The sequence below is a fragment of the Curtobacterium sp. Csp1 genome (assembly GCF_013347185.1).
Genome location: NZ_CP054594.1, coordinates 1,562,998 through 1,619,020, shown reverse-complemented (window position 1 = coordinate 1,619,020; position 56,023 = coordinate 1,562,998). Strand labels below are relative to the sequence as shown.

Here is a 56,023-nt window from a genome sequence, read left to right as displayed (position 1 = left end):
GCGTTACGGGTGCACGTCCGTGCACCCGGTGTGGCTCCTGTGAGGGCGGTGGGTAGGCTCTGGTCGTGACTCCCACGACTGAGACCGGCTCCCTGTTCCTCCAGCCCGACCGCAACCTGGCGCTCGAGCTCGTGCGTGCGACGGAGGCCGCCGCGATCCGTGCGCAGCCGTGGGTGGGTCGGGGTGAGAAGAACCTCGCGGACGGTGCCGCCGTCGACGCGATGCGCAAGTTCCTCGGCACCGTGAACTTCGACGGCGTGGTCGTCATCGGTGAGGGCGAGAAGGACAACGCCCCGATGCTCTACAACGGCGAGCACGTCGGCAACGGCCACGGCCCGGCCTGCGACATCGCGGTCGACCCGATCGACGGCACCTCGCTGACCGCCGCCGGCCGTCAGAACGCGATCTCGGTGATGGCCGTCTCGGACCGCGGCTCGATGTACGACCCGTCGGCCGTGTTCTACATGGACAAGATCGCCGCCGGACCCGAGGGTCGCGGGGTCCTCGACCTGGAGAAGCCGATCGGCGAGAACATCCGCGCGCTCGCGAAGGCGAAGCACAAGGACATCGAGGACATGCAGATCGCCGTCCTCGACCGTCCCCGCCACGACGAGCTGATCCGCGCGATCCGTGCGACCGGTGCCGGCACCCGGCTGCTGCTCGACGGTGACGTCGCGGGCGGCATCTCGGCGGCGCTGCCCGGCTCCAAGATCGACATGTGCGTCGGTGTCGGCGGGACCCCGGAGGGCATCATCACGGCGTGCGCGATCAAGGCGCTCGGCGGCGTCATCCTCGGCAAGCTCCAGCCCAAGGACGACGAGGAACGGCAGAAGGCGATCGACGCCGGGCACGACCTGGACAAGGTCCTCGACCAGGACGACCTCGTCACGGGCGACAACACGTTCTTCGTCGCGACCGGTGTCACCGACGGTGTCCTCGTCGACGGCGTCCGCCGTTCACGCGGTGTCATCCACACGGACTCGCTCGTGCTGCGGTCCCGCTCGAACACGATCCGCCGGATCCAGGCTGACCACCGCGCCGAGAAGTGGTTCTGATCCGCCGCACGTGACGGGGATCGCACCCCCAGGCTGACATCGCACCCCGTCTCGGCGGGGTGCGATGTTCGTTCCCGGGTGCAACGCGCCGCAGCGGCCGCTCAGTCCTCGTCGAGCGCCCCGACCAGCTCCGGCGCCGTGAGCAACCGCGGCTCGTCCTCGATCGACACGGGGTCGGCGATGACCTTCGACTCGTCGAGCAGCGACAGCCGCCGGGCACTCGGCAGCACCTGGCGCTCGAGCGACCCCACGAACCGGTTGTAGTCGACCACGGACCCCCGGATGGCCCGTCCGAGCTTGTCCACGTGCCCACCGAGGGTCGCGAGTCGGCCGTACAGCTCGCGCGACACCGTGAGGAGCTCGCGCGCCTCGGCGGTGACGACGTCCTGCTGCCAGGAGAACGCCACGGTCTTCAGGACCGACCAGAGCGTGACGGGCGAGGCGAGGGCGATCCGCTTCCGGAAGGCGTGGTCGAGCAGCCCGGGGTCGGCGGCGAGGGCACTCGAGATGAGCGACTCGGACGGGATGAACGCGATGGTGAGCTCGGGGGAGGCGTCGTACCCGGACCAGTACTCGCGCGCAGCGAGGGCGTCGACGTGCGCCCGGAGCGCCTTGACGTGCTGCGCGACGAGCTGGTCGCGCCGCGCGCCCTCGGCGCCGGTGGCTCCCGCCGGGATCTCCGCCGCCTGCAGGTAGGCGCTGAAGGGCACCTTGGCGTCGACGGCGATCGTCTTGCCGCCGGGCAGGTGCACGACCATGTCGGGTCGAGCCGCGCCGGCCGACGTGGTGACGGCGGACTGCACGTCGAAGTCCACGCGCTCGAGCAGCCCGGCCGCCTCGACCACGTTCCGCAGCTGGGTCTCGCCCCAGACGCCCCGCGTGCTGTTCGAGGACAGGGCGCTCGCGAGCGTGTCGGCGGTGGCGCGCAGCCGTTCCTCGGACTCGGCGGCGGACCGCAGCTGTGCGGAGAGCGCGCCGTACTGCTCGCTGCGGGACTGCTCGAGCTCGGCGATCTTGGCGCGCATGACGTCGAGGGTCTGCGCGACGGGGCTCAGCGCCGAGAGCACCTTCGACTCGCCCTGCTGGCGCGCCGCGTCCACCCCGTGCATCCGCTGCAGCAGGTGCTCGAGCTCGGCGGCCCGGCGTTCGAGCGAGTCGACCTGCCGCCGGTACTGGGCGTCCTGCGCGTCGAGCCGCTCCTCGGCGTCGGAGCGGACCGTGTCGAGCTGCGCGCGCAGCGCGTCGGCCGTCGCATGTGCGGCGGCCGCGTCGACGCCGGCCCGGGAGCGGGCGAGCGACCAGGCGACGACGGCGCCGACGGCGGCGCCGAGCACGAGACCGATGACCAGCGCGAGGATCTGCATGACGCAACCGTGGCAGTGCCCACCGACACCGTGCCTCCAAGCCGGCGGTGTGGCGTCGCCAACCTGGGCCGATCCATGTAATGACATTCGGCCAAACGCGGTGTACAGTCGTGACCGTCCGACGATGAAGCCGCACGGAAGGTCCCCGCGTCGCATGACCGATGAAGCCCCCCACGCACACGACGTGATCACCATGGGCCGCGTGTCCGTCGACATCTACCCGCAGCAGACCGGCCCGCTCGAGGATGTCACGACCTTCTCGAAGTCCGTCGGCGGCAGCGCCACGAACGTCGCCATCGCCGCCGCACGGCACGGTGCCGACGCCGCCGTGATCACCCGCACGGGCGACGACCCGTTCGGTCGCTACATCGCTCGGACACTGCCCGAGTTCGGCGTCGCGAACACGTTCGTGGAGACCGTCGCGGGGCTCAACACCCCCGTCGCGTTCTGCGAGGTGTTCCCGCCGGACGACTTCCCGCTGTACTTCTACCGGGCCCCGAAGGCGCCGGACCTGATGATCACCACGAAGTCCCTGCCGCTGCACGAGATCGAGCGCGCGCGGGTCTTCTGGACCACGGTCACGGGCCTCAGCGAGGAGCCGAGCCGCAGCGCCCACCACGCGGCATTGAGGGCGCGGAGCGAAGCGGAGCTTGCCCGAGGGATGTATACAGTGCTCGACCTGGACTACCGGGCGATGTTCTGGTCGAACCCCGCGGCGGCGACGCGCGAGGTCGCCGTCGCCCTGGAGCACGCGACCGTCGCCGTCGGCAACCGCGAGGAGTGCGAGGTCGCGGTGGGGGAGACCGACCCGGTCCGTGCCGCCGACGCCCTGCTCGACCGCGGGGTCGAGGTCGCGATCGTGAAGCAGGGCCCGAAGGGCGTGCTCGCCAAGACCCGCGACGAGGTGGTCGAGTTCCGCCCGCACACCATCGACGTCGTCAACGGCCTGGGGTCGGGCGACGGGTTCGGCGGCGCGCTCGTGCACGGACTGCTGCAGGGGTGGTCGCTCGACCGCACCCTCGCGTTCGCGAACGCCGCCGGGGCCATCGTCGCCACCCGCTTCGAGTGCTCGACGGCGATGCCGACGAGCGACGAGATCGAGCAGTTCCTGCAGGAGAACCCCGTGCAACCCACCAAGGAGGACGTCGATGCCTGAGATCAGCTCCGCCGACTTCGCCCGCCTGCGCGACCTGCGGGCCGGTGCACCGGAGCGGGTCGCGGACGTGCTCCGCACCCGCACCCGTCGCCCGCTGCTCGCCGACGACGGCAAGCTCTTCATCGTCGCCGCCGACCATCCGGCGCGCGGCGCCCTGGCGGTCGGGTCCGACGCCACGGCCATGGCCGACCGCTACGAGCTGCTCGAGCGGCTCGTCGTCGCCCTCGGTCGGCCGGGTGTCGACGGGGTGCTCGGGACGCCGGACGTCCTCGAGGACCTCGCGCTCCTCGGCGCACTCGACGGCAAGGTCGTCGTCGGGTCGATGAACCGCGGCGGACTCCGCGGCGCGACGTTCGAGCTCGACGACCGCTACACCGCGTACTCTGCGCAGGCGATCAAGGACGCCGGGCTCGACTTCGCGAAGCTGCTGGTCCGCGTGGCCCTCGAGGACGCCGGTACCGTCGCGACGCTCGAGGCGACGGCGAAGGCGGTTAGCGAGGCCGCCGCGCTGCAGCTGCCGATCATGCTCGAGCCGTTCATGTCCTCGTGGCGTGACGGCAGGGTCGTCAACGACCTGTCGGCCGACGCGGTGATCACGTCGATGGCCATCGCCGCCGGACTCGGCGAGTCGAGTGCCTACAGCTGGCTGAAGATCCCGGTGGTCGACGACATGGCGCGCGTGATGGCGGCGACCACGCTGCCGACGCTGCTGCTCGGCGGCGACCCCTCCGGCAGCCCGGACGAGACGTACGCGACGTGGGCCGACGCCCTCGCGCTCCCCGGGGTCCGCGGACTGGTCGTCGGGCGCACCCTCCTCTACCCCCGGGACGGCGACGTGGCCGCGGCCGTCGACGTCGCCGCGTCCCTCGTCCACGGCCTGGAGGACCGGGGCCGGTCCGCCGCACCGGCGCACGTCCCGCACTCCTCGACCCCGGCACCCGCCCAGCAGCCCTCGCCCCTGTCCGTCCCGGAAGGAAGCAACGCATGACCACCACCGAGTCGACCGACCAGCGGTCCGGCACCACGACCGTCGGCCACTGGATCGACGGGGAGCACGTCACCTCCACCTCCGGTCGGACGGCGCCCGTGTACGACCCGGCGCTCGGCGTCGTGACGAAGCAGGTCGCCCTCGCCGACCAGGCCGAGATCCAGCGCGCGATCGCCAGCGCCAAGGCGGCCTTCCCGGCGTGGGCCGACCTGTCGCTCACCAAGCGCCAGCAGGTCCTCTTCGCCTTCCGCGAGATCCTGAACCGCGACAAGGCCGAGCTGGCCGAGATCATCACCAGCGAGCACGGCAAGGTCGTCTCGGACGCGCTCGGCGAGATCGCCCGCGGACAAGAGGTCGTGGAGCTCGCGACGAACATCCCGTCGCTCATGAAGGGCGAGTTCTCCGACCAGGTCTCGACCGGGATCGACGTCTACTCGATCCGGCAGCCGCTCGGCGTCGTCGGCATCATCTCGCCGTTCAACTTCCCGGCGATGGTCCCGCTCTGGTTCCTGCCGATCGCGATCGCAGCCGGCAACACCGTCGTGCTGAAGCCGAGCGAGAAGGACCCGTCCGCGGCGATCTGGCTCGCGCGGAAGTTCCAGGAGGCCGGGCTGCCCGACGGTGTCTTCACCGTGCTGAACGGCGACAAGGAGTCGGTCGACGGCCTGCTCACGAGCCCCGACGTCGAGTCGATCTCGTTCGTCGGCTCGACCCCCATCGCGCAGTACGTCTACGAGACGGGCACGAAGCACGGCAAGCGCGTGCAGGCCCTCGGCGGCGCGAAGAACCACATGCTCGTGCTGCCGGACGCCGACCTCGACCTCGTCGCGGACAACGCGATCAACGCGGGCTTCGGCTCCGCGGGCGAGCGCTGCATGGCGATCTCGGTCGTCGTCGCCGTCGAGCCGGTCGCCGACGAGCTCATCGCGAAGATCACGGAGCGCGCGGCGACGCTGCGCATCGGGGACGGGCGCCGTGGCTGCGACATGGGCCCGCTCGTCACCGAGCAGCACCGCGACAAGGTCGCCTCGTACATCGAGGTCGCCGAGCAGGACGGTGCGGTGGTCGTGGTGGACGGCCGCACCGTCCGACCCGACGGCGACGAGAACGGCTTCTGGCTCGGGCCGACGCTGATCGACCGGGTGCCGACGACCAGCCGCGTGTACACCGAGGAGATCTTCGGCCCGGTGCTGTCGGTCGTCCGCGTGCAGTCCTACGAGGAGGGCCTCGAGCTCATCAACTCCGGCGCGTACGGCAACGGCACGGCGATCTTCACGAACGACGGCGGCGCCGCCCGGCGCTTCCAGCGCGACGTGCAGGTCGGCATGATCGGCATCAACGTCCCGATCCCCGTGCCGGTCGCGTACTACTCGTTCGGCGGCTGGAAGAACTCGCTGTTCGGCGACCACAAGGCGTACGGCGCCGACGGCGTGAGCTTCTTCACGCGGCAGAAGGCGATCACCTCCCGTTGGGCAGATCCGGCCGAGAGGGGTGGTCCCTCGCACGGCGGGATCAATCTCGGCTTCCCGTCGAACGGCTGACCCAACCGATGGCTGGACAGCACTGGTTCAACCCGCGCGGCAGCCGGCCGGAGGCCGGCTGGACCGACGTCGTGGACGGACGCATCGCGGGGTGGGAGCACACGGGTCTGCGGACCGGCACGGTGTCCGACGGGGCCGAGCTGCGCCTCCCGGCCGCTGCCGTGGAGCGCATGGTCGTGCCGCTCTCGGGGAGCTTCCACGTCACCTGGTCCCGTGCCGAGAACGGCGAGCAGGGCCTGGAGGGACGTGGCGGGGTCTTCGAGGGACCGACCGACGTCCTGTACCTGGGGTCCGGACTGCAGGCGCAGATCACCGGATCCGGACGGGTCGCGGTGGCCGAGGCGCCCACCGACGTCGTCAAGCCGGTCGCGTACATCGCGAAGGCCGATGTCCCCGTCGAGCTCCGCGGGGCCGGACAGTCGTCGCGGCAGGTGCACAACTTCGGCACCCCGGCCGGGCTCGACGCGGTGAAGCTCCTGGCGTGCGAGGTGATCACGCCGGCCGGCAACTGGTCGTCGTACCCGCCGCACAAGCACGACACGCACCGTGACGGCGAGGAGTCGAACCTCGAGGAGATCTACTACTACGAGGTCGACGTGGCCCGCGGCGTGGACGCCCCCGCCGGCGCCGAGCCCTTCGCCCTGCACCGCACGTACGCCTCCGACGACCGTCCGATCGACGAGTTCCGTCAGGTCCGCACCGGCGACGTCGCCCTGGTGCCGTACGGCTGGCACGGTCCCGCGGTCGCCGCACCGGGCTACGACATGTACTACCTGAACGTGATGGCCGGGCCCGACCCGGAGCGCGTCTGGAACATCACCGACGACCCCGCGCACGGCTGGGTCCGCCAGGTGTGGGACACCGAGACGATCGACCCGCGCCTGCCCTACGGAGAGGAGACCGCCCGATGAACACCCGTCGGATGACCGTCGGCCAGGCCCTGGTCGAGTTCCTGGCGAACCAGTGGACCGTCGACGGCGACCACCGCGAGCGGACCGTCCCCGGGATCTTCGGGATCTTCGGGCACGGCAACGTCGCCGGGCTCGGGCAGGCGATCAAGCAGCTGCACGTCGAGCAACCCGGTCTGCTGCCGTACCACCAGGCGCGCAACGAGCAGGCGATGGTGCACCAGTCCGTCGGCTTCGCCCGCATGCACCGCCGCCGCGCGACCTTCGCCGCGACGGCCTCGGTCGGCCCCGGTGCGGCGAACATGCTGACCGCCGCGGCGCTCGCCACGACGAACCGGCTCCCGGCACTGCTGCTGCCGTCGGACACCTTCGCGACGCGGACCACCGACCCCGTGCTGCAGCAGATCGAGCTGCCGCACGACACCTCGCTCCAGGTGACGGACGCGTTCCGCCCGCTGTCGCGCTACTTCGACCGGGTGGAGCGACCTGAGCAGCTGTTCTCGATCGCCCTCGCGGCGATGCGCGTGCTGACCGACCCGGCCGAGACCGGCGCCGTGACCATCGCGCTGCCCGAGGACGTCCAGGCCGAGGCGCTCGACGTCCCGGTCGCGTTCCTGCAGCCCCGCGAGTGGCACATCCGACGGCCGCTGCCCGAGCGCGGGCCGCTCGCCCGCGCGGTCGCGGCCATCCGGGCGGCGGAGCGCCCCGTGGTCGTCGCCGGCGGCGGCGTGCTCTACGCCGACGCGGCCGACGCGCTGCGGGAGTTCGTCGAGGCGACGGGCATTCCGGTCGGCACGTCCCAGGCCGGCGGTGGTGCCCTCGCGTGGGACCACCCGCAGTACCTCGGCGGCATCGGCGCGACGGGCACGGCCGCGGCCAACGCCGTCGCGGCGCAGGCCGACGTCGTGATCGGGATCGGCACGCGGTACAGCGACTTCACGACCGCGTCCCGGACCGCGTTCCAGGACCCCGACGTCACCTTCGTCAACGTGAACGTGGCGTCCTTCGACGCCTACAAGCACGGGTCGCAGCTGCCGGTGATCGCCGACGCCCGCGAGACCCTGACCGCCCTGACGGCCGAGCTCGCGTCGTACTCGGTGGACGCCGGGTACGCCGACGAGATCGCGACGCGCAAGGCCGAGTGGGACGCGGTCGTCGACGCCGCACTCGCACCGTCCGGCAACGCGCTGCCCGGGCAGGCCGAGATCATCGGCGCCGTCCAGCGCGCGTCCGACCCGCGGGACGTCGTCATCCAGGCGGCCGGGTCGCTCCCGGGCGACCTGCACAAGCTGTGGCGGGTGCGCGACGAGCTCGGCTACCACGTCGAGTACGCGTTCTCGTGCATGGGCTACGAGATCGCCGGCGGGATCGGTGTCCGACGTGCCGCCCCCGACCGCAACGCGATCGTGATGGTCGGCGACGGCTCGTACCTGATGCTGCACACCGAGCTCGTCACCGCCGTGGCCGAGGGCATCAAGATCGTCGTCGTCCTCATCCAGAACCACGGGTACGCGTCGATCGGGCACCTGTCCGAGACCGTCGGGTCCGAGCGGTACGGCACGAAGTACCGCTACCTGGACGAGACGCAGTCGTTCGAGAACGGCGACCCGCTGCCCGTCGACCTCGCCGCGAACGCCCGCTCGTACGGCGTCGACGTGATCGAAGTGCAGCCGGGGCCGGACGTGATCGCCGACCTCGAGGCCGCCGTCCGCCAGGCCAAGGCGAACGACCACACCACGCTCGTGCACGTCGACTCCGACCCGCTCGTCTACGCCCCGGACGGCCACGGCTGGTGGGACGTCCCGGTCGCCCAGACCTCGACCCTGCCGAGCACCCAGCAGGCCCGCGCCGAGTACGAGCAGCAGGTCGCCGCCCAGCGCCCGCTGCTCGGCTGAGACACCCGCCCACCACTGCAGAGAGACACCACCCGCCATGACCGAAACCCCTGCCGCCTCGATCCGCATCGGCACCGCTCCCGACTCGTGGGGCGTGTGGTTCGCGGACGACCCGAACCAGGTGCCGTGGCAGCGCTTCCTGGACGAAGCCGCCGCCGCCGGGTACCGGTGGATCGAGCTCGGCCCCTACGGCTACCTGCCGACCGACCCCGCGCAGCTGTCCGACGAGCTCGAGTCCCGCGGACTCCGGCTGTCCGCCGGCACCGTGTTCACGGGCTTCCACAAGGGCGAGGACCAGTTCCAGCGCGCATGGGACCAGGCGGTCAAGGTCGCCGGGCTCGCCGCCGCGCTCGGTGCCGAGCACCTGGTCACGATCCCCGACCTGTGGCGCTCGGACGCCACCGCCGAGGTGCTCGAGTCCCGGACGCTGACCGACGAGCAGTGGGAGCGGCTCGGGAAGGGGCACGACCAGCTCGGCAAGGCGCTCCTCGAGGAGTACGGCGTCCACCAGCAGTTCCACACCCACGCCGACAGCCACGTCGGGACCTACCGCGAGACCGTGCGGTTCCTGTCGGAGACGGACCCCGCGTACACGAACCTCTGCCTGGACACGGGTCACTTCGCCTACTACGGCGGCGACAACCTCAAGCTCATCGCCGAACACCCCGAGCGCATCGGCTACCTGCACCTCAAGCAGGTCGACACCGACCTGCTGTTCGACGTCCTGAAGAACGACGTCCCGTTCGGCGACGCCGTCGCGCAGGGGATCATGACCGAGCCCCCGCACGGCACCCCCGAGCTGGCACCGATCATCGAGGCCGTCGCCGCGATCAACCCGCAGATCTTCGGGATCGTCGAGCAGGACATGTACGGCTGCTCGGTCGACGCCCCCGGCCCGATCGCCGAGCGCACGTTCCAGCACATCTTCGGCTCGACCGCCGCCGCCCGCGTCTCCTGACGCACCGCCAGCACCGCGTCCACCCCCTCCAGGAGCACCCCATGAGCAGCAACCAGAACCTCCGCGTCGCCGTCGTCGGCGCCGGCATGATGGGCGCCGACCACGTCCGTCGGATCACCGCGAAGATCTCGAACGCCGACGTCGTCGCCGTCGTCGAGCCCGACCAGGTACGCGCGCAGGCCGCCGCCGCCCTCGCCCCCGGCGCGGTCACGGCCGCGTCCTTCGACGAGGCGCTCGCCGCGACCGAGATCGACGCCGTCGTGATCGCGACGCCGGGCTTCCTGCACGAGCCGATCCTGGTGACCGCGCTCGAGCGCGGGCTCACCGTGCTGTGCGAGAAGCCCCTGACGACGAGCGCCGAGGACTCGCTGCGCATCGTCGAGCTCGAGCAGCAGCACGCCGACCACCCGGTCATCCAGGTCGGCTTCATGCGCCGGTTCGACGCCAGCTACCAGGAGCTCCGGGCGCTCCGGGAGTCCGGGGCGAACGGCGCCCTGCTGGCCCTGCACCACGCCCACCGCAACCCGACGACCCCGCCGAACTTCAGCGAGTCGATGCTCATCCACGACTCGGTGATCCACGAGATCGACATCATCCCCTTCCTGACCGGCGAGGCGATCACGAGCGTCGAGGTCAAGAAGCCGCGGAAGAACTCGCTCGCGCCGGCGGACCTTCCCGAGCCGCAGTTCGTGCTGTTCACCACCGAGTCGGGGACGATGGCGATCGTCGAGATCAACGTGAACGCTCAGTTCGGCTACCAGGTCACGACCGACGCGGTCTTCGAGTCCGGGGTCGCGTACATCGGCCGGGACAACTCGCCGACCATCGTGTCCGCCGGCCAGTCGTCGCAGGGCGTCACGCCGTCGTACAAGGAGCGCTTCGGTGCCGCCTACGACGAAGAGGTGCAGCGCTGGGTGGACGCCGCGCGGAACGGCGGCATCGACGGGCCGAGCGCCTGGGACGGGTACACGGCGTCCGTCGTGGCCGAGGTCGCCGTGCGCGCCCAGCAGTCCGGCGCGCACGAGACGGTCGAGTACGCGCTGACGAAGCCCGCGTTCTACGACACCGCGGCCGAGCGCGAGCCGGCGACCGCGGAGGCCTGATGCCGAAGATCGCTCTCGACCCCACTCCGTTCCACCACGACCTGTCGCTGCTGGAGTTCCCGCAGAAGGTCGCGGACCTCGGCTACGAGTACCTCCAGCTGACACCGCACAAGGACTTCATCCCGTTCTACCGGCACCCGAAGGCGGACGACGACCTCGTCGACGCGTTCGCCGCAGCGTGCCGCGACGCCGGGGTGCAGGTGGCGAGCGTCCTGCCCGTGCTCCGCTGGTCCGGCCCGGACCGCGACGCCCGAGAGGCCGCGGTGACCAAGTGGAAGCGGGTCATCGAGATCACGAAGCGGCTCGGCGTCGACACGATCAACACCGAGTTCTCTGGGCGACCGGAGCGTGCGGAGGAGTCCGAGGACGCCTTCTACCGCTCGATGGAGGAGCTCCTGCCGATCATCGAGTCGTCCGACCTGCGCGTCCTCATCGACCCGCACCCCGACGACTTCGTCGAGGACGGCCTCGAGGCCCTACGGGTGATCCGCGGGCTCAACTCGAAGCACGTCGGCTTCGTCTACGTCGCCTGCCACACCTTCCACTACGGCGGCGACATGGACGCGATCATGGACGCCGCGGGGGACTCGCTCCAGCTCGTGCACGTCGCCGACGCGTACGACCACCGTCGCTCGCACGGCCTCCGGTACATCTCGAACCCGCCGGGGAACACCGCGCGCGTGCACCAGCACCTGCCGGTCGGACAGGCCGACGTCGACTTCGACGCCTTCTGGGCGGGCCTGGCACGCATCGGTTTCACCGACCGGGACGACACCGTCGCCGTGTCGAGCGTCTTCGCCGAGGACGAGAACGCCGACGCGGTGTCCCGCTCCCAGCTCGACGCGATCACGAAGGGACTCACCCGATGACCACCACGCTCGAGACGGCTGCCGACCGGGCCGCCGCGGACCCCCGCCCGGTCACCCTGCAGGCCGCGACCGCCACGCCGACGGCGCTCTGGAACGACTCCGCCGACCCGCGCGAGCTGTCCACCGCGATCCACGAGTACGGCGCGGCGGCGCCACCTGCAACCCGGTCATCGCGTTCACCTGCATCCAGCAGGACCCCGACCGGTGGGTGCCCCGCATCCGCGAGATCGCCGCGGAGCACCCGACCGCGGGGGAGTCCTGGATCGGCTGGAAGGCGGTCGAGGAGCTCTCGATCGCGGCCGCCGAGCAGCTGCTCCCGGCGTTCGAGGCCTCCGGCGGCCGCAACGGTCGCCTCAGCATGCAGACCGACCCGCGACTGCACCGTGACCGAGACGCGCTGGTGGAGCAGGCCGTCCGGTTCTCCGGGCTCGCGCCGAACATCATCGTGAAGATCCCCGCCACGAAGGTCGGGATCGCCGCGATCGAGGAGGCCGCGTACCGCGGGGTCTCGATCAACGCGACCGTGTCGTTCACGGTGCCGCAGGTGGTCGCCGTCGGTGAGGCGATCGAGCGCGCCCTGGACCGCCGGGCCGCCGACGGACTGCCGGAGCAGGAGTTCGGGCACGTCGTGACGCTCATGGCCGGCCGCTTCGACGACTGGCTGAAGACCGTCGTGGGGCGCGACCACGTGCTCGTCGACCCGGGGATCCTCGAGTGGGCCGGGGTCGCCGCCGTCAAGCAGGCGTACCGGGTGTTCCGCGAGCGCGGGTTCCGGTCGCGGGTGCTCGTCGCGGCCTTCCGGAACGCCCTGCATTGGTCGGAGTTCCAGGGCGGGGACCTCGTCGTCTCGCCGCCGTTCCAGTGGACGAAGGACATCAACGACAACGCGTTCCCCTGGCGTCCGGACGCGATCGACGACGAGGTCCCCGCACACGTCCTCGACGCCCTGCGTGCGGCCACGCCGGAGTTCGCCCGCGGGTACGACGTCGACGGTATGACGATCGACGAGTTCGACCGGTTCGGCGCGACCGTCACGACGCTGCGGCAGTTCCTGGACGCCGACGCGAAGCTCGACGCCCTGGTCCGCGACATCGTGGTCCCGGCGGCATGACCGCGGACACGATCGGCGTCGGTCTCATCTCGGTCGGCTGGATGGGCCGCCTGCACTCCCGCGCCTACCGCGCCCTGCCCGACCACTTCCCGGAGCTCGGTGTGCAGCCGCGCCTCGTCGTCGCGGCGGACCCCGTCGAGGCCGCCCGCGACCAGGCACTCGAGCGTCTGGGGTACGAGCGCGCGGTCGCCGACTGGCACGAGGTCCTCGCCGACCCCGAGGTCGACGTGGTGTCGATCTGCTCGCCGAACTTCCTGCACCGCGAGGTGGCCGTCGCCGCGGCCGAGGCGGGCAAGCCGTTCTGGATCGAGAAGCCGATGGGCCGGTACGCGAGCGACTCGCGGCAGATCCACGAGGCCGTCCAACGCGCGGGCGTGATCACGAGCGTCGGCTTCAACTACCGGCACGCCCCCGCGATCCAACGGGCCCGCGAGCTCGTCCGGAGCGGTCGGCTCGGACGGATCACGAACGTCCGCGGGGCGTTCCTGGCCGACTACTCGTCCGACCCCGCAGCGCCGCTCACCTGGCGCTTCGAGCGTGAACGGGCCGGCTCCGGGGTCCTCGGCGACCTGCTGTCGCACGGCCTCGACCTGGCGCAGTACGTCGTCGGTCGGATCGCGAGCGTGAGCGCCCTCGCCGAGACGTTCATCGAGACCCGTCCGCGCCCCGGGCGGGGGATCGTCGACCGGACGGCGGCGGCGACGGGTGAGCACGGCCCGGTCGAGAACGAGGACTACGCCGCCCTGCTGTTCCGCTTCGAGGACGGCGCGGTCGGCACGATGGACTCGAGCCGGGTGATGCGCGGGCCGCACGCCGAGTACGCACTCGAGGTGTACGGGACGAAGGGGTCCGTCCGCTGGGACTTCCAACGCCTGAACGAGCTCGACGTCTTCCTCGACGGACAAGAGGTGGCGGGCTACACGACGCACCTCGTCGCTCCGGGGGACGGCGAGTTCGCCCGCTTCCAGCCGGGCGCCGGGACCGCGATGGGGTACGACGACCTCAAGACGATCGAGGCCGCGCAGTTCGTCGCGAGCGTCCGCCGCGGGGAGCAGCTCGCCCCGTCTGTGGCCGACGGCCTGGCGGCCGCGTCGATCGTGGAGGCGGCGGAGGCCTCGCTCGCCGACGGGGCGTGGCACGACGTGGCGCGCGTCGACGGGCCGCTCACCTACCGGGCGGCGACACCGGTGCTGGAGACGCACCGAGAAGCGGACTGAAGGCGTGGTGCAGGCTGGCACCGCGCCTCCAGTCCGTCTCGGGGAGACTTCTGGACCGGCGCTTGTTAGTATGTAATGACAAAGTCCCGAACCAGGAGGCACCATGCCGCTCGTCCGTATCGACCTCGCCACCGGCCGCACCCCCGAGCAGGTCCGCGCGATCGCCGACGCGATCCACACCGCCATCGTCTCGGAGTACGGCATCCCGGAGCGCGACCGCTTCCAGGTGATCACCGAGCACCCCGCACAGCAGATCATCGCGCAGGACGCCGGCCTCGGCTTCGAGCGGACCGAGGGCGTCGTCATCATCCAGGTCTTCACGCAGCGCGGCCGCAGCGACGAGGCGAAGCAGGGCCTCTACCGTGCCGTGCACGACCGGCTCACCGAGGCCGGCGTCGCGAGCGAGGACGTCTTCATCGGCTACGTCGAGAACGGCCCGCAGGACTGGTCGTTCGGGTTCGGCCGCGCCCAGTACGTCACCGGCGAGCTCGGCGTCCCCTCCGCGAGCTGACCCGTCCCGGCTCTGTCGGGACAGTCGCACGACCTACTTGTCGACGAGGGTGACCTCGAACGAGTAGCGGTCCGGGCGGTAGCAGTGCACGCCGTACTCCACCGCCCGGCCCGATGCGTCGTAGGCCGTCCGGCTCATCGTGAGCACCGGGTCGCCGTCCTCGATCTCGAGCAGGTCGGCCTCGTCGCCGGTCGCCGCACGGGCACCGATCCGCTGCTTCGCGACCCGCATCGTCACGCCCCGGCCGCGCAGCAGCTGGTACAGGCCGTGCGCCTGCAGGTCGGTGTCGGTGATGTCGGTGAACTCCGGCGGCAGGTAGTTCTCGAGCACCGCCATCGGCACGTCCTCGGCGAACCGCACCCGGCGGATGTGGGCGACGACCGTGCCGGGGGCGACGCCGAGGGCCTCGGCCACGACGTCCGAGGCCGGCACGTCGTTCCGTTCCAGCAGCTTCGTCGTCGGCGCCTGCGACCCCTGCGCCAGGTCGTCGTACAGGCTGGTCAGCTCGACCTTCCGCGTGACCGGGCCGTGCACGACCTGCGTGCCGATTCCGCGCCGACGAACGAGCAGCCCCTTGTCGACGAGGTCCTGGATCGCCCGGCGGATCGTCGGCCGCGACAGGCCCAGGCGTTCCCCGAGGGCGATCTCGTTCTCGAGCCGGGCACCGGGGGGCAGGACACCCGAGCGGATCGTCTCCTCGATGCGCGAGGCGACCTGGAAGTACAGGGGCATCGGACCCGACCGGTCCAGGTCCAGGAACAGGTCGGACGGCAGCTGGCCCTCGTTGGTCATCGCGGTCCTTCGGGAAGACGGGGTCGGCGACAGCGCCGGACGGATTGTCGTGACAATACCACCGCGCTGTGCGGCTCCCCGGCGGCCCGCTGGCGTCAGTCGGCGAAGATCATCGGCCGGTTCGACAGGCGCGGCTGCCGCGGCTGCGTCGTCGCCCGTGGCTGCTCGGCACGCGGTCGGACCGGCGCGATGTGCACGCGCGTCGCCGCCCCGAGCGCCTCGACCGTGTCGCACCCGTGCTGGCCGGCGGCGTGCACGACGATCGCGGCGCAGGCCTCGGCGTCCGCGGCCGCGTCGTGGTGCTGGAAACCGACGTACCCCGCTGCCCGGGCGGCCATCGGCAGGCGGTAGGACTCGAGCGCGTAGGTCTTGCGGGCCACCTGCAGGGAGCACAGCGAGTGGTGCTCGGCCAGCTCGGTGCCCGTGGCGGAGCACCCGCCGGCGATCACGCCCATGTCGAAGCGGGCGTTGTGCGCGACGAGGACGTCCCCCTCGGCGAAGGCCACGATGTCCGCGTACTGCTCCGCCCAGCCCTTCGCGCCGACGACGTCCGACGCGACGATGCCGTGGATGCGCGTGTTCCACTCCAGGAAGGCGTCGTGCCCGTCCGGCGGCTGGATGAACCACGACGCCCGATCGACGACCCGGCCGCCGCGGACCTTGACGAGTCCGACGGAGCAGGCGCTGGCGGGCGAGCTGTTCGCGGTCTCGAAGTCGATCGCGGTGAAGTTCAACGGCACGGGCCCGATCGTCGCACGGGGTTCCGACATCCCCCCGTCGTGCCCTCGGCGTTGCGGCCACCGGGCGGTAGCGTCCGGAGCGTGACCGCGACCACCACGCCCCCGCTCGTCCTGCTGCTGCCCGGCGCCGGCTACGGCCGTCAGGCGCCGCTGCTGTGGTGGTCGCACGCGATAGCCGCCGGGTACGGCGCCGAGGTCGTCGCGCCCACCTGGGCGGTCGACGCCGCCGCGAAGGCCGACCCGGTCGCGTTCGTCGAGGGCGCCATCGTGACTGCGCTCGACGGCCGCATGCCCGACCTGGTCGTCGCGAAGTCCTTCGGCTCGTACGCGCTCCCGTGGGCGGTCCGCCACGGCGTCGACGGCGTCTGGCTGACCCCTGTCCTCACCGACGGCACGGTGGCCGCCGCCCTCGCTGGATGCGGCTCTGGATCCCTCGCGGTCGGCGGCTCCGCCGACCCGCTCTGGGTGCCGTCCGCGGTCGGCACGACCCGTGCCGGGCTGCACACCGTCGACGGGGCCGACCACGCGCTCGAGGTGACCGGTGACTGGCGACGCTCGCAGCGCCTCCAGTCCGACGTCCTGGAACTCGTGGACCGCCGGATCCGCACCCTGGCGTCCGGAGGCGACCCGTCGTAGATTCGCTGCATGGGGGAAGACCAGGGGACCGCCCAGCGCGGTATCGGACTCGGAGCGGCGCTCGCCGCGAGCGGCGCCGCCGTCGCGCTCGTCGTGACCGGCACCGCCTACGGGCTGTGGACCACCATCTGGGTGGCGGCGGCCTCCCTCTGGCAGCACTGACCCACCGGCCTGAAGGATCGGGGTCGGCTCCGGCGGGCGGCCGCCGGTAGGCTGTCCTCCCGTGGCTCTCACCATCGGAATCGTCGGTCTCCCGAACGTCGGCAAGTCGACCCTGTTCAACGCCCTGACCAAGAACCAGGTCCTCGCCGCGAACTACCCCTTCGCGACGATCGAACCGAACGTCGGCGTGGTGAACCTGCCCGACCCGCGGCTCGACCAGCTCGCGACGCTCTTCGGGTCCGAGAAGACCGTGCCCGCGCCGGTGTCGTTCGTCGACATCGCCGGCATCGTCAAGGGCGCCAGCGAGGGGGAGGGGCTCGGCAACAAGTTCCTCGCGAACATCCGCGAGGCCGACGCCATCGCGCAGGTCGTCCGCGGCTTCACCGACGACGACGTCGTGCACGTGGCGAACAAGGTCTCGCCGAAGGACGACCTCGAGGTCATCAACACCGAGCTGATCCTCGCCGACCTCGAGACCATCGAGAAGGCGCTGCCCCGGTACGAGAAGATCGTCAAGCTCAAGCAGGCCGAGCCGATCGTGCTCGAGACCGCGCGCGCCGCGAAGGAGATCCTCGAGCAGGGCACGCTGCTGTCCGCCGCGACGATCGACCTCGCGCCGATCGCCGAACTCGGGCTGCTCTCGGCCAAGCCGTTCATCTTCGTCTTCAACGTCGACGAGGCGATCCTGACCGACGAGTCCCGGAAGGCCGAGCTCGCCGCGCTCGTCGCCCCCGCGCAGGCCGTGTTCCTCGACGCCCAGGTCGAGTCGGAGCTGATCGACCTCGACCCCGCCGACGCCGCCGAGCTGCTGGAGTCCACCGGGCAGACCGAGTCCGGGCTCGACCAGCTCGCGCGCATCGGCTTCGACACCCTCGGGCTGCAGACCTACCTGACGGCCGGGCCGAAGGAGTCGCGGGCGTGGACGATCGGCAAGGGGTGGAAGGCGCCCCAGGCTGCCGGCGTGATCCACACCGACTTCGAGAAGGGCTTCATCAAGGCCGAGGTCATCTCGTTCGAGGACCTCATGGCGACCGGCTCGATCGCCGAGGCGCGCGCTGCCGGCAAGGCCCGGATCGAGGGCAAGGACTACGTCATGCAGGACGGCGACGTGGTGGAGTTCCGCTTCAACAACTGATCGAGCGGGCGACCTGGGTGCGGTTGCGCGGGGTCAGACCGTCTCGAGCGCGTCCAGGTCCCACACCGGCGGCACGTACGCGCGTGACCACCCCTCGCGCAGCCGGGTGACCGCCCGGTCGAACGACTCGAGCAGGTCCATCTCCGGCCGGACCATCGACTGCAGCTGCAGTCCCTCGTAGGTCGCGAGCAGCTGCTCGGCGCCCCGCGCTGGCTCCATGGTGTCCGGCTCGCGCCCGACCTCGACGTCGTGCTGCAGCGCCTGCTGCACGAACGCGTGGAAGCGCCGCCACCGCACGTACAGCATCGGTGCGAGCGGGTGGTGCGGCGTCGCGGCGATGTTGAGCGTGGACGTCAGGAAGCGCATGAGCGACGGATCGGCCACGTTCGCTCCGACGATCGCGCGCAGGAACACGACGGTGCCGCTGCGCTCCGCGATCGGCATGAGCGGCAGGGTCCGCTGCTCGTTCCACTGGTCGATCGTCGCGAGCAGGAGCCCGTCCCACGTGGGGAACACCTCGGTCACGATGTCGATCGGGTGACCGGACTCCGTCGCGACGTGCTCGAACGCGACCTCGTGCAGGGCGCGGACGCGGAGCACGCGGATCATCGCCCCGACCACCTCGACTCGGAGGCGCGCGGCAGCATCGGCGGGGGCGACGGGGAGCATGTCACCAGTCCACCCGGTGTCCGTCCGGGGAGCTACCCCCAGAACAGGCCGTGCCCGAGTGGGGGACGAACCTGGGGACGCCCGGAAGTGGGGGCGTTGGATGGTGGCATGAAGTACGTGGTCTACGGAGACAACCGGGTGATGACCGGCACTGCGATCGCCGAAGCGGTGCTCGCCTACGCCGCTGCGCTCGGTGAGAACGGGACGACGGACATCGTCGAGATCCCGAGTGCCGACGCCGAGGGGTTCAGCACGACCGCTGAGGTCCTGCTCGGCCCGGCGTCGCAGATCATGGTCGAGGACGCACCCGACGACGAGCTCGAGCCGGAGGACGAGGACCTGGTCAACGAGCTGGTCCGTCGTACGGCTGCGGTCGGTGGGGGACGCTTCGCCGACGCCGCCTCGTCGCACTCCGACGAGCCCGAGGCGCGGAAGCTCCGCACGCAGCCGCCCACCCCCTGACCTGCCCCGGCGGGCGCCGTTCCGCTACGGTGTCGCCATGTCGTACGTCGTCGACTTCGTCACCGTCTCCACCGCGGGCCTGGAGTCCTCACCGCACGCCGAGGCCCTCGCCGGACTCCGGGCGAACGAGGCGCGGTACTTCCGGAACAAGTACGACCACGTCTTCACGACGGAGCCGGCGGCAGAGGTTCCCGAGCTCGTCGAGTACGTCGCCCGGATCCTGCGCGAGGAGCGGAGCATCGAGATCTCGTCGCCCGTGCTCGAGGCGACGCAGTTCGAGGTCGAGGGACTCCGGTGGACCTACGTGTTCCACGAGTCGGGCCTGTCGATCAACGTCCTCTACGCTCTCGAGCCCGGCGGGAAACGGGCGGTCGGCTTCAAGCTCTCCGACGGCATGGACGAGCCCGAGGAATTGAGCGCGTTCAAGTTCGCGCGGCAGCGGTCGAAGCTCGCCGGGACGATCCGCGGCTCGTACTTCGTCATCAAGAACGAGTACTGACCCGACGTCAGCCGACGACCGCCAGGATGACGGCCGGGATTCGGTGCTCCACGACGTCCCAGACGATCTCTTTCCTCGCGCGTCGGTAGTCGTGCGACAAGATGTTCCGAGTCCGGCGCACCGCTGCCAGCGAGAGATCTGCCGGGAGCATCGCGAGCCGGTCGTCCGGAAGGCGTCCCAGCAGATCATCGAAGTGGATGACGACGGCTTCGGCGGCGCGGTAGGTCAGGCTGCGTGCTTCGTCGAACTCCGAGCGGCCGCGGTCGACGATCATGGAACACTCCGCGAGCAGGTCCAACAGGCCGTCGCGGACGGCGGGCCAGCGATTCAGGTCCGCCGTGTGCGGATCTCGCGGACGCGGACGGAACCGTTCGTCGCTCACAACGGCACCGCCTCGTCGAGCACGTGCCGGAACGCGTCGTCACCGTCGAGGTCGTCGGTGAGCAGGTCGGTCGTGAATCCGGTGATCGTCTCGACCTCGTGGGCGAACCCACCGAGATCGAACAACGAGGCGTCCGGGGTCAGGGACACGAGCAGGTCGATGTCGCTGTCCTCGTGGTCCTGACCGCGCACAGCAGAGCCGAACACGCGGACGTTCGTGAGGTGGTGCCGTTCAGCGGCGCGCAGGATGTCGTCCGCGTACAACGCGAGCGGGATGCTCGGACGGACGCGGGCGGCGCGCAGCAGTCGTGCCAGCGTCTCACCGCGGGGTTGCTTGCGGCCACTCTCGTACGCGGAGATGGTCGGCTGCTGCATCCCGGCAGCCGAGGCGAGCGCGCTCTGCGACATGCCGACGTCCTCGCGCGCGGCACGCAGGAGGTCAGCGGCCCGATCGATGCGCATGGTCCGTCCCCATAGACCCGGACTATACCGGTCCCCGCTGGCCAGAGAACGCAGAGTCCGAACGGCCTCGCACACCGTTCACCTACCGTCGACGGGGACAGAGCGGGAGGGCACGTGAAGTACATCCACTACGACGCCAACCTGATCCTGACGGGGGACCTGATCGCCGACGCGGTCGTCGACTACGCAGCAGTGCTCGGCGCGAACGCCCGGACGGACGCGATCACGGTGCCGATCGTCGGCGACGACGGTTCGGTTTCCACCGCGCTCGTGCTCATCGGGCCGGCGAGCGAGCTCACGGTCACCGTGGCGCCGGACGACGAACTCGAGCCCGAGGACCCGGCGTTCATCCGCCGGCTCCGCGACGCCGCTCGGCGCGCTGGCCCCGCGGTCCCGGTGAACGCCGACGGCCGCGCGCACTTCCGCGGCGCTGACGACCGCTGACCCGGAGGCCAGACACGCGCAGCCCACTCGATGGAGCAGAAGACGTCGGGCGTCCCGCCAGGACTCGACGGTTGCTGCTCCATCGACGGGCAGGCGGGCAGGCGGGCAGGCAGTCTGACGGAGAAGGGCACCGAGGCCCGACACGACGAACGCCGCCGGCACGGAGCCGGCGGCGTTCGGTGTCGAGCGGGTGCGGTCAGGCCGCGAGGGCCAGTTCGCCCTGGTGGACGGACCCGGCGAGCAGGATGGTCCGGCTCGCCTCGCCCCGCCAGGAGCGTCCGGGGACGGTCCAGCCGGCCTCGCCGTCGACGGCCACGCGGGCGTCGCGGGTGACGAAGGTCCGGAGGTCGTCGGCCGGGATGCGGACGAGGTACTCGCGCTGCGAGCGGTCCTCGCGCACCGGGAACTCGGCGATGCGGTCGGGGGTGATCACGGGCGCCGCGAGTGCGGTCCCGGAGATGCTGATGCGGTCGATGGTGCTGGTCATGGTGGTGCGGTACTTCCTGGTCGTTCGGCGCCAGGGGCTCCCGGTGTCGGCACGGACGTCCCAGTCCGGCCCGACGCATCGGGGCGTGGCGCGCACGTCGTGTCTCGACGTGCAGCTCGTCCGTTCGGATCGAGCGGTGGTCTCGGTGGAATGCGATCCGGCGGATCGGTGTCGAGACGGTTCGGTGTGCGCGAGTCAGATGGGTTCGCTGCAGTTCACCAACCAGACACTATACGTCAGGTCGTGGGGAACGTCCAGCAAGATCCCACGCCCGCGCTGGGCGGGCACGACGTAACGCCGACGAAACGCCCCGCGCCCGTCCGTGAAACAGCACGTCGTTAGCGTGCGGATCACTGAGTACCCGCTCAGCCATCCCGCACCCGAAGGGCCTGCCTGCATGCAGCACCGAACCCTCCGGTGTCCCCGCGCCACGGTCGTCTCCGCGACGATCGCCGCTGCCGGGGCCATCGGCCTCAGCCTCCTCGTCGCCGCACCGGCGTCGGCGGCTCCGACCGCGTCCACCGTCCGCGTCGCGGCTCCGACGGCCGCGACCGTCGGTCAGCCGTTCGACCTCGACGTCACGATCCCGGCCACCACGGACGTCTACGCGTACGAGATCACCCTCGACGCCGACCCCGACGCGGTGTCGCTCGTCGACGACAGCGTCACCGGCCCGGACGGCGGCTTCGACCGCGCCGACCAGGACGCCGACGCGATCACGATCGTGCACACGCGGCTCGGCACCTCGCCGGCGCTGAGCGGTGACCTCGACGCCGGAGTGTCCCTCACGCCCGAGGCCGCCGGCGAGACGACCCTCACGGTCACGCGCGTCGTGCTCGTCGGATCGGACGGGTCGACCACGACCCTCGCCGACCCGGCCTCCGCCTCGGTCGCCGTCGCCGGGCCCTCGCCCAGCACGCCCCCGACGAGCGGCCCGACCGCCGGTGCTGACCCCACCGGCACCCCGACCAGCGAGCCGTCCGGCAGCGCCACGACGCCTGCCGGGGTCACGCCCGTCGGTACCGACGGCGGCCGACCGACCGGCGGCGCGCTGGCCTGGACCGGCGCCGACGTCCTGCCGTGGGCGGCCGCGTCGCTCGCACTCCTCGGCCTCGGTGCCGCCCTGTTCACCGTGCGCGCCCGTCGTGCACGCCGCGAGCGCGAGGGAGCCGCCGCATGACCACCACCGACAGCAAGCAGGCAGCCACCACCGACAGCAAGCAGGCAGCCGCCACCGACAGCAAGCGGGCAGCCACCGTCGGCAGCAAGCAGGCAGCACGGACCTCCCGGACGCGCACCGCCGCGTCCGGCGTCGCCCTGATCGCCCTCGTCGGCACGGCGCTCGCCGCCGCGCCCGCCCTCACCGCCACCGCCGCGCCGACGGTCGATGCGAGCCCCGCCGCGATGCTCGCGCCGTACTACACGCAGCTCGACCTGACCGGCGACGACCAGGTCACCCGTGACGACGTGGCACTCCTCACCGCCCACCTCGGCGCGACGAGCAGCACCGACCCCGACTGGTCGACGGTCGCGGCGGCGGACACCGACCAGGACGGCACGATCACCGTCGCCGACGTCGCCGCGCTCTCGCAGCGGATGATCTACGACGACGGCCCGTTCCAGCTCGTCGAGGCGTCGACGATCGACATGCAGGCCGCGATGAACGCCGGGGTCACCACCTCGGCCGCCATCACGCAGGAGTACCTCGACCGGATCGCCGCCTACGACCGCACCAAGGTCGACCCGGCGTCGACCGGCCGCCCGCTCAACTCGATCATCACGACGAACGCCGCCGCGCTGACCGCCGCGAAGGCCGCCGACGCCGAGCGTGCCGCGCACGGCATGACGAGCATGCTCCTCGGGGTCCCGATCGCCGTGAAGGACAACTACGACACCAAGGACATGCCGACCACCGGTGGCTGCGGCTGCTGGGACGGCAACCAGACCACCACCGACGCGACCATGGTCGCCGGGCTCCGGGACGCCGGCGCGGTGATCCTCGCGAAGGCCAGCCTGGACGAGTTCGCCTACGGCTTCGTGTCGGAGTTCTCGGCGGGCCAGCCGGCTGGCTCCTCGCTCCTCGTCGCGAGCCCGTACGTCACCGCGCAGAGCGCCGGCGGATCGAGCGGCGGCACCGGCGCGGCGATCGCGGCGAACCTCGCCGGCATCGGGTTCGGCACCGACACCGGCGGATCGATCCGCATCCCGTCGACCTACAACCAGCTGGTCGGCATCCGCCCGACCGTCGGCCTGACCAGCCGCGACGGGATCATCCCGCTCGCGCTGTCGCAGGACACCGGCGGGCCGATCGCCCGCTCCGTGACCGACGCCGCGGTGGCCCTCGACGCCGTCACGGGCGTGGACGCCGCCGACCCGGCGACGAGCGCGCAGGTCGGCAAGGTGCCCACGTCGTACACCGCGCCGCTCGACCCGACCGCGCTGCAGGGCGCCCGGATCGGCTACGTCACGAGCATGGTCGGCACGAACGCGACGACGAAGCGACTCTTCGACCAGTCGGTCGCCGAGCTGCAGGCCGCCGGCGCGACCGTCGTCCCGATCACCGCGACGACGGGCTTCAACCGCGTGCTCTCCGAGGGGAGCGGCAGCACGAACGAGTTCAAGCACGACCTGGACGAGTACGTGGCGAAGCACCTCGACCCCGACGTGAGTGCGCGGTCACTGCAGGGCATCCTCGACTCCGGCAGGTACGTCCCGAGCCGGAAGGCGACCTACGAGTCGCGGAACGCGGTCACCGACGCGCAGTACCAGGCGTGGGCGGGTCCGAGCGGTTCGCACACGACGCAGCTCGCGACCGGCAAGCAGCTCGTCACGCAGATGCTGCAGGACCAGGACCTCGACGCCCTCGTGTACCCGTCCGGGACGCCGTACGGCACCCAGTCGACGAACATGCGGCTCAGCCCGAACACCGGCATGCCGGCGATCACCGTTCCGATGGGCCAGGCCACGGCAGCGGACGGCACCGTCACCGGCGGCGGCGTGAACCTCGAGTTCCTCGGCCGTTCGTTCGACGAGGCCACGGTCATCGGACTCGGCTACGCCTTCGAGCAGGCGACGCACGCGCGCACCACACCGGCCCTCTACGGGCCGGTCGGCTGACCGGGAGCGGCCGTCGGTCGGTCGCTACGCGACCCCACACCGGACGGGAGGCGCGGCACCAGCTGGTGTCGCGCCTCCCGTCCGTCACGTGGCCGGGTGGTGACCGTCAGTTGAGGACGGGGGTGTCCTCGGGGACCACGCCGCCGCCGTAGAGGTCGGTCGCCAGGTCGCGGAGCGCGCGCAGCGCGACGCGCTGCGTGAGCGGGCCGTAGGAGATGCGTGCGACGCCGAGTTCCTGGTACTCGGCGGCGGGCAGGGCGCCCGGCAGGCCGATGACCGAGAGCTTGCCGCGTCCGAGGCCCGCGACGAGTCGCTCGACCACGTCGCGCTGGATCGCGCCGGGGACGAACACGAGCGCCGCGCCGTTGTCCAGGAAGGCCTTGCCGCGGGCGATCGCGTCCTCGATGCTCTCGTCGATCGGGCGGTCTCCACCGCGGGCGATCGCGTCCGTGCGGGCGTTGAGCTGGAAGTCGATGCCCTCGGCCTGGGCGGCGGCGGTGATCGCGGCGACGCGGGCCACGGCCTCGTCGAAGGGGCGGAGCCGGTCCTCGACGTTCGCGCCGACGATGCCCGCGCCGATCGCCCGCCGGATCGTCTCGGCCGGGTCCTCGTAGCCGTCGTCGAGGTCTGCGGTCACCGGCAGGTCGGTCGCGCTCGCGATCGTCGCGGCGCCGGCGAGGGCGACGTCGAGGGGCATCCCGCCGTCGTCGTAGCCGTGGCTCGCGGCGATCGAGTGCCCGGCGGTCGCGATCGCCTTCGTCTCCGGCAGGTCGCTGACGACCTTGGCGCTGATCGCGTCCCACACGTTCACGACGCGGAGGATCTCGGGGGCTTCGTGCAGCTGCTTGAGGGTGGTCGCCTTGTCGGCGGTGCTCGTGCTCATGACCCGAACCTACGGGCGGACGCCTGGCGGGGCCGGGAACGGCACCGCAGACGACGCGGGATGACGGTCGGACTCGCACCGTGCCTCCTCTCCGATGCATGCTGGGACGCATGGCTGACGACGAACAGGACCCGGTCGGCTCGCTCCGCGGGGTCCGCACGAGCATCAAGTGGACGCGGTACGCGCCCGACGTGCTGCCCCTGTTCGTCGCGGAGATGGACCACGACGTCGCGCCGGCGATCCGGCAGGCGCTGATCGAGCGCGTGCAGCAGTCCGACCTGGGGTACCTGGACGGACCGGGGCCGCTCGCGCCCGCGTTCGCGCAGTTCGCCCGCGAGCGGTGGGGCTGGGACGTCGACCCGGCACGCGTGCACCTGGCGACGGACGTCAGCGTCGGGATCGTCGAGTCGCTGCGCCTCGCACTGCCCGACGGTGGCCGCGTCGCCATCACGCCGCCGGTGTACCCGCCGTTCTTCGAGCTCGTCGAAGAAGCGCGATGTCAGGTCGAGGAGGTGCCGCTCGCCGAGCAGTGGGGCGTCTACCGGCTCGACCTCGAGGGGCTCGAGCGAGCGTTCGCCGACGGCGTCCGCGTCTTCCTGCTCTGCAACCCGCACAACCCGATGGGTCTGGTGCACGACCGGGCCGACCTGGTGGCGCTCGCCGAACTCGCCGCGCGGTACGACGTGCTCGTCATCAGCGACGAGATCCACGCGCCGCTGACGCACCCCGGCGTCCGCTTCACCCCGTTCGCGATGGTCGCCGAGGCCGCCGGTGCCCGCAGCGTCTGCGTGACGAGCGCGAGCAAGGGGTGGAACCTCGCGGGGGTGAAGTGCTCGGTGATCGTCGCGGGGGACGACCGGACCGAGGCGCTCCTCGACACGCTGTGGGAGGAAGTGGCCTGCCGGACGAGCATCCTGGGGCTGCACGCGAACCTCGCTGCGTTCACGCTCGCCACGGACTGGCTCGACGACGTCGTCGCGCGGATCGTGGCGAACGAGCGGCTGCTCGGCTCGCTGCTCGCCGAGCACCTGCCCGGGGTGGTCTACACGCGTCCGCGGGCCGGGTACCTGGCGTGGCTGGACTTCCGGGGGATCGGCCTGGGCGACGACCCGGCGGTGCCGCTGCGCGAGAACGCCTACGTGGCGCTGAACTCGGGCCTCGGGTTCGGGTCGCAGGGGCGGGGGTTCGCGCGGCTCAACCTGGCGTGCTCACCGGAGACCCTGCGCGAGGCGGTGTTCCGCATCGCGGCGGCGTACCCGTCGAGTGCGCAGGAGGGGTTGGTCTGGCACGTGGCGTGAGTGCCGGCGGCCTGGGCTGAGTCTCGGGCTGAGCGACGAGTCCCGCGGGCCGGCGCTCGAGTCTCGTCGCCGGGGCCGAGTCTCGGGCACGGGCTCGCGCGGCGAGCTCAGTCGTCGACGTACTGGTTGCGCCCGACGACGCGGATGCGCAGGTCGTCGTCGCGGTCCATGGCGAGGAACTCCCGCGCGACCGGGCCGACGGACGACCAGCGCAGGACCTCGGTGATCGGGGTCCCCTCGATGAACACCTGCCACACGCCGCGCTCGCGGACGGCCTGCACCTCGTACGTCGCCATGCCGCGAGCGTACCGGCTCACCGCAGGCGCTTCTCGTACCACCGCATGGTCGGGACGGTGCCGTCCGGCTTCGCCCAGTCCGCAGGGGACCGGTGGGTCAACCGCCAGCCGCGGCGTTCGTACAGCCGCCACGCGCCCGGGGTCTCCTCGGTCACGTCGAGCCGGAGGGTCGGCACGTCGGGGGCGTCGGCGGCGGCGTCGGCGGCGGGCTCGGCGGTCGCCTTGGCTGCGGCTGCGGCTGCGGCTGCGGCGGTGGCAGCTGCTGCTCCGGCGGCCGCTTCGGCGGTCGCGAGGAGGGCGTCGGCAATCCCGAGCCCGCGGTGGTCCCGGTGGACGACGAGCCGGGTGACCAGCGGGGCCGCGTCCGGGTCGGGAGCGGCCAGCCCGACGTGCCCGACCACGCTGCCGGACGACCATGCGGTCCAAGCGGCGAGGTGCCCGGGCGGCGTCAGCCACGACGCGGGGTCGTCGGGCCAGCGCGCCGGGTAGCCGTCCTCCCGGTGCGTGCGCCGGAGCACCTCGACCAGGTGCTCCAGGTCGTCGTCGCGGCGCGGTCGGATGTGCACGACCGCGACGCTACCGGGCCGGGGATCACACCAGGTCGAGCACCATGTGCACGTCGGCGCGGGCGTAGGGGCTCGGGGCGATCTCGTCATGTTCGAGGTGTCTGAAGCCGAACGCCTCGTACAGGTGCACCGCGCTCGCCAGGCGGCTGGCGCTCTCGAGTGCCACGCGCTGAGCGCCCAGGACCCTCGCCCGGTCGAGCGCTGCGGCGATGAGCTTCCTGCCGGTGCCGTGCCCCTGGTGCTCGGGTGACACCGCCATCTTGACGAGCTCGTACACGCGCTCGCCGACGGGCATCAGGCCGACGCAGCCGATCACCTCGTCGTCCAGGCGGGCGACGAACACCGCACCGCCGGGTTCGACGATGCGTCCGACCGGGTCGCCGAGGATCGCGCGGTCCTCGTCCTCGAGCGTGAAGTACCGCTCGATCCACGCTTCGTTGAGGGTCCGGAACGCGGTGGCGTCGGCGGGGGAGTCGAGTTCGGCGATGGTCAGGGTGGGCGTCGCTTCGGGCATGCCTCCATCCTCGACGGACGATGCAGTCACGTCCAATACTCGTTCGTGCACATCGATAATCTGACTGCATGGATGTCGACCTCCGTCACCTGCGCGCCTTCCTGGCAGTCGCGGACGAACTGCACTTCGGTCGGGCAGCGTCCCGACTGCGGCTCGCGCAGCCCGCCCTGTCGCAGCAGATCCGGCGCACCGAACGCGACCTCGGTGTCGACCTGTTCGTCCGGACCTCGCGCAGTGTGGCGCTGACGCCGGCGGGTCACGTGCTGCAGGGTCGGGCGAGGTCGCTCCTCGACCAGGTGGAGCGCGACCTGGACGAGGTCGTCCGGGTCGGTCGGGGTGAGGCCGGTCGGCTCGACGTCGGGTTCGTCGTCTCGGCGCTGCCCCTCGGGCCGATCGAGCGAGTCCAGGCGTTCCGGCAGCGGTACCCGCTCGTCCGCGTCGAGCTGTCCGAGGGCTACTCGTCGACGCTCCTCGCCCGGATCGTCCGCGGCGAGCTGGACCTCGCCGTCCTGCGGGATCCCGACCCGACGCCCGCCGTTCGCTTCCGGCCCTTCCGGTCCGAACCCTTCGTGGCTGCGGTCCCGCGCGGACACCGGCTCGCGGACCGGAAGGCGATCCGCGGCGCGGAGCTCGTGGACGACCCGTTCGTCTTCTTCCCCGCCGTCGCCGGTTCGGTCGCGACCGAGCGGAACCTCGCGCCCGTCGTCGTCGAGGGGCGCCGGCCGCGGGTCGTGCAGGAGGCGACGACCTGGGCGACCGTGCTCCACCTGGTCGGCGCGGGGCTCGGGGTCACGGTCGCGCCGGAGAGCGCCACGCTCGCCGCGCCGGACACGGTCGTGCTGCTCCCGCTGCGGGACGATCCGCACCGGAGCGAACTGGTGTGGGCCGTCCGGGCCGACGACGACCGCGAGATCCTCCGCAACTTCATCGCCGCGACGGAGCCCTGACCCGCGCGGTGCGCTGCCGAACCCGCACGGCGCCCGATGTCCGGGGGTCCGGATCGAACCAGGCACCCGACATCGAACCAGCGCGCGGGGCTGGTTCGATGTCGGATCGGTGGTTCGACACCGACCGACACCGACCGACACCGACCGACACCGACCGACACCGACCGCACCCGCACGGCGCCGACCACGCGCCGTCAGCCCACGCAGACGGACCGGACGCGCAGCGACAGCCCCTCGGCGGTCCCGCGGATGTCCGCGCTCGCGACGCCGTGCGGTGCCGGGTCGTCGGCGGTCCACTCGTCGAGTCCCATCGCCCGACCGCTCATCGCCAGTCCCGCGGCGGTCCAGGTCGCCGTGACCCGGTCGAACGGCACCTGCGCGTCCGGGTACCGGCTGTAGACGGGCACGAGGACGGTCGCCACGGCCCGCGTGCCCTGCTCGTTCCCCAGTGCCTCCCGACCCACCGCGCAGGGCTCGACGGTCGTCGTCACCGTGGCGTCGACCCCGGTCCGCGCCACGGACTCCGCCGCGAGGGACCGCACGGCCTCCGTCTCGGCGCTGACGTCCGCCGACACCCACGGCAGCGCCGGACCCTCGAGGTCCTGCGGCTCGGCGGAGCCGAGGGGGAGTCCGAGCAGACCCACGATCGTCGCACCGGTGCCGTCCGGCCCCGTCAGCGAGAACGCGGTGCGCGGGGTCACGCCGTCCTGGGCCGCCTCGTCCCGGGTGCCGGCGAGCACCGTCGCGGTGCCGCGCGGATCCGGGACGGCCGCGCGCAGGAAGGGGCGAGCGGGTCCACCGCGGTCGGTCCGGTCGTAGCGGGTCCCGACCTCCGACCGGACGTCGCGGGCTCCGGCCTGGTCGAGCGCTGCGAGCAGGGCGGCTCCGGGGTGCAGCGCGTCGACCTCGACCGAGGAGTCGCCCGCCACCACCGTCACGGTGCGGTCCCCGGCGTCGGTCCGGACCCGGCGGACGGTCTCCGTCCACGAGGGCAGGGCGTCCGCCTCGACCCGGGTGCCGTACCGGTCCGCGTCGACAATCCGGACGAACGACTCGGCGCGGAGCCGTGCCGCCGTGTCGACCAGGTCCGGGTCGACCGGGTCGACGACGACCGCGGCGCGACCGTCACCGGCGGGGACGGTGAGCCCGACGACGAGCGTCGTGCCGGGCACGGGTGACGGCCCCCGGTCCGACACCACGCCGCGCACGGCAGCGGCCACGTCGAGGTCGCTGGTCCGGGCACGCACGTCGACACGGGCGAGCCAGTGCGTCGGGTCGTCCTTCGCGTCGACCTGGTCGACGTCGCCCTCAGCCCGGGCGACGCCGGGCAGCGCACGGAGGTCGTCGAGCAGTGCGGCGAGCGCGTCCTCGGACCCCTTCGGCGACGGCGTCTCGAGGAACCCCCGGGTGCATCCGCCGAGCAGCAGCACCGTCACCAGGGCGAGCAGGGTGGCGAGGACGGTCGGCCGGATGGTGGTCACGGGCTGACCCTAGGAACAGCGCGCGGCCGCCAGCGGATCGTCGCCCCGCACTGTGCCCGGGGACACAGAGTCGGTCAGCCCGGTGGCAGCACCGCCGCCCGCTGGTCGCCGAGCTCGTCCTCCCGCCAGGGCCGGGCACCACGGAGCGTGAGCCCGAGCTGCACGAGCACGAACCCCACGTGCGGTTCGACGTCCGGGTCCCAGGCGCCCTCGACCCCGAGGCCGAACGCCCCGAGCTCGTCGTCGGCCTCGTCGCGCAGGCTCAGGCGCCAGCGGCCGTCACCGAGCTCCTCGACGACGGCCCAGCGAGCGGTGTCGAAGCGGCTCACGCGGTCTTCGCGACGTCCTCGGTGAAGTTCCGCACGCGCTGCTGCAGCGCTTCGCCGCGCATGGCGATCGTCGCCGGCGGGTTGAGGTGCGGCGGCGCGGTGCGGATGAGCATCGAGCACCCGAGGTCCTCGCAGATGTACGACCCGATGGTGTTCCCGTTGCGGCCGGACTCGCCGGCGCGCGCCGCGGAGAACAGGCGGACCTGGGTCGCGGGCTGCGGGGAGTGGCAGAACGAGCACATGGCCGCGATGCCGGGGCGGAGGGAGCCGCCGGCGGAGCGCACGACGATCCCGACGGGGCGGTCGTCGATCCAGGACACGATGTACCCCCGGCGCGCGGCCTGCGGGTCGCGCCAGCCGAGGAACTCGCGGTCGTCCCAGAGCATCTCGTGCAGCCCCGGGATCGGGAGCTGCTCGAGCTCGTCCGGGGTGGCGTTGACGAACGACGAACGGATGTCTGCTTCGGTCAGTGGCTTCACGGTGCTTGTCACCCTATGCCTCGCCCCCGACAGACGCCGTCACCCCAGCCTGGAGGCACGGATCGCTCCGAGCGCGCTCGTCCCGTCCGCCACGAGCACCGCCCGGCGCAGCGCGTCGCGTCCGACGCGACGTGCCGCCGCGTCGTCCGCCGCGAACTCGACGAGGACGCGCGTCGAGCGCGCCATGGCGCGCGCCCCGGGCACCCACGGGACCGCACGCTCGATCGACTCGGCGACCGCGACCGCCCACGCGTGGTGCTGGGTCAGGTGGGCGCGTTCGTGGGCGACCACCGCCTCCAGTTCGTCCGTCCGCAGCAGGTCCGCGAGCCCGGTGCTCACCAGCACCCCGCCGGACCTGCCGGGGACCGCGCACGCCAGTGCGTGGTCCGCCTCGACCAGCGCGACGCGCGTGCCGACGATCTCGCGCTGCGGTGCCGCGCCGGACCGTATGGCGTCGCGGACGGCCTCGTGCTCCGCCCCGGGGCGGACCCGCACCGCGACGACGAACGCGAGCACGCCGAGCAGGGCGACCCCGAGGTTCAGGCCGTGCGTGGGGGAGTCGCCGAGGCGCAGCGGATCGGTGAGCGGGCGGTCGGTCAGGACGACGAGGGCGATGCCGACCACGAAGCCGACCACGCCGAGCAGGACGGCGACCGACCACGAGACCAGGGCGGTCCGGGGGTGGTCGATGGTCCAGGCCGAGCGGGTCAGGACCCGCGGCGCGACGACCACCACGACGAGCGCGAGGGCGATGAGGGCGACTCCGGCGACGACCACGGGCGGCTCGGGATCAGGAGCGGGCTCGGGCGTCGAGGGCGCGGCGGAGGACGTCGAGGTCGTCCGAGGCGAGCGAGCCTGTGAACTGCAGCAGGGCGGCCTCGCGGTCGGAGGCGGCGGCGAGCGCGTTCGACATCAGCGAGGCGGTCTGCTGCTCGCGGCTGTGCGCGGCGCGGAAGGTCAGGGGCGCGTCGTCGTGCTCCTGTCGGTCCACCTGGCCCTTGCGGCCGAGCCGGTCGAGCACGGTGAGGACCGTGGTCAGCGCGGGGCGCGGCTCGCGGAACGCGTCGAGGACCTGGCGGGCGGTGAGCCCGGCGTCCGCGTCGGCGGCCCTGTCGTCGTCAGCGGCCCACAGCGCCTCGAGCACCGCCTGTTCGAGCTGCCCGCGGGGGCGCGATCGCTGTCCTGCCACCGGTGCATTCTACGAGACGTCGAAGCCCCGGCTGCGACACATGCCGGAAACGCGGTGTCGGTACACTCGGCACCGGACAACTGAACACCGGCCGCTCATCCGTCGCGGGAGACGTCGTGCGGTGCCCACGGGCACGCGCGACACCGAAGGAGCAATCCCCCCCGCCAATCTCTCAGGTCCCACACCGCTGCGGACAGGCCACTCTGAAAAGCAGACGACGTGCCCCCGCCGGGTGGTCCGCCGTCTCGCCCACGGTGAAAGCCGCCGGACCTCACGGGCCGCGGTGAAACTCTCAGGCCCATGACAGAGGGGGAGTTCCGCCCGACGATGGCCGTCGGGTCCTGCCGATGCCAGGAGAACTCCCTCATGCGTTCCTCGCCACTCGAGTCCGCCCACGAAGCCGCGGGCGCCTCCTTCACCGACTTCGCCGGGTACCGGATGCCCGTGCGCTACTCCTCCGACCTCGCCGAGCACCACGCCGTCCGCACGGCCGCGGGGGTGTTCGACCTCTCGCACATGGCCGAGGTGGGGGTCACCGGTCCGCAGGCGGTGGCCTTCCTCGACCACGCGCTCGCCGGCTCCTTCGGCGCGATGCCGGTCGGCCGGGCGAAGTACTCGTTCCTGCTCGCCGAGGACGGCGGCATCCTCGACGACCTCGTCGTCTACCGCACCGGCGAGGACGTGTTCCTCGTCGTCGCGAACGCCGCGAACCGGTCCGTCGCCGTGGACGCGCTGACCGCCCGCGCCGCCGGGTTCGACGTCGAGGTCTCCGACGACTCGGACAGCACCGCGCTCGTCGCGATCCAGGGGCCCGCCGCCGCCGGGACGCTCGACGCGCTCGTCGTCGCCGACCGCCTGCAGCCGGAGACGCCGCTCGACGAGCTCCGGTACTACCGGGTGCTCCACGCGCTGTTCGACGGCGCCGAGGTCCTCGTCGCCCGCACGGGCTACACGGGCGAGGACGGCTTCGAGATCTACAGCGACACCGACGTCGCGACGGCGATCTGGGACGCACTCCTGGACGCCGGCGCCGACCGCGGTGTCGTCCCGGCGGGGCTCGCCGCGCGCGACACGCTCCGGCTCGAGGCCGGCATGCCGCTGTACGGGCACGAGCTCGACACCACCGTGCGTCCCGACCAGGCCGGACTCGGCCGGGTCGTCGCGACCTCGGGCTCGTTCGTCGGGGACGCCGGTGTGCAGCCCGCCGACGACGTCCCGGTGCTCGTCGGACTCGTGACCGAGGGTCGTCGCGCTCCCCGCGCCGGCTACGACGTGCTGCACGACGGCACCGTCGTCGGGACCGTCACCTCCGGGGCGCTCTCCCCGACGCTCGGGCACCCGGTCGCGATGGCCTTCGTCGACCCGGCCCTCGCCACCGAGGGCACCGTCCTCCACATCGACGTCCGCGGGACCGCCGTCCCCAGCACCGTCACCCCGTTCCCCTTCTACCGCCGCACTCCGAGAGGCTGAGCCCGTGACCGACCAGACCGCACTCCAGTACACCGCCGACCACGAGTGGATCCTCGTCGAGGGCGACACCGTCACCGTGGGCATCACCGACCACGCCGCCGAGCAACTCGGGGACGTCGTCTACGTCGAGCTCCCCGCCGTGGGCACCACCACGACCGCGGGTGAGCAGATCGGCGAGATCGAGTCCACCAAGAGCGTCGGCGAGCTCTTCGCGCCGATCGAGGGGCAGGTCATCGCGGTGAACGACGCCGTCGTCGACGCCCCCGACACCGTGAACCAGGACCCCTTCGGCGCGGGCTGGCTCGTCAAGCTCAAGGTCGACGGGACCTCCTTCCCCGAGGACCTCATGGACCACGACGCGTACCGGGCCTCCATCGCATGACGACCGCCGACCAGAACCTGCAGACGTCCTTCGCCGACCGTCACATCGGCACGACGGCCGCCGACCAGCGCACCATGCTCGAGACCGTCGGGCAGCCGTCGCTCGACGCGCTCGTCCGCACCGCGATCCCTGAGTCGATCCACGCCGTCCCGGTCACGCACTCCGCGATCCCCGCTGCGGTCGGCGAGACCGAGGCCCTCGCGGAACTCCGTGCCAAGGCCGGGCGCAACACCGTCCGCCGCGCGATGATCGGCCTCGGCTACCACGGCACGCACACACCCGCGGTGATCCAGCGGAACGTGCTCGAGAACCCGAGCTGGTACACGGCCTACACGCCGTACCAGCCGGAGATCTCGCAGGGCCGGCTCGAGGCGCTCATCAACTTCCAGACGATGGTGTCCGACCTGACCGGTATGGCAACCGCGGGCGCGTCGATGCTCGACGAGGGCACCGCCGTGGTCGAGGGCATGCTCCTCGCCCGCCGCGCGTCGAAGGTCAAGGGGGACGCGTTCCTCGTGGACGCCGACCTGCTGCCGCAGACCCGTGCGCTCCTCGACCACCGTGCGGACGCCGTGGGGATCGCCCTGCGCACCTTCGACGCGGTCGACGGCCCCACCGACGAGCAGCTCGACGGCGCGTTCGGGGTCGTCCTGCAGTACCCCGGAGCCTCCGGACGCATCGTCGACCCGACCGCCACCATCGAGCGCGTCCACGCGGGCGGCGGCATCGCGGTCGTCGCCGCGGACCTGCTCGCCATGACGCTGCTCGCCAGCCCGGGGGACCTCGGCGCCGACGTCGCCGTGGGCACGAGCCAGCGCTTCGGCGTCCCGCTCGGCTTCGGCGGCCCGCACGCCGGCTACCTCGCCGTCCGTGCCGGTCTCGAGCGCCAGCTGCCGGGCCGACTCGTCGGGGTGTCCTTCGACGCCGACGGACAGATGGCCTACCGCCTCAGCCTGCAGACCCGCGAGCAGCACATCCGCCGCGAGAAGGCGACGAGCAACATCTGCACCGCGCAGGTGCTGCTCGCCGTGATGGCCTCGATGTACGCCGTCTACCACGGGCCCGAGGGGCTGCGCTTCATCGCCGACCGGGTCGCCCGGACGACGACGGCGCTCGCCGACGCGGCACGTGGTGCCGGACTCCAGGTGGTGCACGAGGCGTTCTTCGACACCCTCACCCTCCGCGCGCCGGGTCGGGCCGGTGCGATCGTCGACGCCGCCCGGAGCGCCTCGTACCTGCTGCACCGCGTCGACGCCGACACCCTCCAGGTGTCCGTCGACGAGACGACCACCCCGGACGACGTGACGGCCCTCGCCGTCGTGTTCGGTGCCGTGGACGCGACCGTCCCCGGGACGGAGACCGCCGTCCGGGACGCAGCCACGGGCCTCCCGTCCGCCCTGCTGCGCAGCAGCGAGTACCTGACGCACCCCGTCTTCAGCGCGCACCGCAGCGAGACCCGGATGATGCGGTACCTGAAGCACCTGTCCGACAAGGACTACGCGCTCGACCGCGGCATGATCCCGCTCGGCAGCTGCACGATGAAGCTCAACGCGGCGACCGAGATGGCGGCGGTGACCTGGCCGGAGTTCGCGAACGTGCACCCGTTCGCCCCGCGCGAGGACGTCGCGGGGTACCTCGACATGATCGGCGACCTCGAGACCTGGCTCGCCGAGGTCACCGGCTACGACACCGTCTCGCTGCAGCCCAACGCGGGCAGCCAGGGCGAACTCGCGGGCCTGCTGGCGATCCGCGGGTACCACCGGTCGAACGGCGACACCGAGCGGACCGTCTGCCTGATCCCGTCGAGCGCCCACGGCACCAACGCGGCGTCGGCGGTGCTCGCCGGGATGCGCGTGGTCGTGGTGGCGTGCGACGACGACGGCAACGTCGACCTCGACGACCTCCGCGCCAAGACGGCGCAGCACGCGGACACGCTCGCGGCGCTGATGATCACCTACCCGTCCACCCACGGCGTCTACGAGCACGACATCCGCGAGGTCTGCGACGCCGTGCACGACGCCGGCGGTCAGGTCTACGTCGACGGCGCGAACCTCAACGCCCTGCTCGGGCACGCGCGCTTCGGCGACTTCGGCGGCGACGTGTCGCACCTGAACCTGCACAAGACCTTCTGCATCCCGCACGGCGGCGGCGGCCCCGGTGTCGGCCCGGTCGCGGCGAAGGCGCACCTCGCACCGTTCCTGCCCGGCCACCCGATGGCCCAGCAGGACGACCGTCGGACCGGCACGACCGCGGAGGCGGCCGACGGGCGCCTCGCGCATGCCGGCGGTCCGGTGTCGTCGGCGCCGTACGGCAGCCCGAGCATCCTGCCCATCACGTGGACCTACGTCCGGATGATGGGGCTCGAGGGGCTGACCCGCGCGACCGAGGCTGCCGTGCTCGGCGCGAACTACGTCGCGGCACGGCTGCGGGACGCGTTCCCGGTGCTCTACACGGGCGCCGACGGGCTCGTGGCGCACGAGTGCATCCTCGACCTGCGGCCGCTGCGCGACAGCACGGGCATCACGGTGGACGACGTCGCGAAGCGGCTCGTCGACTACGGGTTCCACGCGCCGACGATGTCGTTCCCGGTCGCCGGGACGCTCATGGTCGAGCCGACCGAGAGCGAAGACCTCGCCGAGCTCGACCGGTTCGTGGACGCCATGCTCGCGATCCGGGCCGAGGCGGCGGCCGTCGAACGAGGGGAGTGGCCGGCGGACGACAACCCGCTCGTGCACGCCCCGCACACGGCCTCGTCGGTGATCTCGGGGGAGTGGGCGCACGCCTACACCCGGGAGCAGGCGGTCTACCCGCTGCCCGGCATCAGCGCGCGGAAGTACTGGCCGCCGGTGCGTCGCATCGACCAGGCGTACGGGGACCGCAACCTGGTGTGTGCGTGCCCGCCGATCGAGGCGTTCGCCTGACCGTTCCCCCGATCCAGCAGAGCAGGTAGCGTGTGCCCCGTCCGGTCCGTCCGGGCGGGGCACGCGTGCGTCCGGGTCCGTCCCGGCGGCCGGAAAGGTCGGAGCGCTCCACGTCCCGCGGCGTCGCGGTTCGCTTGCACACCGCTGTGCGCTCGTGCAACAACTTCGTTGCAGAAGCAACAATCCGGCATCGGGTTCGTGCGAGCGCGCGAAACTTGCATCCTCCCGCAACGATCCTGCGACTTGGTTTCCGATTTGTAACCGATCTCCGCAGGGTTTGGTCGGTGGTCTCGGCACTGCCTACAGTGCAATGACACGCGCGCCCGGCAGCACCTCTGTGCCTGGCGCGTCCCATGCACCAGGAGGAACCTTGATCAAGAAGCGCGCTGGGCTCTCCGCCCTCGCCGTGCTCGGGGCCACAGCACTCGCCCTGACCGCCTGCTCGTCCAACGGCAGCAGCAGCAACGGTGGTGACTCGGGCTCGACGAACGCGTCCGGCATCGTCACGACGAACGGCAGCGAACCGCAGAACCCGCTCATCCCCTCGAACTCCACCGAGACCGGTGGCGGCAAGATCGTCTCGTCGATCTTCGAGGGCCTCGTCTCGTACGACGAGAAGGGCAAGCCGGTCAACGAGGTCGCGAAGAGCATCACCACCGATGACTCGAAGACCTACGACATCAAGCTGAACACCAACTACACCTTCACCAACGGCGAGAAGGTCACGGCTGAGTCGTTCACGAAGGCGTGGAACTGGGCTGCCCAGTTCTCGAACGCGCAGGGCGCGAGCTACTTCTTCGAGAACATCCAGGGCTACGACGCCGAGAAGGACTCGGAGCTCACCGGACTCAAGGTCAAGAGCGACGACGAGTTCACCGTCACGCTCAACTCGCCGCAGTCGGACTTCCCGCTGTCGCTCGGCTACTCGGCCTTCATGCCGCTGCCCTCGGAGTTCTACAAGGACACCAAGGCCTTCGGTGAGAACCCGATCGGCAACGGCCCCTACAAGCTCGACGGTGACAAGGCCTGGACGCACAACCAGTCCATCAAGCTCGTCACCAACAAGGACTACGAGGGCAAGCGCAAGCCGAAGAACGGTGGTCTGACGATCACGTTCTACACGACCCCGGACACCGCGTACGCAGACGTGCAGGGCGGCAACCTCGACGTCCTCGACGCGATCCCGGACAGCGCCTTCCAGACCTACAAGTCGGACTTCCCCGACTCGAACGTCAACCAGGCCGCGGCGATCTTCCAGGCGATCTACCTGCCCTACTACCTCGACCACTGGAAGGGTGAAGAGGGCAAGCTCCGTCGCGAGGCGATCTCGATGGCGATCAACCGCAAGCAGATCACCGACAAGATCTTCGACGGCACCCGCACCCCGGCCAAGGACTTCACCTCCCCGGTGATCTCCGGCTGGAACGGTGACCTCAAGGGTTCGGACGTCCTCGACTACGACAAGTCGAAGGCCAAGGAGCTGTGGGCCGAGGCCGACAAGATCTCGCCCTACAACGAGACGCTCACCATCTCGTACAACGCCGACGGCGGTCACGAGGCGTGGGTGACCGCGGTCACCAACTCGATCTCCAGCACGCTGGGCATCAAGGCGCAGGGCAACGCGATCCCGACGTTCCAGGAGGCCCTGGACACGCAGAAGAACGACAAGCTCACGGGCGGTAGCCGCACCGGTTGGCAGGCCGACTACCCGTCGCTGTACAACTTCCTCGGCCCGACCATGGGTGAGGGTTCGTCCAGCAACTACTCGCGCTACGACTCCACCGAGTACAACGACCTCCTCGCGAAGGGCCGTTCGGCCTCCTCCGTCGAAGAGGGCAACAAGTACTTCGACCAGGCCCAGGAGCTGCTGTTCCAGGACCTGCCGGAGATCCCGCTCTGGTACGCCAACGTGACCGGCGTGTGGTCGAACGACAACGTCACCAACGTCAAGTTCGGCTGGGACTCGGTGCCGCTGTACTACGACATCGAGGTCAAGAAGAAGTAACGCGGGTCTCCTCGGAGACCCACCGCGAGCAGGTATCCTGCTCCGCGACCACCGGACGGGGGTCCGGGGACCGAACGGTCCCTGGGCCCCCGTACCACGGCGGCAACACCTTCCCCCACCACCGCGGGCGCCGCCGCCCGCACCGGACTCCCGTGCCGACCCGCGGACCGTCCACCCCTCACGACATGAACCAGAACGACATGCGCGCCGCGCAGGACCGAGCGATCTGATGCTCTGGTACCTCGGCAAGCGCCTCCTGCAACTCATCCCCGTGTTCTTCGGGGCCACGTTCCTCATCTACTTCATGGTCTTCTCGCTGCCCGGCGACCCGATCGCCGCGCTGTTCGGGGACCGCCAGCCGTCGCCGCAGGTGATCGAGCAGCTCCGGCAGCAGTACAACCTCGACAAGCCGTTCATCGTCCAGTACCTGCTCTGGATCGGTGGCGTGTTCAAGGGCGACCTCGGCGTCACGTACTCGGGCCTGCCGGTCTCGCAGCAGCTCGCGGCCGCGTTCCCGATCACCGCTCGACTCGCGATCCTCGCCCTCGTGTTCGAGGCCGTCGCCGGCATCGTCGTCGGTGTCATCGCTGGTCTGAAGAAGGGCAAGTGGTTCGACGCCACCGCGCTCGTCGTCTCGCTGCTGCTCATCTCGGTCCCGACCTTCGTCGTGGGCTTCCTGCTGCAGTACGTCTTCGGCATCCAGCTCGGCCTGTTCCGGGTCACGGTGTCCGGTCAGGCGCCGTGGTCGGAGCTCGTGCTCCCCGCGATCGTCCTCGCCTCCGTGTCGTTCGCGTACATCGTCCGCCTGACCCGGGCGAGCGTCGCCGAGAACATGAGCGCCGACTTCGTCCGCACCGCCACCGCGAAGGGCCTCCCGCGTCGTCGTGTCGTGGGCGTGCACATCTTCCGCAACTCGCTCATCCCCGTGGTGACCTACCTCGGTGTCGACATCGGCAACCTGATGGTCGGCGCGGTCGTGACCGAGGGCATCTTCAACATCAGCGGTGTCGGTGGCACGGTGTTCCGGGCCGTCAAGCTCGGCGAGGGACCCACGGTCGTGTCCTTCGTCGCCGTGATGGTCATCATCTTCATGCTCGCCAACCTCCTGGTCGACCTGCTCTACGCCGTCCTGGACCCGAGGATCCGCTATGCCAAGTAACGCCGAGTCCCGTTCCGCGACGCACTACGTCGCGCCGATCGAGGAGACGCCGCTGCAGGCGGTCGACCAGGTCAACGAGGACGAGAAGACCCGTTCCATCTGGACGGACGCATGGGACTCCATGCGCACCCGCCCGACGTTCTGGATCTCGTCCGTCCTCATCCTGCTCGTGCTGGTCGTCGCGATCTTCCCCGGCCTGTTCACGCACGTCGACCCCCGTGCGGCCAACCTCGACTTCAGTGACGAGGGTCCGCGCCCGGGACACCCGCTCGGGTACACCCGACAGGGCTACGACGTGTATGCCCGCGTCATCTGGGGTGCGCGCAACTCGGTCATCGTCGGCCTCGTCGCCACGATCCTCGTGTCCGTCGTCGGCATCGTGATCGGCGCCCTCGCCGGGTTCTACGGCGGCTGGCTCGACACGATCGTCTCCCGCATCGGTGACATCTTCTTCTCGATCCCGACCATCCTCGGCGCGATCGTGATCATGTCCGTCATCCCCGCGCGCAACGCCCTGACCGTGGCCCTCGTGCTCGCGGCCTTCGCGTGGCCCCAGATCGCCCGCATCATGCGCGGTGCGGTCCTCAGCGCGAAGCAGTCCGACTACGTGATGGCCTCGGCCGCCCTCGGCGTCAGCCGCTTCACGACGCTGGTCCGTCACGTTATCCCGAACGCGCTCGCTCCGGTCATCGTCGTCGCGACCGTGTCCCTCGGTTCGTTCATCGTGGCCGAGGCGACCCTGTCGTTCCTCGGCATCGGGCTGCCGCCGTCGGCGCTGAGCTGGGGTCTCGACATCGGCACCGCGCAGACGTCGATCCGCACCAACCCGTCGACGATCTTCTGGCCGTCCGCCGCCCTGTCCATCCCCGTGCTCGCGTTCCTCCTCCTCGGTGACGTGGTCCGCGACGCGCTCGACCCGAAGGCGAGGGCCCGCCGATGACCGAGACGCTCACCGACCCCACGACCAGCCGTCCGACGAACCCGGGGACGCCGCTCCTCGAGATCACGGACCTGCAGGTCGGGTTCAAGACGCAGAGCGGGTTCGTCCAGGCCGTCCGCGGTGTCAACTTCACCCTCGAGCAGGGCGAGCGCCTGGCGATCGTCGGCGAGTCCGGTTCGGGCAAGTCGACCAGCGCCCAGGCGGTCATCAAGCTCCTCGCCGGCACGGGCGAGGTCACGGGTGGCTCGATCAAGTTCAACGGGCGTGAGCTCGTCGGGCTGTCCGACAAGGAGATGTCCGAGATCCGCGGGAAGGAGATCGGCTACGTCCCCCAGGACCCGATGTCGAACCTCAACCCGCTGTGGTCGATCGGCTTCCAGGTCGAAGAGGCGATCAAGGCCAACGGCATGGCGACCGGCAAGCACGCGATCCGTGCCCGCGCGGTCGAGGTGCTGCAGGAGGCCGGTCTCGGTGACGCCGCGACCCGCCTGAAGCAGTACCCGCACGAGTTCTCCGGCGGCATGCGCCAGCGCGTGCTCATCGGCATCGGCCTGTCGAGCCGCCCGAAGCTGCTCATCGCCGACGAGCCGACCTCGGCGCTCGACGTCACCGTGCAGCGCGTCATCCTCGACCACCTCGAGACGCTGACGCGGGACTTCGGTACCTCCGTCCTGTTCATCACCCACGACCTCGGGCTCGCCGCAGAGCGCGCCGAGAAGCTCGTCGTCATGTACAAGGGCCAGGTCGTCGAGTCGGGGCCCTCGAAGGAGATCCTCGCCAACCCGCAGCACCCGTACACGCAGCGCCTCGTCGCCGCGGCACCGTCGCTCGCGAGCCGCCGCATCCAGTCGAAGGTGCAGCACCAGCACGTCGACATCGCGGACGCCGGCAGCGAGGACGACGAGCTGATCGCCCGCGCCCAGGAGCGCGAGCACCAGCCGGCGAAGGACCTCATCGTGGTGAAGAACCTCGAGAAGGTCTACAAGCTGCGCGGCAAGAACCTGCAGACCCGCGAGCTGAAGGCCGTGGACGACGTGTCCTTCGCGATCCCGAAGGGCACCACCACGGCGCTCGTCGGCGAGTCCGGTTCAGGCAAGTCCACCGTGGCGAAGCTCGTCCTGCAGCTCGAGTCGATCACGAGCGGCACGGTGCAGTTCGACGGCATCGACATCGGCGCGCTGAAGGGCAAGGAGCTCTTCGACTTCCGCCGCCGCGTGCAGCCGGTGTTCCAGGACCCGTACGGCTCGCTGGACCCGATGTACAACGTCGGGAACACGATCGCGGAGCCGCTCGCCACGCACAAGGTCGGCGACAAGGCCAGCCGCCGGGCCCGCGTGCTCGAGCTGCTCGACCAGGTCGCCCTGCCGAAGTCGATGGTGAACCGCTACCCGAACGAGCTCTCCGGTGGTCAGCGCCAGCGCATCGCCGTGGCCCGTGCCCTCGCGCTCAAGCCCGAGGTCATCGTGCTCGACGAGGCGGTCTCCGCGCTCGACGTGCTCGTCCAGGGCCAGATCCTGGACCTGCTCACCGAGCTGCAGACCGAGCTCGGCCTGACCTACCTCTTCATCACGCACGACCTCGCCGTCGTCCGCCTCGTCGCGGACAACGTCTGCGTCATGCGGAAGGGGCAGATCGTCGAGAAGGCAACGACCGACGAGGTCTTCGCCGCGCCGAAGGAGCAGTACACCAAGGACCTGCTCGCTGCGATCCCGGGCGCCGGGTTCGAGTTCGGGCGCTGATCCTGAGCGGTACCGAGGCCGGACGCACCGTCGTCCTCCGCGCTGGGCGCGGGGGAGCGGTGGCGTCCGGCCTCGTCGCGTTGCTGGGCCTCTTCCTGCTCGGCGACGCCGCGGTCCGGGGGAGCTGGGACGTCGTGCTCACCGCCCTCGGCCCGCTCGCCGTGCTCGTCTGGGCGCTCTGGGTGCTCACCTTCCGTCCGTCGATCCGACTCGACGACGACGCGCTGACCGTCGTGAACCCCCTCCGTGAGACCCGCGTGCCGTGGGGCGCGGTGGCCGACGTCCGCCTCCGCTGGCAGATCGTGGTCGAGACCACCGAGGGCCGCACGGTCTCCTGCTGGGGTGGCCCGTCGCTGCCTCGCCCGAAGCCCGCGCGCCGAGGCGAGCCGCGGACGCTGCCGCAGCCGGTCGAGATGTCGGTGCTGCTCGACCGCTGGGCGGAGCGCCGCGAGGCGGGTGCCGCCGGTGGCCTGGTCGTCCGCGGATGGGACCGACTCGCGTTGCTCGTCGGCGCGGCGGCCGTCGTCCTCCTCGCGGTCTCCCTGGTGAGCGCTGCGCTGCGCTGACCCCGCCACCCACCGGCCTGGAGGCGCGGCACCAGCCCCGCCACGCGCCTCCCGTCCGTCGCGCACGCACCCCGCGCACCGCAGCCCGCCCGTCTCTCGCGCGCCCCGCTCGCGCGGCGCCGCACGGACCCGTCGGCCGAGCGGGCGGAAGGTGTCACCCGTCCCGGCGAACGTGACGCGTACTGCCCGCTCGCGTGCCCGGGCGGTCGCGTGCGTCGAGCGGGCGGAATGCGTGGGGAGGGGAGCCGCTGACGCGCGGATCCCGCCCGGTCGCGACGGCGCGCCCCGCGATGAGCCGAGCGGGCGGTTCCTGCGGGGCGACGGGCGTCCCGGCCGCGGATTCCGCCCGCTCGCGCGCGCCGGGCGGAACCGTGTGCCGAGCGGGCGGAAGGTGTCACCCGGTTCGGGCGAACGTGACGTGTACCGCCCGCTCGCGTGCGTGGGATGACCGCGCGAGCCGAGCGGGCGGAATGCGCGGCGCGAGGAGCCGCTGACGCGCGGATTCCGCCCGCTCGCGCGGGGCGCGGGGAGCCGGTGCGCCGAGCGGGCGGAACGTGTGGCCCGGTCGTCGCGAGCGTGACGGCTTCCGCCCGCTCGCGGTCCACGGCCGAGCGCGCGCGGGCACGTGCAGACGCCGGACGGGAGGCACGTGGCGCGGCCGCCACCTGCCTCCCGTCCGTGGGTGGCTCAGACCGCGGCGGTCGCGTGCTCCGTGAGCAGGTGCTCCTGGTCGGTCTGCACGCAGGCGACTCCGCGGCCCGCGACGTCCTGCAGGTGCGGGTCGACGGCGCGGCACTGCTGCTGGCGGCCCTCGTCGAGCAGCTGGTAGAGCGGGCACCGGGTGCGGAACCGGCAGCCCTCGATGCGCTCGGTGGGGCTCGGCAGGTCTCCCTGCAGCAGGATGCGTCCGCGGGCTGCCTCGGCGGAGGGGTCCGGGACGGGGACCGCCGACAGGAGCGCCCGCGTGTACGGGTGCTGCGGGTCGTCGAAGACGCGGTCGCCCTCGCCGTACTCGACGATGCGGCCGAGGTACATCACGGCCACGTCGTCGGCGATGTGCCGTACCACCGACAGGTCGTGCGCGACGAACAGGTAGGACAGGCCCAGGCGGTGCTTGAGGTCCTCGAGCAGGTTGATGACACCGGCCTGGACGGAGACGTCGAGCGCGGAGACCGGCTCGTCGAGCACGAGGATCTTCGGCTCGACGATGAGCGCGCGGGCGATGCCGATGCGCTGCCGCTGGCCGCCGGAGAACTCGTGCGGGTATCGGTCGATGTAGCTCGGCTCGAGTCCGACCAGCTCGAGCGCGTCACGGACCCGGCGGCGGATCTCGTCCTTCGGGACACCGTGCACGGTGAGGGGTTCGCCGATCACCGAACCGATGTCGAGCCGCGGGTCGATGGACGCCATCGGGTCCTGGAAGACGACCTGGATGTCGCTCCGCAGGGCCCGGCGGTCGCGCTTCGAGAGCGTGCCGGTGTCGACGCCGTTCACCCGGATGGTGCCCTGCTGCGCCCCGGCGAGCTCGAGGATCTCCATGATCGTGGTCGTCTTGCCGCAGCCGGACTCGCCGACGAGCCCGAGGACCTGCCCGCGCTTCAGGGTCAGGGAGATGCCGTCGACGGCGTGCACCTCGCCGATGCGCCGACGGAAGACGGCACCCTTGGTGAGCGGGAAGGTCTTGACGACGTCCTGGAGTTCGAGGACGACCTCGTCGCCGTGGTCGATGGCGGCCTCGGGGACGTCCTCGGGGCGGGGGAAGATCTCGGAGCGGGCGAGGGTGCCCGCGGCGATCTCGTCGCGACGGATGCACGCGGCGGTGTGGTCGTCGAGGAAGGTGCCGTTCGTGATCGTCGGCGTGGTGCCGGTGAGCACGGGGTTGCCCGCCGCGGCCGGGACGGTGGGCGCGAGCAGTGCGGGCTCACCGTCGCGGCAGGCGTCGATGACGGCCGGGCAGCGGTCCGCGAACGGGCACCCGGTCGGCCGGGCGGTCAGGAGCGGCGGGCGGCCGTCGAGCGGCACGAGACGCTCGGTCCGTGCCGAGGTCATGTTCGGCATCGAGCGGAGCAGGCCGATCGTGTACGGCATCACGGGCTCGTGGAAGAGCTCGTCGACCGGCGCGGTCTCGACGATCCGTCCGGCGTACATCACCGCGACCCGGTCGGCGTTGCCCGCGACGACCCCGAGGTCGTGCGTGATGAGCACGACCGCGGCGCCCGTCATGTCCTTCGCGGTCTGCAGCACGTCCAGGATCTGCGCCTGGATCGTGACGTCGAGCGCCGTGGTGGGCTCGTCGGCGATGATCAGCTTCGGGTCGTTCGCGATCGCGATGGCGATCATCGCGCGCTGGCGCATGCCGCCGGAGAACTCGTGCGGGAAGGCGTCGAGCCGGCGGGCCGGGTTCGGGATGCCGACGGCACTCAGGAGCTCCTCGGAGCGGACCCGGGCGGCCTGCGTGGTGAGGGCCCGGTCGTGCAGCTTCAGGCCCTCGGCGATCTGCTGCCCGATCGTGTACACGGGCGTCAGCGCGGACAGCGGGTCCTGGAAGACCATCGCGATGTCGCCACCGCGGAGCCGTGACATCTCGCGGTCAGTGCGGCCGACGAGCTCCTGGCCGTCGAATCGAATGCTGCCCTGCACCTGGGCGGACGACGGCAGCAGGCCCATCACGGCCATCGACGACACGGACTTGCCCGAACCGGACTCGCCGACGATGCCGAGGAACTCGCCCTGCTGCACCGAGTAGTCGACACCCCGGACCGCGTAGACCGGCTTCGTCCGCGGGTTGAAGGTGACGGACAGGTCGGAGACGGTGAGCAGCGGCTCAGTCACGGTTGGCTCCAGAGGTGGGGTCGATGGCGTCGCGCAGGGCATCGCCGAGCAGGCTGGTCGACAGGACGGTCGCGACGAGGGTCGCGGCCGGCAGCACGAACAGCCACGGACGGGTGACGGCGGACTGGCTCCCGGCGGCGAGCAGCGTGCCGAGGGACACGTCCGGCACCTGGATGCCGAAGCCGAAGAAGCTCAGGGCGCTCTCCGACAGGATCATCGCGCCGACGCCGAGGGTCGCGTCGATGATGAGCAGCGAGGCCACGTTCGGCAGGATGTGCCGGCGGATGATCGTCGACGACGGCACGCCCATGAACCGGGCGGCCTTCACGTAGTCGCGTTCGCGCAGCGACATCGTCTGCCCGCGGATCACGCGCGCCATGATCATCCAGCCGAAGATCGCCAGGCCGACGATCAGGGCCACCCAGCTGAGGTTCTTGAAGAGCGGGCTGAGGAGCACGAGCGCGTAGAACGACGGGATCACGAGCAGCAGGTCGATGCCCCACACCAGGGCACGGTCGACGAATCCGCCGAAGTAGCCGGCGACCGCGCCGACGATCCCAGCGATCAGGGTCGAGGCGGGTCCGGCGATGAGACCGATGAGCAGCGACTTCTGCAGGCCGACGAGCGTCTGCGCGTAGATGTCCTGTCCGATGTCGTTCGTGCCGAACCAGTGGGCGGCGCTCGGTGCGGCGCCGAAGGCCAGGCCGTCCGAGTCGACCGCGTTCCAGTGGTACAGGTACGGACCGACGAAGGCCCAGAGGATGATGAGCAGCAGGGCGCCACCGCCGATGCGGGCGCGCCAGGTGCCGAGGACCTTCCGCCAGAGCGGGGTGCGGCCGGACCGGACCTCGATGACGTGCGCGGGCGTCCCGGCGTCACCGCTGCCGGGGTCGCCGGCGGTGGTCGTGGTGGTGGGGTCGAGTACGGACACGGGTCACACCCTCACTCGCGGGTCGAGCGCGGCGTAGAGCAGGTCCGCGAGGGTGCCTGCGATGAGCACGAGGATCGCCGTGAAGAGGATCGTGCCCGCTGCCGCGTTGATGTCGTTGTTGGTGATGCTCTGCACGAAGTACTCGCCCATGCCGTGCCAGCTGAAGACCAGTTCGGTGATGCTCGCGCCGGTCAGGATCAGGCCGAACGAGTACGCGAAGAAGGTCGACATCGGGATGAGGGCGACGCGGACGCCATGGCGCATGATGGCCGATCCGCGCGTCCGGCCCTTCGACCGGGCGGTGCGGATGAAGTCGTTCGACAGGACGTCGAGCATCGCCGAGCGCTGGTACCGCGAGTACGAGGCCACGGCGCCGATCGTCAGCGAGATCGTCGGGAGCAACAGGTGGACGAGCCGGTCGCCGAGGACGGGGAAGAACCCGGTCACCCCCGGTGTGTACTCACCGGTGAAGCTGATGAGCTGCGTCCCTGCCGCGTTGTTCAGCGCGGTCGCGAGGATCATGAGCACGACGGCGATCACGAACACCGGCGTCGCGAGGACGGCGAAGGACAGGTACGAGGACACCTGGTCGGACGCCCGGTACTGCCGGACCGCGTTCCAGACGCCGAGCAGCACGCCGAGGATCGCGCCGAGCAGCGTGCCGATCACCAGCAGCCGCAGGCTCGTGCCGGACCGGGCGACGATGTCGGCCGTGACCTCGGTGCCGCGGGCGCTGATGCCGAGCGAGCCGTGCGTGACGAGGCCCACCCACCAGTCCCACGTGCGGACGAGCAGGGGGGTGTTCGGGTCGGCGCCGAGCTTGCGGAGCGAGGCGTCGATCGTGCCCTGTGGCACGGCGGGGTTGCGGCCCAGGAACCGGGATGCCGGGTTCAGCGTGGAACTGGCGAGCAGGTACCCGAGGGTGGTCGCGACGATCGTCAGGATGACGTAGTTGACGATGCGCTTCGCGATGAAGGCAAGCATGGACGATGGACCTCGCAGGGTACGGACGGCGTTGTCGGCGAGGAGAGCGTAACCCCATCCGTCGACGTCGTGGTGATGCGAAGTGACGCTATGCAACATGTGTTACGGCCGTGTTTCGATTCCTCGCAGGGACTCTTGTGGAGCCTTCTGATGTGGCTAGGGTTCTCAACCAAAGACGTGACGGCAGGGGCCGCCGACGTTCGCCAGCGCTCAGCGCGAACCACACCGAAAGGGGATCCTCGCGATGCGAATGAGGATCAAGAGCACCGCTGTGCTCGCCACCGCAGCCGCCGCAGCACTCGTGCTGGCCGGCTGCTCGGGCGGCGGGACGGCGGGGGAGAGCAGTTCCGCGGTCGCCCAGTCGTCGCTCAAGTCGACGGGCTGGACGACCGCGGACCGCAGTTCGATCAAGAACGGCGGCTCCCTGACGCTGCCGATCGACTCGGCTCCCGCCAACTTCCAGATCAACAACCTCGACTCCGGCACGGTCGACGACCAGACCATCGCCGGCGTGTACCTGCCCGGGTTCATCCAGTTCAAGGAGAACGGTGACTGGGAGGCGAACCCGGACTACGCCGAGTCCGTGAAGCTCACGAAGGACTCCCCGCAGACCGTCGAGATCAAGATCAACCCGAAGGCCGTGTGGTCCGACGGGACGCCGATCACCGAGAAGGACGTCGAGGCGAACTGGAAGGCCCTGAACGGGACCAACCCGGCGTTCGCGCCCCTCGCGACGAACGTCTGGGAGGACGTCGACTCCGTGACGCAGGGCTCGGACGAGCGCGACGTCGTCATCACCTTCAAGAAGGTCAACGCCGACTGGCCGAGCGTGCTCGGCGGGATCTACCCGTACTGGGCCGTCGACACCCCGGACCACTTCAACAAGGCGTGGGCGAAGGGCCCGTACGCGGCCGACGGGACGACGTACGTCTCGGGCGGCCCGTACATCGTCAAGTCGTTCGACGCGAACGGCGGCGTGCTCACCTTCGAGAAGAACCCGAAGTGGTGGGGTGACACCCCCAAGCTCGACACGATCGTCTTCAAGACGGTGTCGCGCGACAGCGTGGCCCAGGCGTACGCCAACAAGGAGTTCGACGCGTTCAACCTGAACGGCAGCGCCGACAACTTCAAGACCGCGAACAGCCGGTCCGACTCGAAGATCGAGCGCTCGCTCGGCACGACCCAGCGGCAGATCACGCTGAACGGCACGTCCGAGGTGTTCAAGGACAAGTCGGTCCGCCAGGCGTTCGCGCAGGCCATGAACCGTCAGGTCCTCGCGCAGGCGATCCTCTCGCCGGTGAAGAGCCCGGTGACCGTCCTGAACAACCTCATCTACCTCCCGGGGCAGAAGGGGTACCAGGACGACGCGTCGAAGGTCTACGGCTACAGCACCGACTCCGCGAAGAAGAAGCTCGAGGACGCCGGCTGGAAGATCGGCTCGAACGGATACGCGTCGAAGGGCGGCAAGGAGCTCGACGTCCGCTTCGTGATCCCGTCGGACAACCAGAACTCGGCCAACATCGCGCAGCTCGTGCAGCAGCAGACGAAGCTCGCCGGCTTCAAGGTCACGATCGACACGGTCCCGACCGACGACTTCTTCACGAAGTACGTCACGACGACCACGCGTGACTTCGACGCGACCTACTTCGCCTGGCAGGGCACGCCCTTCCCGGTGTCGTCCACGAAGTCGATCTACTACCCGGCCGACGCAGGCCAGAACTACACCGGCGTGACCGACGAGTCGCTCGGCAAGCTCTGGGACACCGCGAACGCCGAGCTCAACGCGAACGACCGGATCAAGGACGCGCAGAAGATCGACAAGGTGATCGTCGGCGTCGCCGGCACCATCCCGCTGTTCCCGGAGCCCTACGCCTGGGGTGTGCGGAAGGACCTGGTCAACTACGGTCCGGCGCAGTTCCAGCAGAGCTCCGTCAAGTGGCAGGACGTCGGCTACACGAAGTAGTCACTACCGCACCGAGAACCCCCGACGCCTCCGGGCGCCGGGGGTTCTCCCGTGTACGGCAGCTGGCAGCTGGCAGCTGGCAGCCGGCAGCCGTCGGCCGCAGCCGGCCGTCGCCTGGCGGCCGCCGACCCCCTCAGAGCCGCGCGCCCGCCATCGACGCGGCCACCCCGAGCACGATCATCCCGACCACCGACCAGCCGTGCGCTCGGTGCGTGATCACCGCCGGCACGACGGTCGCCGGAGGCGGGCCGTCCTGCACCACCGGCTCGGGCAGGAACGCACGCATCCGAGCGGCCGCAGCCTCCACGTCGAGGCGGGTCGTGCCTCCCGTCCGGTCCGTCGGCAGCACGCCCAGCCGAGCCGTCCTGCGTGTGGCGAGCCAGGTGCGGCGCACGCCCTCGCTCGAGACGATCTCGATCCCGTACTTCGTCCGGATCTCGGTGACGCGGCGCCAGTCGTAGGTGCTGGTCCGTCGGACGTCGACGACCTGCAGGTTGCCGTCGGTGCAGACGAAGCGCGGCCGCCACAGGACCGCGTACGCGACGAGCGCGATGAACAGGCTGGGCACCGGGGCGAGCCACGGGGCCCCGCCGCCGACCAGGGCGAGCGGCACGAGGAGCACGGCGACCGCCCAGACGACGACGGCGGACAGACGCATGCCGGGGGCAACGATCACGGTGCGGGTCACCCGAGCATGGTAGGCGAGCGGGCAGTGGGACCCGCGCCGACGAGGCGGACGCGCGTACCGAGAGTGCCTCCCCGGGGACGTCCGGGGAGCGGGTGTGACACACCGGCGCGTATCTCCGGACGACCCGATTCCCCGGGGAGGCAAGTCCTGTGGACCTCTCGTGCATCCATGGTCACCGCGCCCCAGTTCGGGTGTCAATACCCGACCCCGGAACCTTCAGGAAGTCGCCACGCCGTTCCGGCACAGAACTCGCTGCCCCGGCGGTGCGCCCGCTACTCGACCAGCCGCTCGACCTGTTCGCGGATCGTCGCGGCCTTGGGGAACCGCAGCCCGACCAACCCGACGTGCCGCCACCGCAGCACACCGTCCGGTCCCACCAGGAACACCGACCGGCGCAGTCCGATCCCCGGAGCCTGCAGGCCGTAGGCGCGGACGATCCGTCCGGCGGGGTCGCTCAGCAGCGGGAACGTCAGCGACGCCCCGCGCGCGAACGCCTCGTGCGAGTCCAGCGCCTGCGGACTGACGCCCCACACGACGACACCGAGGTCCTGGAACCCGTCGAGCTCCTCCTGGTAGCTGCAGAGCTGTGCCGTGCAGACCAGGCTGGCGTCCCCGGGGTAGAAGGCCAGGACGACCGGTCGGCCGATCTCGGCGGACAGCGCGTACTCGCCGTCGGTGCGGTGACCGGCGCGGACGATCGTGCCCGGCAGGGTGAAGTCGGGAGCCGGTTCGCCGACCTCGGGGATGCTCATGCGCTCACGGTAGGGCCAGGTGCCCGGGAGCCAGCCGCAACCTGCGTGTCGCGGCCCGCTGGTTGGCCGGGCGGGCAGGCGGGCGGGCGGCCCGGCAGGCGGCGGGCTGACGGCCTGGAGGCACGGTGCCGCCCCGCCACGCGCCTCCCGCCCGGCGGTCGGTCGCGTCCGGCGCGTCGGTGGAGCAGAACACGTCGGGTCGCGCCCGCGGACCCGACGTCTTCTGCTCCACCAACACCGGCATCAACACCGGCACCAGCACCGGCACCAGCACCGGCACCAGCACCAGCACCAGCACCGGCGCCAGCACCGACGCCGGCGCCGGTGCCCCGATCCCGCCGGGTCAGCGGAACAGGTGCGGGAACGCCGCGGCGACGTACGGGTACCCGACGAACACCGCCGCGTCGAGCAGGCAGTGCGTGATCACGAGGGGGAGCAGCCGCCCCCACCGGGTGTAGATCCAGCCGAACACGATCCCCATCACGGCGTTCCCCACGAAGGCCCCGAAGCCCTGGTACAGGTGGTAGCTCCCGCGCAGGACCGCGGTGGACAGGATCACCTGCCACCGCCCCCACCCCAGTCCGCCGAGCCGCTCGTACAGGTAGCCGATCACGATGACCTCTTCCTGCAGCCCGGACCGGATCGCCGAGAGCAGCAGGACGGGGATCGTCCACCAGTACGTGTTCAGTGCCGCCGGGTCCACGTCCACCGTGAAGCCGAGCGCCCGGCCCGTGAAGTACAGCGCGAGCCCCGGGATCCCGATGCCCAGGGCGATGAGCGCCGCGCCGCCGAGGTCCGGGCGCACGCGGAACCGGTCGATGCCGAGCCGGGACAGGTGCGGGCGGGTCGTGCTCCAGAGCAGGGAGCAGACGAGCGCGACCGGGGCCAGGTCGACCGCGATGCCCAGGAGCTGCCGCGCCAGGTCGACGTACTGCACGGTCGTCGTCGACTGGTTGAGCGCCGTGGACTGCTCGCCGAGCGGGGTCGTCTGCGACAGGTCGTCGATGATCTGCAGGATCGAGTAGAGCGCGCTCCCGCCGAGCGACAGCATGAGGACGATCGTGATCTCGACCCACGTTCGCCGTCGGCTCATGCGCTGTACTCCTCGTGGTTGCGAACTACCGGTAGACTGGCGTGTCGGGCGTTCTGCCCGCGGGTGCCATGTGTCCACGACGACCGGCCGCCCGATCTTCTCCGAACACTTGAAGGATGTCCTGTATGGCGCTCGCCACCCGGTCCGACCTGCGCAACGTCGCCATCGTGGCACACGTCGACCACGGCAAGACCACCCTCGTCGACGCGATGCTCACGCAGACCAACTCGTTCGACGCCCACTTCGAGGGCGAAGACCGCATGATGGACTCGAACGACCTCGAGCGCGAGAAGGGCATCACCATCCTCGCGAAGAACACCTCGGTGCTCTACAACGGGAAGCACGCCGAGGAGTTCAACCCGGGCGGTCGCATCACGATCAACGTGATCGACACCCCCGGCCACGCCGACTTCGGTGGTGAGGTCGAGCGCGGCCTCTCCATGGTCGACGGTGTCGTGCTGCTCGTCGACGCGTCCGAGGGCCCGCTGCCCCAGACCCGCTTCGTGCTCCGCAAGGCGCTCGCCGCGAAGCTCCCGGTGATCCTGCTCGTCAACAAGACGGACCGCCCGGACTCCCGCATCGACGAGGTCGTCTCCGAGTCGCAGGACCTGCTCCTCGGCCTGGCCTCCGACCTGGCGGACGAGGTCGACGACCTCGACCTCGACGCGATCCTCGACGTCCCGGTGGTCTACGCCTCGGGTCGCGCGGGCGCCGCGAGCCGCAACAAGCCCGAGGACGGCTCGCTGCCCGACAACGACGACCTCGAGCCGCTGTTCGAGGCGATCCTGCAGCACGTCCCGGCCCCGAAGTACGACGACGAGCACCCCCTGCAGGCGCACGTCACGAACCTCGACGCGTCGCCGTTCCTCGGCCGCCTCGCGCTGCTCCGCATCTTCCACGGCACCATGAAGAAGGGGCAGACGGTCGCGTGGGTTAAGCACGACGGCACCGTCGCGAACGCCCGCATCACGGAGCTCCTCATCACGAAGGCGCTCGACCGCTACCCGGCCGAGTCCGCCGGCCCCGGTGACATCGTCGCCGTCGCGGGCTTCGACACGATCACCATCGGTGAGACGCTGTCCGACCCCGAGGACGTCCGTCCGCTCCCGACCATCACGGTCGACGACCCGGCCATCTCGATGACCATCGGGACGAACACGAGCCCGCTCGTCGGCAAGGTCAAGGGCCACAAGCTCACCGCCCGCATGGTCAAGGACCGTCTGGACCGCGAGCTCATCGGCAACGTCTCGCTCAAGGTGCAGGACATCGGCCGCCCGGACACCTGGGAGGTCCAGGGCCGTGGTGAGCTGGCGCTCGCCATCCTCGTCGAGCAGATGCGCCGCGAGGGCTTCGAGCTCACCGTCGGCAAGCCGCAGGTCGTCACGAAGCGCGACGAGAACGGCAAGCTCCTCGAGCCCTACGAGCACATGACGATCGACACGCCGGAGGAGCACCTCGGCGCGATCACGCAGCTCATGGCCGCGCGCAAGGGTCGCATGGAGAACATGACGAACCACGGCACCGGCTGGATCCGCATGGAGTTCATCGTGCCGTCGCGTGGCCTCATCGGCTTCCGCACGTCGTTCCTCACCGAGACCCGCGGCACCGGCATCGCGAACGCGATCTCGCACGGCTACGACGAGTGGGCCGGCCCGATCCAGACCCGCATCAACGGCTCGATCGTCTCCGACCGCGCCGGTGTCGTCACGCCGTTCGCCATCACGAACCTGCAGGAGCGCATGACGTTCTTCGTCAACCCGACGGAGGAGGTCTACGAGGGCATGGTCATCGGCGAGAACTCGCGCGCCGACGACATGGACGTGAACATCACGAAGGAGAAGAAGCTCACGAACATGCGTTCGGCGAACGCCGACTCCTTCGAGTCGATGACGCCGTCGCGCCAGCTCTCCCTCGAGGAGTGCCTGGAGTTCGCGCGCGAGGACGAGTGCGTCGAGGTCACCCCCGACCACGTCCGCATCCGCAAGGTCGAGCTCGACGCGCAGGCGCGCCAGCGCGCGTACGCCCGCCTGAAGCGCCAGGACGCGTAAGCGGGCCCACCCTGGAGGCACTGCCTCCGTCCGACGGCCCGGTCACCTCATCGAGGTGGCCGGGCCGTCGGCGCGTGGGGATACGGTGGAGCGCGTGACCCTCGACCTCCTCTCCCTGTACCAGGACCTGCACGCCCACCCGGAGCTCGGCTTCCAGGAGCACCGCACGGCCGGCGTCGTCGCCGACCGGCTCGCCGAGCTCGGCGGCATCGACGTCACCACGGGCGTGGGCGGCACGGGGGTCGTCGGTGTGCTGTCGAACGGGGACGGCCCGGTCGTCTGGCTCCGCGCCGACATGGACGGCCTGCCCGTCCAGGAGCGCACCGGACTGCCGTACGCGAGCACCCACACCGGGCGGGACGACGAGGGCGCCGAGGTCCCGACGATGCACGCCTGCGGGCACGACATCCACGTGACGTGGCTGCTCGGCACGCTCGAGCGGCTCGTCGACACCCGTGACGCCTGGTCCGGCACCGTCGTCGCCGTGTTCCAGCCGGCGGAAGAGGTGATCTCCGGCGCCCGGGCGATGCTCGAGGACGGCCTGGTCGAGCGGTTCCCGAAGCCCGACGTCGTCCTCGGCCAGCACTCCGCGCCGGCGCCGGTCGGTGTCGTCGCGGTCGGCTCCGGCCCCGTGATGGCGTCGAGCGACCGACTGACCGTCACGTTCAACGGCCGCGGCGCGCACGGCTCGGCGCCGCAGGCCTCGCTCGACCCGATCGTCACCGCCGCGAGCGCCGTCGTGCGGCTGCAGACCGTCGTCTCGCGCGAGGTCTCGCCGTCCGACGCCGGTGTCGTCACCGTCGGCAGCTTCCACGCCGGCACCCGGCCGAACATCATCCCGGACCAGGCCGTCATCGAGATCTCGACGCGGGCCCGCAACGAGGAGACCCGGGAGCGCATCATCGC

56 protein-coding genes and 1 riboswitch (1 of these 57 cut by a window edge) are annotated in these 56,023 nt (G+C 71.2%); of the genes, 33 read left to right on the top strand and 23 right to left on the bottom strand.

The annotated features are described in order from the left end of the window. Positions 1-65: 65 nt before the first annotated feature. Positions 66-1,055 (top strand): class II fructose-bisphosphatase, encoded by a 990-nt coding sequence (glpX, locus tag HUN58_RS07790; RefSeq protein ID WP_180225595.1) that lies wholly within the window; start codon positions 66-68, stop codon positions 1,053-1,055. 101 nt (positions 1,056-1,156) lie between these two features. On the opposite strand, the gene HUN58_RS07785 is transcribed toward glpX, so the two are convergent. Continuing rightward, on the bottom strand, positions 1,157-2,419 hold the full coding sequence (locus HUN58_RS07785) for a DNA recombination protein RmuC (RefSeq protein ID WP_114848922.1): 1,263 nt from the start codon (positions 2,417-2,419) through the stop codon (positions 1,157-1,159). Positions 2,420-2,573: 154 nt separating this feature from the next. Here HUN58_RS07785 and iolC point away from each other — a divergent pair, with 154 nt between their 5' ends. From iolC to HUN58_RS07730, 11 genes are all read left to right on the top strand, one after another. Beyond that, complete coding sequence (gene iolC / locus HUN58_RS07780; RefSeq protein WP_180225594.1) at positions 2,574-3,575, top strand: 5-dehydro-2-deoxygluconokinase; 1,002 nt, start codon at positions 2,574-2,576, stop codon at positions 3,573-3,575. Continuing rightward, entirely contained in the window at positions 3,568-4,563 is a 996-nt protein-coding gene (locus HUN58_RS07775) for a class I fructose-bisphosphate aldolase (RefSeq protein WP_058741750.1), read from the top strand. The genes iolC and HUN58_RS07775 overlap by 8 nt, the downstream gene beginning before the upstream one ends. Further along, positions 4,560-6,104 carry a CoA-acylating methylmalonate-semialdehyde dehydrogenase gene (locus tag HUN58_RS07770; protein ID WP_114848924.1) on the top strand — a complete coding sequence of 515 codons (1,545 nt, stop codon included), beginning with the start codon at positions 4,560-4,562 and terminating at the stop codon, positions 6,102-6,104. The genes HUN58_RS07775 and HUN58_RS07770 overlap by 4 nt, the downstream gene beginning before the upstream one ends. A gap of 8 nt (positions 6,105-6,112) precedes the next feature. Next, positions 6,113-7,015, top strand: a complete 903-nt coding sequence (gene iolB / locus HUN58_RS07765; RefSeq protein WP_180225593.1) for a 5-deoxy-glucuronate isomerase — start codon at positions 6,113-6,115, stop codon at positions 7,013-7,015. Continuing rightward, complete coding sequence (gene iolD, locus HUN58_RS07760) at positions 7,012-8,907, top strand: 3D-(3,5/4)-trihydroxycyclohexane-1,2-dione acylhydrolase (decyclizing) (protein WP_180225592.1); 1,896 nt, start codon at positions 7,012-7,014, stop codon at positions 8,905-8,907. Before iolB ends, iolD begins: the two co-directional genes overlap by 4 nt. 37 nt (positions 8,908-8,944) lie before the next feature. Beyond that, entirely contained in the window at positions 8,945-9,865 is a 921-nt protein-coding gene (locus tag HUN58_RS07755; protein WP_114848926.1) for a sugar phosphate isomerase/epimerase, read from the top strand. Positions 9,866-9,906: 41 nt separating this feature from the next. Further along, complete coding sequence (locus HUN58_RS07750) at positions 9,907-10,968, top strand: Gfo/Idh/MocA family protein (protein ID WP_180225591.1); 1,062 nt, start codon at positions 9,907-9,909, stop codon at positions 10,966-10,968. Beyond that, a complete protein-coding gene (locus HUN58_RS07745) occupies positions 10,968-11,837 on the top strand; it encodes a sugar phosphate isomerase/epimerase family protein (protein ID WP_058741744.1) in 870 nt (289 codons plus the stop codon). The genes HUN58_RS07750 and HUN58_RS07745 overlap by 1 nt, the downstream gene beginning before the upstream one ends. A gap of 208 nt (positions 11,838-12,045) precedes the next feature. Then, positions 12,046-12,948, top strand: a complete 903-nt coding sequence (locus tag HUN58_RS07740) for a transaldolase family protein (protein ID WP_254631645.1) — start codon at positions 12,046-12,048, stop codon at positions 12,946-12,948. Beyond that, on the top strand, positions 12,945-14,165 hold the full coding sequence (locus HUN58_RS07735; protein ID WP_180225590.1) for a Gfo/Idh/MocA family protein: 1,221 nt from the start codon (positions 12,945-12,947) through the stop codon (positions 14,163-14,165). Before HUN58_RS07740 ends, HUN58_RS07735 begins: the two co-directional genes overlap by 4 nt. A 103-nt stretch (positions 14,166-14,268) precedes the next feature. After that, complete coding sequence (locus tag HUN58_RS07730) at positions 14,269-14,676, top strand: tautomerase family protein (RefSeq protein ID WP_058741741.1); 408 nt, start codon at positions 14,269-14,271, stop codon at positions 14,674-14,676. A 33-nt stretch (positions 14,677-14,709) separates the two neighbouring features. Here HUN58_RS07730 and HUN58_RS07725 read toward each other — a convergent pair whose 3' ends face one another. Both HUN58_RS07725 and HUN58_RS07720 read right to left on the bottom strand, forming a co-directional pair. After that, positions 14,710-15,468: a GntR family transcriptional regulator gene (locus HUN58_RS07725; RefSeq protein WP_114848932.1), complete on the bottom strand. Its 759-nt coding sequence runs from the start codon at positions 15,466-15,468 to the stop codon at positions 14,710-14,712. A gap of 95 nt (positions 15,469-15,563) precedes the next feature. Beyond that, positions 15,564-16,238: an exonuclease domain-containing protein gene (locus tag HUN58_RS07720; RefSeq protein WP_254631644.1), complete on the bottom strand. Its 675-nt coding sequence runs from the start codon at positions 16,236-16,238 to the stop codon at positions 15,564-15,566. Between the two features lie 51 nt (positions 16,239-16,289). On the opposite strand from HUN58_RS07720, the gene HUN58_RS07715 reads away from it, so the two are divergent. The 3 genes from HUN58_RS07715 (at position 16,290) to ychF (ending at position 18,141) form a co-directional block, all read left to right on the top strand. After that, on the top strand, positions 16,290-16,844 hold the full coding sequence (locus tag HUN58_RS07715) for a hypothetical protein (RefSeq protein ID WP_180225589.1): 555 nt from the start codon (positions 16,290-16,292) through the stop codon (positions 16,842-16,844). A 9-nt stretch (positions 16,845-16,853) separates the two neighbouring features. Next, positions 16,854-17,006 carry a hypothetical protein gene (locus HUN58_RS07710; protein WP_175326642.1) on the top strand — a complete coding sequence of 51 codons (153 nt, stop codon included), beginning with the start codon at positions 16,854-16,856 and terminating at the stop codon, positions 17,004-17,006. 61 nt (positions 17,007-17,067) lie between these two features. Further along, positions 17,068-18,141, top strand: coding sequence for a redox-regulated ATPase YchF (gene ychF / locus HUN58_RS07705; RefSeq protein ID WP_114848934.1), 1,074 nt, complete (start codon positions 17,068-17,070; stop codon positions 18,139-18,141). 33 nt (positions 18,142-18,174) lie between these two features. On the opposite strand, the gene HUN58_RS07700 is transcribed toward ychF, so the two are convergent. After that, positions 18,175-18,810, bottom strand: coding sequence for a TetR family transcriptional regulator C-terminal domain-containing protein (locus HUN58_RS07700; protein ID WP_058742760.1), 636 nt, complete (start codon positions 18,808-18,810; stop codon positions 18,175-18,177). A 108-nt stretch (positions 18,811-18,918) separates the two neighbouring features. Here HUN58_RS07700 and HUN58_RS07695 point away from each other — a divergent pair, with 108 nt between their 5' ends. Both HUN58_RS07695 and HUN58_RS07690 read left to right on the top strand, forming a co-directional pair. Then, positions 18,919-19,272, top strand: a complete 354-nt coding sequence (locus HUN58_RS07695; protein WP_058742759.1) for a hypothetical protein — start codon at positions 18,919-18,921, stop codon at positions 19,270-19,272. 37 nt (positions 19,273-19,309) lie between these two features. After that, positions 19,310-19,771 carry a phage tail protein gene (locus HUN58_RS07690; RefSeq protein WP_141860546.1) on the top strand — a complete coding sequence of 154 codons (462 nt, stop codon included), beginning with the start codon at positions 19,310-19,312 and terminating at the stop codon, positions 19,769-19,771. A 7-nt stretch (positions 19,772-19,778) separates the two neighbouring features. Here the strand turns inward: HUN58_RS07690 and HUN58_RS07685 are convergent, their stop codons facing one another. Together HUN58_RS07685 and HUN58_RS07680 are read right to left on the bottom strand one after the other, a co-directional pair. Further along, positions 19,779-20,153 (bottom strand): HepT-like ribonuclease domain-containing protein, encoded by a 375-nt coding sequence (locus HUN58_RS07685; RefSeq protein WP_180225588.1) that lies wholly within the window; start codon positions 20,151-20,153, stop codon positions 19,779-19,781. Then, positions 20,150-20,614, bottom strand: a complete 465-nt coding sequence (locus HUN58_RS07680) for a helix-turn-helix domain-containing protein (protein ID WP_058742756.1) — start codon at positions 20,612-20,614, stop codon at positions 20,150-20,152. The genes HUN58_RS07685 and HUN58_RS07680 overlap by 4 nt, the downstream gene beginning before the upstream one ends. A gap of 114 nt (positions 20,615-20,728) precedes the next feature. On the opposite strand from HUN58_RS07680, the gene HUN58_RS07675 reads away from it, so the two are divergent. After that, the gene (locus tag HUN58_RS07675) at positions 20,729-21,058 is read left to right on the top strand and encodes a hypothetical protein (protein ID WP_058742755.1); all 330 of its coding nucleotides are present in this window, start codon (positions 20,729-20,731) and stop codon (positions 21,056-21,058) included. Positions 21,059-21,254: 196 nt separating this feature from the next. Here the strand turns inward: HUN58_RS07675 and HUN58_RS07670 are convergent, their stop codons facing one another. Next, complete coding sequence (locus HUN58_RS07670) at positions 21,255-21,545, bottom strand: hypothetical protein (protein ID WP_144802489.1); 291 nt, start codon at positions 21,543-21,545, stop codon at positions 21,255-21,257. Positions 21,546-21,942: 397 nt separating this feature from the next. Here HUN58_RS07670 and HUN58_RS07665 point away from each other — a divergent pair, with 397 nt between their 5' ends. Next, on the top strand, positions 21,943-22,725 hold the full coding sequence (locus tag HUN58_RS07665; protein WP_180225587.1) for a cohesin domain-containing protein: 783 nt from the start codon (positions 21,943-21,945) through the stop codon (positions 22,723-22,725). Beyond that, positions 22,722-24,662: an amidase family protein gene (locus tag HUN58_RS07660; protein WP_254631643.1), complete on the top strand. Its 1,941-nt coding sequence runs from the start codon at positions 22,722-22,724 to the stop codon at positions 24,660-24,662. The genes HUN58_RS07665 and HUN58_RS07660 overlap by 4 nt, the downstream gene beginning before the upstream one ends. Positions 24,663-24,768: 106 nt before the next feature. Here HUN58_RS07660 and HUN58_RS07655 read toward each other — a convergent pair whose 3' ends face one another. Then, the gene (locus HUN58_RS07655; RefSeq protein WP_058741962.1) at positions 24,769-25,545 is read right to left on the bottom strand and encodes an isocitrate lyase/phosphoenolpyruvate mutase family protein; all 777 of its coding nucleotides are present in this window, start codon (positions 25,543-25,545) and stop codon (positions 24,769-24,771) included. A 110-nt stretch (positions 25,546-25,655) separates the two neighbouring features. Between HUN58_RS07655 and HUN58_RS07650 the strand changes: the two genes are divergently transcribed. Beyond that, the gene (locus HUN58_RS07650; RefSeq protein WP_229666756.1) at positions 25,656-26,843 is read left to right on the top strand and encodes a MalY/PatB family protein; all 1,188 of its coding nucleotides are present in this window, start codon (positions 25,656-25,658) and stop codon (positions 26,841-26,843) included. A gap of 107 nt (positions 26,844-26,950) precedes the next feature. Here HUN58_RS07650 and HUN58_RS07645 read toward each other — a convergent pair whose 3' ends face one another. Genes HUN58_RS07645 through HUN58_RS07635 form a run of 3 tightly spaced genes read right to left on the bottom strand, consistent with a single transcriptional unit; the run spans position 26,951 to position 28,219 of the window. After that, on the bottom strand, positions 26,951-27,139 hold the full coding sequence (locus tag HUN58_RS07645; RefSeq protein ID WP_069711663.1) for a hypothetical protein: 189 nt from the start codon (positions 27,137-27,139) through the stop codon (positions 26,951-26,953). Positions 27,140-27,156: 17 nt separating this feature from the next. Then, positions 27,157-27,705, bottom strand: coding sequence for a GNAT family N-acetyltransferase (locus tag HUN58_RS07640; protein ID WP_180225586.1), 549 nt, complete (start codon positions 27,703-27,705; stop codon positions 27,157-27,159). A gap of 25 nt (positions 27,706-27,730) precedes the next feature. Then, positions 27,731-28,219 (bottom strand): GNAT family N-acetyltransferase, encoded by a 489-nt coding sequence (locus HUN58_RS07635; RefSeq protein WP_058741967.1) that lies wholly within the window; start codon positions 28,217-28,219, stop codon positions 27,731-27,733. Between the two features lie 68 nt (positions 28,220-28,287). Between HUN58_RS07635 and HUN58_RS07630 the strand changes: the two genes are divergently transcribed. After that, on the top strand, positions 28,288-29,166 hold the full coding sequence (locus HUN58_RS07630; protein ID WP_180225585.1) for a LysR substrate-binding domain-containing protein: 879 nt from the start codon (positions 28,288-28,290) through the stop codon (positions 29,164-29,166). A gap of 194 nt (positions 29,167-29,360) precedes the next feature. Here the strand turns inward: HUN58_RS07630 and HUN58_RS07625 are convergent, their stop codons facing one another. The 5 genes from HUN58_RS07625 to HUN58_RS07605 all read right to left on the bottom strand — a co-directional run bounded on the left by HUN58_RS07625 (position 29,361) and on the right by HUN58_RS07605 (position 32,644). Beyond that, positions 29,361-30,647, bottom strand: a complete 1,287-nt coding sequence (locus HUN58_RS07625) for a hypothetical protein (protein WP_114848946.1) — start codon at positions 30,645-30,647, stop codon at positions 29,361-29,363. Positions 30,648-30,721: 74 nt separating this feature from the next. Continuing rightward, entirely contained in the window at positions 30,722-30,976 is a 255-nt protein-coding gene (locus HUN58_RS07620; protein ID WP_058741970.1) for a hypothetical protein, read from the bottom strand. Continuing rightward, the gene (locus HUN58_RS07615; RefSeq protein WP_058741971.1) at positions 30,973-31,455 is read right to left on the bottom strand and encodes an FBP domain-containing protein; all 483 of its coding nucleotides are present in this window, start codon (positions 31,453-31,455) and stop codon (positions 30,973-30,975) included. The genes HUN58_RS07620 and HUN58_RS07615 overlap by 4 nt, the downstream gene beginning before the upstream one ends. Before the next feature lie 39 nt (positions 31,456-31,494). Next, complete coding sequence (locus HUN58_RS07610) at positions 31,495-32,232, bottom strand: M56 family metallopeptidase (RefSeq protein ID WP_114848947.1); 738 nt, start codon at positions 32,230-32,232, stop codon at positions 31,495-31,497. A 13-nt stretch (positions 32,233-32,245) separates the two neighbouring features. Continuing rightward, complete coding sequence (locus HUN58_RS07605; RefSeq protein ID WP_114848948.1) at positions 32,246-32,644, bottom strand: BlaI/MecI/CopY family transcriptional regulator; 399 nt, start codon at positions 32,642-32,644, stop codon at positions 32,246-32,248. A 95-nt stretch (positions 32,645-32,739) separates the two neighbouring features. Next, a riboswitch (glycine riboswitch) is annotated at positions 32,740-32,841 on the top strand. 169 nt (positions 32,842-33,010) lie between these two features. Between HUN58_RS07605 and gcvT the strand changes: the two genes are divergently transcribed. The 8 genes from gcvT (at position 33,011) to HUN58_RS07565 (ending at position 43,826) form a co-directional block, all read left to right on the top strand. After that, the gene (gene gcvT / locus HUN58_RS07600; RefSeq protein WP_180225584.1) at positions 33,011-34,114 is read left to right on the top strand and encodes a glycine cleavage system aminomethyltransferase GcvT; all 1,104 of its coding nucleotides are present in this window, start codon (positions 33,011-33,013) and stop codon (positions 34,112-34,114) included. 4 nt (positions 34,115-34,118) lie between these two features. Then, on the top strand, positions 34,119-34,496 hold the full coding sequence (gcvH, locus tag HUN58_RS07595; protein ID WP_114848950.1) for a glycine cleavage system protein GcvH: 378 nt from the start codon (positions 34,119-34,121) through the stop codon (positions 34,494-34,496). Next, positions 34,493-37,417 carry an aminomethyl-transferring glycine dehydrogenase gene (gcvP, locus tag HUN58_RS07590; protein ID WP_114848951.1) on the top strand — a complete coding sequence of 975 codons (2,925 nt, stop codon included), beginning with the start codon at positions 34,493-34,495 and terminating at the stop codon, positions 37,415-37,417. Before gcvH ends, gcvP begins: the two co-directional genes overlap by 4 nt. Before the next feature lie 370 nt (positions 37,418-37,787). After that, positions 37,788-39,422, top strand: a complete 1,635-nt coding sequence (locus tag HUN58_RS07585; protein ID WP_180225583.1) for an ABC transporter substrate-binding protein — start codon at positions 37,788-37,790, stop codon at positions 39,420-39,422. 229 nt (positions 39,423-39,651) lie between these two features. Then, positions 39,652-40,581: an ABC transporter permease gene (locus HUN58_RS07580; RefSeq protein ID WP_114848953.1), complete on the top strand. Its 930-nt coding sequence runs from the start codon at positions 39,652-39,654 to the stop codon at positions 40,579-40,581. After that, positions 40,571-41,521: an ABC transporter permease gene (locus tag HUN58_RS07575; protein WP_208745453.1), complete on the top strand. Its 951-nt coding sequence runs from the start codon at positions 40,571-40,573 to the stop codon at positions 41,519-41,521. The genes HUN58_RS07580 and HUN58_RS07575 overlap by 11 nt, the downstream gene beginning before the upstream one ends. Next, on the top strand, positions 41,518-43,260 hold the full coding sequence (locus tag HUN58_RS07570) for an ABC transporter ATP-binding protein (RefSeq protein ID WP_114848955.1): 1,743 nt from the start codon (positions 41,518-41,520) through the stop codon (positions 43,258-43,260). Before HUN58_RS07575 ends, HUN58_RS07570 begins: the two co-directional genes overlap by 4 nt. 59 nt (positions 43,261-43,319) lie before the next feature. Continuing rightward, positions 43,320-43,826 carry a PH domain-containing protein gene (locus HUN58_RS07565; RefSeq protein ID WP_058741980.1) on the top strand — a complete coding sequence of 169 codons (507 nt, stop codon included), beginning with the start codon at positions 43,320-43,322 and terminating at the stop codon, positions 43,824-43,826. Between the two features lie 687 nt (positions 43,827-44,513). Here HUN58_RS07565 and HUN58_RS07560 read toward each other — a convergent pair. The 3 genes from HUN58_RS07560 to HUN58_RS07550 are packed head-to-tail and all read right to left on the bottom strand — an operon-like array spanning position 44,514 to position 48,573. Next, entirely contained in the window at positions 44,514-46,700 is a 2,187-nt protein-coding gene (locus HUN58_RS07560) for an ABC transporter ATP-binding protein (protein ID WP_180225582.1), read from the bottom strand. Continuing rightward, positions 46,651-47,589 carry an ABC transporter permease gene (locus HUN58_RS07555; protein ID WP_114848957.1) on the bottom strand — a complete coding sequence of 313 codons (939 nt, stop codon included), beginning with the start codon at positions 47,587-47,589 and terminating at the stop codon, positions 46,651-46,653. Before HUN58_RS07555 ends, HUN58_RS07560 begins: the two co-directional genes overlap by 50 nt. Positions 47,590-47,592: 3 nt before the next feature. Then, on the bottom strand, positions 47,593-48,573 hold the full coding sequence (locus tag HUN58_RS07550; protein WP_058741465.1) for an ABC transporter permease: 981 nt from the start codon (positions 48,571-48,573) through the stop codon (positions 47,593-47,595). 250 nt (positions 48,574-48,823) lie between these two features. Here HUN58_RS07550 and HUN58_RS07545 point away from each other — a divergent pair, with 250 nt between their 5' ends. Further along, entirely contained in the window at positions 48,824-50,536 is a 1,713-nt protein-coding gene (locus HUN58_RS07545) for an ABC transporter family substrate-binding protein (protein ID WP_180225581.1), read from the top strand. Positions 50,537-50,669: 133 nt separating this feature from the next. On the opposite strand, the gene HUN58_RS07540 is transcribed toward HUN58_RS07545, so the two are convergent. The 4 genes from HUN58_RS07540 to HUN58_RS07525 all read right to left on the bottom strand — a co-directional run bounded on the left by HUN58_RS07540 (position 50,670) and on the right by HUN58_RS07525 (position 53,069). After that, positions 50,670-51,224, bottom strand: coding sequence for a hypothetical protein (locus tag HUN58_RS07540; RefSeq protein ID WP_180225580.1), 555 nt, complete (start codon positions 51,222-51,224; stop codon positions 50,670-50,672). Positions 51,225-51,496: 272 nt separating this feature from the next. Further along, positions 51,497-51,976, bottom strand: coding sequence for a peroxiredoxin (locus tag HUN58_RS07535; protein ID WP_180225579.1), 480 nt, complete (start codon positions 51,974-51,976; stop codon positions 51,497-51,499). A gap of 4 nt (positions 51,977-51,980) precedes the next feature. Next, positions 51,981-52,274, bottom strand: a complete 294-nt coding sequence (locus HUN58_RS07530; RefSeq protein ID WP_208745452.1) for a hypothetical protein — start codon at positions 52,272-52,274, stop codon at positions 51,981-51,983. 45 nt (positions 52,275-52,319) lie between these two features. Next, positions 52,320-53,069: a CPBP family intramembrane glutamic endopeptidase gene (locus tag HUN58_RS07525; protein WP_180225578.1), complete on the bottom strand. Its 750-nt coding sequence runs from the start codon at positions 53,067-53,069 to the stop codon at positions 52,320-52,322. A gap of 125 nt (positions 53,070-53,194) precedes the next feature. On the opposite strand from HUN58_RS07525, the gene typA reads away from it, so the two are divergent. Both typA and HUN58_RS07515 read left to right on the top strand, forming a co-directional pair. After that, positions 53,195-55,117, top strand: coding sequence for a translational GTPase TypA (typA, locus tag HUN58_RS07520; RefSeq protein ID WP_058741470.1), 1,923 nt, complete (start codon positions 53,195-53,197; stop codon positions 55,115-55,117). A gap of 94 nt (positions 55,118-55,211) precedes the next feature. After that, positions 55,212-56,023, top strand: the 5' portion of a protein-coding gene (locus HUN58_RS07515; protein WP_180225577.1) for an amidohydrolase. The gene runs 382 nt beyond the window's last position; only the first 812 of its 1,194 coding nucleotides appear in the window; it begins with the start codon at positions 55,212-55,214; the stop codon falls past the right edge of the window.

Excerpts from the sequence above, each read along its gene's own strand:
- gcvT (WP_180225584.1), top strand. The coding sequence starts at position 33,011 with ATGCGTTCCTCGCCACTCGAGTCCGCCCACGAAGCCGCGGGCGCCTCC.
- HUN58_RS07550 (WP_058741465.1), bottom strand. The coding sequence starts at position 48,573 with ATGCTTGCCTTCATCGCGAAGCGCATCGTCAACTACGTCATCCTGACG.
- HUN58_RS07720 (WP_254631644.1), bottom strand. The coding sequence starts at position 16,238 with ATGTCGGAACCCCGTGCGACGATCGGGCCCGTGCCGTTGAACTTCACC.
- HUN58_RS07645 (WP_069711663.1), bottom strand. The coding sequence starts at position 27,139 with ATGGCGACGTACGAGGTGCAGGCCGTCCGCGAGCGCGGCGTGTGGCAG.
- HUN58_RS07665 (WP_180225587.1), top strand. The coding sequence starts at position 21,943 with ATGCAGCACCGAACCCTCCGGTGTCCCCGCGCCACGGTCGTCTCCGCG.
- HUN58_RS07570 (WP_114848955.1), top strand. The coding sequence starts at position 41,518 with ATGACCGAGACGCTCACCGACCCCACGACCAGCCGTCCGACGAACCCG.
- HUN58_RS07545 (WP_180225581.1), top strand. The coding sequence starts at position 48,824 with ATGAGGATCAAGAGCACCGCTGTGCTCGCCACCGCAGCCGCCGCAGCA.
- HUN58_RS07525 (WP_180225578.1), bottom strand. The coding sequence starts at position 53,069 with ATGAGCCGACGGCGAACGTGGGTCGAGATCACGATCGTCCTCATGCTG.
- HUN58_RS07680 (WP_058742756.1), bottom strand. The coding sequence starts at position 20,614 with ATGCGCATCGATCGGGCCGCTGACCTCCTGCGTGCCGCGCGCGAGGAC.
- HUN58_RS07660 (WP_254631643.1), top strand. The coding sequence starts at position 22,722 with ATGACCACCACCGACAGCAAGCAGGCAGCCACCACCGACAGCAAGCAG.
- HUN58_RS07535 (WP_180225579.1), bottom strand. The coding sequence starts at position 51,976 with ATGAGCATCCCCGAGGTCGGCGAACCGGCTCCCGACTTCACCCTGCCG.
- HUN58_RS07755 (WP_114848926.1), top strand. The coding sequence starts at position 8,945 with ATGACCGAAACCCCTGCCGCCTCGATCCGCATCGGCACCGCTCCCGAC.
- HUN58_RS07630 (WP_180225585.1), top strand. The coding sequence starts at position 28,288 with ATGGATGTCGACCTCCGTCACCTGCGCGCCTTCCTGGCAGTCGCGGAC.
- iolB (WP_180225593.1), top strand. The coding sequence starts at position 6,113 with ATGGCTGGACAGCACTGGTTCAACCCGCGCGGCAGCCGGCCGGAGGCC.
- HUN58_RS07695 (WP_058742759.1), top strand. The coding sequence starts at position 18,919 with ATGAAGTACGTGGTCTACGGAGACAACCGGGTGATGACCGGCACTGCG.
- HUN58_RS07560 (WP_180225582.1), bottom strand. The coding sequence starts at position 46,700 with ATGCCCTGCGCGACGCCATCGACCCCACCTCTGGAGCCAACCGTGACT.
- HUN58_RS07770 (WP_114848924.1), top strand. The coding sequence starts at position 4,560 with ATGACCACCACCGAGTCGACCGACCAGCGGTCCGGCACCACGACCGTC.
- typA (WP_058741470.1), top strand. The coding sequence starts at position 53,195 with ATGGCGCTCGCCACCCGGTCCGACCTGCGCAACGTCGCCATCGTGGCA.
- gcvP (WP_114848951.1), top strand. The coding sequence starts at position 34,493 with ATGACGACCGCCGACCAGAACCTGCAGACGTCCTTCGCCGACCGTCAC.
- HUN58_RS07725 (WP_114848932.1), bottom strand. The coding sequence starts at position 15,468 with ATGACCAACGAGGGCCAGCTGCCGTCCGACCTGTTCCTGGACCTGGAC.
- HUN58_RS07750 (WP_180225591.1), top strand. The coding sequence starts at position 9,907 with ATGAGCAGCAACCAGAACCTCCGCGTCGCCGTCGTCGGCGCCGGCATG.
- HUN58_RS07785 (WP_114848922.1), bottom strand. The coding sequence starts at position 2,419 with ATGCAGATCCTCGCGCTGGTCATCGGTCTCGTGCTCGGCGCCGCCGTC.
- HUN58_RS07650 (WP_229666756.1), top strand. The coding sequence starts at position 25,656 with ATGGCTGACGACGAACAGGACCCGGTCGGCTCGCTCCGCGGGGTCCGC.
- HUN58_RS07690 (WP_141860546.1), top strand. The coding sequence starts at position 19,310 with ATGTCGTACGTCGTCGACTTCGTCACCGTCTCCACCGCGGGCCTGGAG.
- HUN58_RS07670 (WP_144802489.1), bottom strand. The coding sequence starts at position 21,545 with ATGACCAGCACCATCGACCGCATCAGCATCTCCGGGACCGCACTCGCG.
- HUN58_RS07580 (WP_114848953.1), top strand. The coding sequence starts at position 39,652 with ATGCTCTGGTACCTCGGCAAGCGCCTCCTGCAACTCATCCCCGTGTTC.
- HUN58_RS07730 (WP_058741741.1), top strand. The coding sequence starts at position 14,269 with ATGCCGCTCGTCCGTATCGACCTCGCCACCGGCCGCACCCCCGAGCAG.
- HUN58_RS07735 (WP_180225590.1), top strand. The coding sequence starts at position 12,945 with ATGACCGCGGACACGATCGGCGTCGGTCTCATCTCGGTCGGCTGGATG.
- HUN58_RS07575 (WP_208745453.1), top strand. The coding sequence starts at position 40,571 with ATGCCAAGTAACGCCGAGTCCCGTTCCGCGACGCACTACGTCGCGCCG.
- HUN58_RS07700 (WP_058742760.1), bottom strand. The coding sequence starts at position 18,810 with ATGCTCCCCGTCGCCCCCGCCGATGCTGCCGCGCGCCTCCGAGTCGAG.
- iolD (WP_180225592.1), top strand. The coding sequence starts at position 7,012 with ATGAACACCCGTCGGATGACCGTCGGCCAGGCCCTGGTCGAGTTCCTG.
- HUN58_RS07635 (WP_058741967.1), bottom strand. The coding sequence starts at position 28,219 with ATGCCCGAAGCGACGCCCACCCTGACCATCGCCGAACTCGACTCCCCC.
- HUN58_RS07745 (WP_058741744.1), top strand. The coding sequence starts at position 10,968 with ATGCCGAAGATCGCTCTCGACCCCACTCCGTTCCACCACGACCTGTCG.
- HUN58_RS07710 (WP_175326642.1), top strand. The coding sequence starts at position 16,854 with ATGGGGGAAGACCAGGGGACCGCCCAGCGCGGTATCGGACTCGGAGCG.
- iolC (WP_180225594.1), top strand. The coding sequence starts at position 2,574 with ATGACCGATGAAGCCCCCCACGCACACGACGTGATCACCATGGGCCGC.
- HUN58_RS07775 (WP_058741750.1), top strand. The coding sequence starts at position 3,568 with ATGCCTGAGATCAGCTCCGCCGACTTCGCCCGCCTGCGCGACCTGCGG.
- HUN58_RS07655 (WP_058741962.1), bottom strand. The coding sequence starts at position 25,545 with ATGAGCACGAGCACCGCCGACAAGGCGACCACCCTCAAGCAGCTGCAC.